At 70.3% G+C, this 57,671-nt stretch carries 45 protein-coding genes and 2 pseudogenes (1 of these 47 running past the window's edge); 16 read left to right on the top strand and 31 right to left on the bottom strand.

The genetic code is table 11. The features are described from left to right. The 13 genes and pseudogenes from RB628_RS09010 to RB628_RS08950 form a co-directional block, all read right to left on the bottom strand. Positions 1-16 carry the 5' end (the start) of an EboA domain-containing protein gene (locus RB628_RS09010; protein WP_318319795.1) on the bottom strand. 467 nt of this gene lie to the left of the window's left edge, so only the first 16 of its 483 coding nucleotides appear in the window; it begins with the start codon at positions 14-16; the stop codon falls past the left edge of the window. Between the two features lie 153 nt (positions 17-169). Beyond that, a pseudogene (locus RB628_RS09005) lies at positions 170-1,186 on the bottom strand (sugar phosphate isomerase/epimerase family protein); the annotation flags it as partial. Further along, positions 1,114-2,346, bottom strand: coding sequence for an inositol-3-phosphate synthase (locus tag RB628_RS09000; protein WP_318319782.1), 1,233 nt, complete (start codon positions 2,344-2,346; stop codon positions 1,114-1,116). The pseudogene RB628_RS09005 and the gene RB628_RS09000, both read right to left, overlap by 73 nt. 90 nt (positions 2,347-2,436) lie before the next feature. Then, positions 2,437-3,795 (bottom strand): ThuA domain-containing protein, encoded by a 1,359-nt coding sequence (locus RB628_RS08995; protein ID WP_318319781.1) that lies wholly within the window; start codon positions 3,793-3,795, stop codon positions 2,437-2,439. A 12-nt stretch (positions 3,796-3,807) separates the two neighbouring features. Next, a complete protein-coding gene (locus RB628_RS08990) occupies positions 3,808-6,303 on the bottom strand; it encodes a PQQ-dependent sugar dehydrogenase (RefSeq protein WP_318319780.1) in 2,496 nt (831 codons plus the stop codon). Positions 6,304-6,388: 85 nt separating this feature from the next. Beyond that, on the bottom strand, positions 6,389-7,393 hold the full coding sequence (locus RB628_RS08985) for a sugar phosphate isomerase/epimerase family protein (protein WP_318319779.1): 1,005 nt from the start codon (positions 7,391-7,393) through the stop codon (positions 6,389-6,391). 15 nt (positions 7,394-7,408) lie between these two features. Continuing rightward, a complete protein-coding gene (locus tag RB628_RS08980; RefSeq protein ID WP_318319778.1) occupies positions 7,409-8,620 on the bottom strand; it encodes a Gfo/Idh/MocA family oxidoreductase in 1,212 nt (403 codons plus the stop codon). Between the two features lie 259 nt (positions 8,621-8,879). Continuing rightward, complete coding sequence (locus RB628_RS08975; protein WP_318319777.1) at positions 8,880-9,926, bottom strand: substrate-binding domain-containing protein; 1,047 nt, start codon at positions 9,924-9,926, stop codon at positions 8,880-8,882. 17 nt (positions 9,927-9,943) lie between these two features. Further along, positions 9,944-10,939: an ABC transporter permease gene (locus tag RB628_RS08970; RefSeq protein WP_318319794.1), complete on the bottom strand. Its 996-nt coding sequence runs from the start codon at positions 10,937-10,939 to the stop codon at positions 9,944-9,946. A 108-nt stretch (positions 10,940-11,047) separates the two neighbouring features. Further along, positions 11,048-12,595, bottom strand: coding sequence for a sugar ABC transporter ATP-binding protein (locus RB628_RS08965; protein WP_318319776.1), 1,548 nt, complete (start codon positions 12,593-12,595; stop codon positions 11,048-11,050). 116 nt (positions 12,596-12,711) lie between these two features. Continuing rightward, positions 12,712-13,893, bottom strand: coding sequence for an ROK family transcriptional regulator (locus RB628_RS08960; RefSeq protein ID WP_318319775.1), 1,182 nt, complete (start codon positions 13,891-13,893; stop codon positions 12,712-12,714). Positions 13,894-14,154: 261 nt separating this feature from the next. Next, the gene (locus RB628_RS08955) at positions 14,155-15,111 is read right to left on the bottom strand and encodes a beta-ketoacyl-ACP synthase III (RefSeq protein ID WP_318319774.1); all 957 of its coding nucleotides are present in this window, start codon (positions 15,109-15,111) and stop codon (positions 14,155-14,157) included. A gap of 259 nt (positions 15,112-15,370) precedes the next feature. Further along, positions 15,371-16,705, bottom strand: a complete 1,335-nt coding sequence (locus tag RB628_RS08950; protein WP_318319773.1) for an OFA family MFS transporter — start codon at positions 16,703-16,705, stop codon at positions 15,371-15,373. A gap of 351 nt (positions 16,706-17,056) precedes the next feature. Here RB628_RS08950 and fdhD point away from each other — a divergent pair, with 351 nt between their 5' ends. After that, positions 17,057-17,914: a formate dehydrogenase accessory sulfurtransferase FdhD gene (fdhD, locus tag RB628_RS08945; protein ID WP_318319772.1), complete on the top strand. Its 858-nt coding sequence runs from the start codon at positions 17,057-17,059 to the stop codon at positions 17,912-17,914. Positions 17,915-18,005: 91 nt separating this feature from the next. On the opposite strand, the gene RB628_RS08940 is transcribed toward fdhD, so the two are convergent. Further along, on the bottom strand, positions 18,006-18,437 hold the full coding sequence (locus tag RB628_RS08940; RefSeq protein ID WP_318319771.1) for a MarR family winged helix-turn-helix transcriptional regulator: 432 nt from the start codon (positions 18,435-18,437) through the stop codon (positions 18,006-18,008). A 92-nt stretch (positions 18,438-18,529) separates the two neighbouring features. Between RB628_RS08940 and RB628_RS08935 the strand changes: the two genes are divergently transcribed. Next, positions 18,530-18,787: a hypothetical protein gene (locus RB628_RS08935; protein WP_318319770.1), complete on the top strand. Its 258-nt coding sequence runs from the start codon at positions 18,530-18,532 to the stop codon at positions 18,785-18,787. 215 nt (positions 18,788-19,002) lie between these two features. Then, positions 19,003-20,895: a sialidase family protein gene (locus RB628_RS08930; protein WP_318319769.1), complete on the top strand. Its 1,893-nt coding sequence runs from the start codon at positions 19,003-19,005 to the stop codon at positions 20,893-20,895. Positions 20,896-21,043: 148 nt separating this feature from the next. Here RB628_RS08930 and RB628_RS08925 read toward each other — a convergent pair whose 3' ends face one another. Beyond that, complete coding sequence (locus RB628_RS08925) at positions 21,044-22,060, bottom strand: bile acid:sodium symporter family protein (protein ID WP_318319793.1); 1,017 nt, start codon at positions 22,058-22,060, stop codon at positions 21,044-21,046. Between the two features lie 160 nt (positions 22,061-22,220). Between RB628_RS08925 and RB628_RS08920 the strand changes: the two genes are divergently transcribed. Then, entirely contained in the window at positions 22,221-23,084 is an 864-nt protein-coding gene (locus RB628_RS08920; RefSeq protein WP_318319768.1) for a LysR substrate-binding domain-containing protein, read from the top strand. Positions 23,085-23,431: 347 nt separating this feature from the next. Continuing rightward, positions 23,432-25,258 carry an AMP-dependent synthetase/ligase gene (locus RB628_RS08915; RefSeq protein WP_318319767.1) on the top strand — a complete coding sequence of 609 codons (1,827 nt, stop codon included), beginning with the start codon at positions 23,432-23,434 and terminating at the stop codon, positions 25,256-25,258. A gap of 21 nt (positions 25,259-25,279) precedes the next feature. On the opposite strand, the gene RB628_RS08910 is transcribed toward RB628_RS08915, so the two are convergent. Then, positions 25,280-26,074, bottom strand: coding sequence for a Tat pathway signal sequence domain protein (locus RB628_RS08910; protein WP_318319766.1), 795 nt, complete (start codon positions 26,072-26,074; stop codon positions 25,280-25,282). Between the two features lie 266 nt (positions 26,075-26,340). On the opposite strand from RB628_RS08910, the gene RB628_RS08905 reads away from it, so the two are divergent. Continuing rightward, entirely contained in the window at positions 26,341-27,177 is an 837-nt protein-coding gene (locus RB628_RS08905) for an aldo/keto reductase (RefSeq protein WP_318319765.1), read from the top strand. 117 nt (positions 27,178-27,294) lie between these two features. Here the strand turns inward: RB628_RS08905 and RB628_RS08900 are convergent, their stop codons facing one another. Continuing rightward, positions 27,295-27,996, bottom strand: a complete 702-nt coding sequence (locus RB628_RS08900; RefSeq protein ID WP_318319764.1) for an SDR family oxidoreductase — start codon at positions 27,994-27,996, stop codon at positions 27,295-27,297. A gap of 390 nt (positions 27,997-28,386) precedes the next feature. Between RB628_RS08900 and RB628_RS08895 the strand changes: the two genes are divergently transcribed. Then, positions 28,387-28,713: a hypothetical protein gene (locus RB628_RS08895; protein ID WP_318319763.1), complete on the top strand. Its 327-nt coding sequence runs from the start codon at positions 28,387-28,389 to the stop codon at positions 28,711-28,713. A gap of 65 nt (positions 28,714-28,778) precedes the next feature. Here the strand turns inward: RB628_RS08895 and RB628_RS08890 are convergent, their stop codons facing one another. After that, positions 28,779-29,708 (bottom strand): class I SAM-dependent methyltransferase, encoded by a 930-nt coding sequence (locus tag RB628_RS08890; protein WP_318319762.1) that lies wholly within the window; start codon positions 29,706-29,708, stop codon positions 28,779-28,781. A 155-nt stretch (positions 29,709-29,863) separates the two neighbouring features. Here RB628_RS08890 and RB628_RS08885 point away from each other — a divergent pair, with 155 nt between their 5' ends. Continuing rightward, entirely contained in the window at positions 29,864-30,634 is a 771-nt protein-coding gene (locus tag RB628_RS08885) for a phytanoyl-CoA dioxygenase family protein (RefSeq protein WP_318319761.1), read from the top strand. Between the two features lie 113 nt (positions 30,635-30,747). On the opposite strand, the gene RB628_RS08880 is transcribed toward RB628_RS08885, so the two are convergent. After that, positions 30,748-32,457 carry a glycoside hydrolase family 6 protein gene (locus tag RB628_RS08880; protein ID WP_318319760.1) on the bottom strand — a complete coding sequence of 570 codons (1,710 nt, stop codon included), beginning with the start codon at positions 32,455-32,457 and terminating at the stop codon, positions 30,748-30,750. A gap of 82 nt (positions 32,458-32,539) precedes the next feature. Continuing rightward, complete coding sequence (locus RB628_RS08875; RefSeq protein ID WP_318319759.1) at positions 32,540-34,030, bottom strand: cellulase family glycosylhydrolase; 1,491 nt, start codon at positions 34,028-34,030, stop codon at positions 32,540-32,542. A gap of 276 nt (positions 34,031-34,306) precedes the next feature. On the opposite strand from RB628_RS08875, the gene RB628_RS08870 reads away from it, so the two are divergent. Together RB628_RS08870 and RB628_RS08865 are read left to right on the top strand one after the other, a co-directional pair. After that, positions 34,307-37,222 (top strand): glycoside hydrolase family 48 protein, encoded by a 2,916-nt coding sequence (locus RB628_RS08870; RefSeq protein WP_318319758.1) that lies wholly within the window; start codon positions 34,307-34,309, stop codon positions 37,220-37,222. Between the two features lie 243 nt (positions 37,223-37,465). After that, a complete protein-coding gene (locus RB628_RS08865) occupies positions 37,466-40,132 on the top strand; it encodes a cellulose binding domain-containing protein (protein ID WP_318319757.1) in 2,667 nt (888 codons plus the stop codon). Between the two features lie 70 nt (positions 40,133-40,202). Here the strand turns inward: RB628_RS08865 and RB628_RS08860 are convergent, their stop codons facing one another. Together RB628_RS08860 and RB628_RS08855 are read right to left on the bottom strand one after the other, a co-directional pair. After that, the gene (locus tag RB628_RS08860; protein ID WP_412180617.1) at positions 40,203-42,095 is read right to left on the bottom strand and encodes a rhamnogalacturonan lyase; all 1,893 of its coding nucleotides are present in this window, start codon (positions 42,093-42,095) and stop codon (positions 40,203-40,205) included. Between the two features lie 58 nt (positions 42,096-42,153). Next, positions 42,154-43,131 carry a YafY family protein gene (locus tag RB628_RS08855; protein ID WP_318319756.1) on the bottom strand — a complete coding sequence of 326 codons (978 nt, stop codon included), beginning with the start codon at positions 43,129-43,131 and terminating at the stop codon, positions 42,154-42,156. 60 nt (positions 43,132-43,191) lie between these two features. On the opposite strand from RB628_RS08855, the gene RB628_RS08850 reads away from it, so the two are divergent. Further along, positions 43,192-43,671: a hypothetical protein gene (locus RB628_RS08850; RefSeq protein WP_318319755.1), complete on the top strand. Its 480-nt coding sequence runs from the start codon at positions 43,192-43,194 to the stop codon at positions 43,669-43,671. An 18-nt stretch (positions 43,672-43,689) separates the two neighbouring features. On the opposite strand, the gene RB628_RS08845 is transcribed toward RB628_RS08850, so the two are convergent. Continuing rightward, positions 43,690-44,430 carry a class I SAM-dependent methyltransferase gene (locus RB628_RS08845; protein ID WP_318319754.1) on the bottom strand — a complete coding sequence of 247 codons (741 nt, stop codon included), beginning with the start codon at positions 44,428-44,430 and terminating at the stop codon, positions 43,690-43,692. Between the two features lie 21 nt (positions 44,431-44,451). After that, a complete protein-coding gene (locus RB628_RS08840; RefSeq protein ID WP_318319753.1) occupies positions 44,452-44,757 on the bottom strand; it encodes a 4a-hydroxytetrahydrobiopterin dehydratase in 306 nt (101 codons plus the stop codon). A 153-nt stretch (positions 44,758-44,910) separates the two neighbouring features. Here RB628_RS08840 and RB628_RS08835 point away from each other — a divergent pair, with 153 nt between their 5' ends. Further along, positions 44,911-45,756 carry a helix-turn-helix transcriptional regulator gene (locus RB628_RS08835; RefSeq protein WP_318319752.1) on the top strand — a complete coding sequence of 282 codons (846 nt, stop codon included), beginning with the start codon at positions 44,911-44,913 and terminating at the stop codon, positions 45,754-45,756. Here RB628_RS08835 and RB628_RS08830 read toward each other — a convergent pair. Further along, on the bottom strand, positions 45,738-46,166 hold the full coding sequence (locus RB628_RS08830) for a hypothetical protein (RefSeq protein ID WP_318319751.1): 429 nt from the start codon (positions 46,164-46,166) through the stop codon (positions 45,738-45,740). The genes RB628_RS08835 and RB628_RS08830 overlap by 19 nt on opposite strands. A 240-nt stretch (positions 46,167-46,406) precedes the next feature. Here RB628_RS08830 and RB628_RS08825 point away from each other — a divergent pair, with 240 nt between their 5' ends. Further along, the gene (locus tag RB628_RS08825; protein WP_318319750.1) at positions 46,407-47,270 is read left to right on the top strand and encodes a helix-turn-helix transcriptional regulator; all 864 of its coding nucleotides are present in this window, start codon (positions 46,407-46,409) and stop codon (positions 47,268-47,270) included. 70 nt (positions 47,271-47,340) lie between these two features. Beyond that, positions 47,341-48,155, top strand: a pseudogene (locus RB628_RS08820) (SAM-dependent methyltransferase). An 82-nt stretch (positions 48,156-48,237) separates the two neighbouring features. Here RB628_RS08820 and dnaK read toward each other — a convergent pair. The 4 genes from dnaK to RB628_RS08800 form a co-directional block, all read right to left on the bottom strand. Next, a complete protein-coding gene (gene dnaK, locus RB628_RS08815; RefSeq protein WP_318319749.1) occupies positions 48,238-50,109 on the bottom strand; it encodes a molecular chaperone DnaK in 1,872 nt (623 codons plus the stop codon). A gap of 146 nt (positions 50,110-50,255) precedes the next feature. Next, on the bottom strand, positions 50,256-50,684 hold the full coding sequence (locus tag RB628_RS08810) for an OsmC family protein (protein ID WP_318319748.1): 429 nt from the start codon (positions 50,682-50,684) through the stop codon (positions 50,256-50,258). 293 nt (positions 50,685-50,977) lie between these two features. After that, entirely contained in the window at positions 50,978-53,071 is a 2,094-nt protein-coding gene (locus RB628_RS08805; RefSeq protein ID WP_318319747.1) for a phage holin family protein, read from the bottom strand. Positions 53,072-53,159: 88 nt separating this feature from the next. After that, on the bottom strand, positions 53,160-53,594 hold the full coding sequence (locus tag RB628_RS08800) for a hypothetical protein (protein ID WP_318319746.1): 435 nt from the start codon (positions 53,592-53,594) through the stop codon (positions 53,160-53,162). 122 nt (positions 53,595-53,716) lie between these two features. Between RB628_RS08800 and RB628_RS08795 the strand changes: the two genes are divergently transcribed. Together RB628_RS08795 and RB628_RS08790 are read left to right on the top strand one after the other, a co-directional pair. Next, positions 53,717-54,493 carry an MBL fold metallo-hydrolase gene (locus RB628_RS08795; RefSeq protein WP_318319745.1) on the top strand — a complete coding sequence of 259 codons (777 nt, stop codon included), beginning with the start codon at positions 53,717-53,719 and terminating at the stop codon, positions 54,491-54,493. Then, positions 54,490-55,119, top strand: coding sequence for a DedA family protein (locus RB628_RS08790; protein WP_318319744.1), 630 nt, complete (start codon positions 54,490-54,492; stop codon positions 55,117-55,119). Before RB628_RS08795 ends, RB628_RS08790 begins: the two co-directional genes overlap by 4 nt. Before the next feature lie 117 nt (positions 55,120-55,236). On the opposite strand, the gene RB628_RS08785 is transcribed toward RB628_RS08790, so the two are convergent. Next, positions 55,237-56,247 carry an MBL fold metallo-hydrolase gene (locus tag RB628_RS08785; RefSeq protein ID WP_318319743.1) on the bottom strand — a complete coding sequence of 337 codons (1,011 nt, stop codon included), beginning with the start codon at positions 56,245-56,247 and terminating at the stop codon, positions 55,237-55,239. Then, entirely contained in the window at positions 56,244-57,491 is a 1,248-nt protein-coding gene (locus tag RB628_RS08780; protein ID WP_318319742.1) for an aminotransferase class I/II-fold pyridoxal phosphate-dependent enzyme, read from the bottom strand. Before RB628_RS08780 ends, RB628_RS08785 begins: the two co-directional genes overlap by 4 nt. Between the last annotated feature and the right edge of the window lie 180 nt (positions 57,492-57,671).

The raw sequence follows: 57,671 nt of genomic DNA, 5'->3' as shown, positions 1-57,671 counted from the left end.
CTTCGGCCAGGCGCAACTCCCAGGCGGAGACGGGGCCGTGGGTGCCGGAGTGGGCGGCTGCCTCGTCCAGGGCGAGGGCGAGCCACGCACGGGCGGCCTCGTCGAGGTGAGCGGTGACCTGGGTGCGGAGTTCGGCCGGCGGCGTGAGGGAGAGGGTGCTGTCGGCCGCCGGGGTGCCCGGTCCGGCGTGGGACCGGGTGCGGAGGAAGCGGAGGGAGTGTTCGGCGTAGTGGGGGCCCGCGTGGGAGTGGCGCGGGAGTTCGACGACGGTCAGGCCCTGGTAGCCGGTGCCGGACAGCGCGGCGAGGACGGGCGGGAAGTCGATCTCTCCGTCGCCGAACGGAAGGTGTTCGTGGACTCCGTGGCGCATGTCCTCGATCTGGACGTGACGCAGCCAGGGTGCGGCGGCGCGGACGCAGTCGGCCGGAGAGAGCGGTTCGAGGCACTGGCAGTGACCGATGTCGAGGGTGAGGCCGAGGGCTGCCGGGCTGTCGAGTGCGTGCCGGAGGTGGTGGAAGTCGGCGATGGTTGCAAGCAGATGGCCGGGTTCGGGTTCGACGGCGAGCGGGATGCCGGCTGCGGTGGCCGTGTCCAGGACGGGGGCGAGGGCATCGGTCAGCCGGTGCCAGGCGGTGTCCGGGGTCGTGTCTGCGGGGGTGATGCCGCTGAAGCAGTGCACGGCATGGGCGCCGAGGTCGGCGGCGACTCGTACAGCTCGAAGCAGGAGGTCGACGCGTCGTGAGCGGTCGTCCGGGTCCGGGTCGAGGAGGGAGGGGCCGTGTTTGCGGCGCGGGTCGAGTACATAGCGGGCGCCGGTTTCCACGGTGACACCCAGGCCGAGGGTGTTCAGGCGGCGGGCGACCTGTCGGGTGCGGGCGGGGAGGTCGGCGGCGAGCGGGTCGAGATGCATGTGGTCGAGAGTCAGGCCGACGCCGTCGTAGCCGAGGTCGGCCAGCAGGCCGAGGGCGTCGTCGAGGCGGAGGTCGGTGAGACCGTTGGTTCCGTAGCCGAAACGGAGCGGGGCGGTGGGGTCGTGCGGTGCCCCGGCCCGGGCCTGTTCCCGGCGGCCCCGGCCCCGTACACCGCCCCGGGGTGTCGCGTCGGGTGGCGTGTTCACCGGCGTTCCCCCTCCCCGTCGGACGGTCGCCCGCACAGGGGCCCGGTCGGGAAGCGGCGCTCCGCCCAGGTGTCCGCGTCCCGGCCCGGCCCCTCACGCGCCCTATCGCCCCGAAGCCGCGCCGCGAACCCCGCCAACTCGGCGTACTGCTCCCCCAGCCCCGACGGGCCGTCGCCCACCGGGTCCTTGAAGTAGAAGCCGAGTTCGCTCAGGGGGCCGGAGAGGCCGGCTTCGTGGGCGCGGGCGGTGAGGCGGGCCAGGTCGAGGACCAGGGGGGCCGCCAGGGCCGAGTCGCAGCCCTGCCACGTGGTCTGGAGGATCATGCGGGTGCCGAGGAAGCCGTCGAAGGCGATGTGGTCCCACGCGGTTTTCCAGTCGCCGAGGGACGGGACATCGTCGATGTGGACCACGCCCTCGGGTGTTGTGCCGAGGGTGTCGGCGAGGACGCGTTCCTTGCCCGCGTTCTTCGCCGCCGCCGCGGCGGGGTCGGCGAGGGACGCTCCGTCTCCTCCGCCGAGGAGGTTGGTGCCCGACCAGGCGCGGACCTCCAGGGCTCGTTGTGTGAACATCGGCCCGAGGACAGACCTGAGCAGTGTCTGGCCCGTCTTGCCGTCCCGGCCCGCGTAGGGCAGACCGCTCGTCGCCGCCGTGGGGGCCAGCGCGGGGTGGTGCAGTCCCGTCGACGGGGTGAAGTTGACGTACGGGCAGCCCGCGCGCAGGGCCGCCGCCGCGTACAGGGAGCTCGGCGGAAGCGCGGAACCGGTCGGGGTCGGTTCCGTCGAGGCCACGTTCACCACCACCGCCCGGGTCAGGGCGTGGCGTCGTACGAAGTCCCGGATGTCCGAGGCGAAGGCCGCCACCAGGTCGTCCGGGGTTCGGTTCGTATCACCCGGAGTTGGGGCGCCGGGCCTGATCTCCCGGTCCGCGGCGGCCAGTTCGGAGGCGATCGCCGATGTGAGGCCGTACGGCAGGACACCTGCCGCCGTCAGCGCTTCCGCGCGTTTGGGCAGCGGGCAGTCCACCGTGTCGTGGCCGCCGAAGACGAGGGAGGACAGGGGTGGGAGGCCGCAGTCCGTGAACGGGGGTGTTTCGGTGACCATGCCCGTGGGACGGTGCAGTCCCGCTGTCATGGCGGCGCAGCCCGCGACAACGGTGGTGGCGACGGAGCCGCGGGCTCCGACCAGCCATACCCCCACGCGAGTTCGAGGATGAGACGACGACGTGGACATGGGCAGCCTCCTTGTCGTTCACACGCCCCGGCGGCAGGCCGGGGGGGGAAGGCGGCGGGCGGGAGTCCGGCGTCTCCCGCCCGCCGCCGCTCAGTCGCCCGGAGCGGCCGGGGTCGCCGGCGCGGTCACGGACAGTTCCCTGATCCGGATGTCGCGGAAGGACACCTGGTCTTCGGGCCCGTGGTTCTGGATGCCGACATGGCCGTCCCGCAGGCTGCGGGACGGATCGGTGTTGGTGAAATCGTTGATCTGCACGCCGTTGAGCCAGACGCGGAGCCGTTCGCCCTCCACGCGGATCTCGTACGTGTTCCACTCCCCCGGCGGATTCAGCGCGCGGTCGCGCTTCCTCAGGTCGGCGGAGCGGAAGCCGTACACGGCCCCGGTGGTGCGGTCGGGGGCGTCGGTCGCGTCGATCTGGATCTCGTAGCCCTCGGTGACCGCCGACCATGGATCGTCCGAGGGCGGGAAGCCCACGAACACACCGGAGTTGTCGTCGCCGTGGGCCTTCCAGTCCAGCTTCAGCGAGTAGGCGCCGAAGCTCCGGTCGGCGTACCAGAGCATCCCCATCCCGCCCGACGATGTCAGCGTGCCGTCGTCGGAGAGGGTGAAAGTGCCCGGGCCCGCCTGTTTCCACCCTGTCTGTGAGGTGTCGTCGAAGAGCGGCTGGTAGCCGTTCTCCGGGCGGCAGTCCGCCTGGGCCTTGCCGGCAGCCCAGCGGAGTCCGCCCAACAAATGCTGGCGGAGGGCGGGTTCGGCGTACGCGGACGACAGGTGGCCGACGCCGGTGTAGAAGGAGCGTCCGCCCGCGTAGTTCTGGCACCAGGCGATCGGGTGGTCGCCGTTCATCGTGCCGCCGCTGTACGACGACTCGTCGAGGGATGCCAGGACGCGGACCGAACTCCTGGGATTTGAGCGGTAGTTGTACCACTCGTCCGTACGGTTCCAGTCCGCGCCCAGGGCCGAGGTCGCCGGGTGGGCGTGGTCCTCCACCTCCATCCGGGCCGGCTGGATCGCCGGGTGTCCCTGGAAGTAGGCGCCGACCAGGCCGCCGTAGAACGACCAGTCGTATTCCGTGTCGGCCGCCGCATGGATGCCCACGTAGCCGCCGCCGTGATGGATGTAGCTCTCGAAGAACCGCTGTTGACGGCCCGTCAGCACGTCGCCGGTCGTCGAGAGGAAGACGACGGCCGCGTACCGGCGGAGGTTCGCCGGGTTGAACGCGGTCGCGTCCTCCGTCGCGTCGACCCTGAAGCCGGCGCTCGTGCCCAGCTCCTTCAGGGCGGCGATGCCGTCAGGGATCGAGTCGTGCCGGAAGGCTGCCGTCCTGGAGAAGACCAGCACCCGGTCGGCGTGCTGTGCGGCGGGCTTGGAGGCGGCCGGGGTCGACACGCTGCCGAGGAGCAGTGCCGTGCCCGCGACAGCGGTGATTGTTCGGCCTGTTGGTCGCATGGCTCACTCCTCTCAGCGTGTCGTGAAGGTGAAGTCGTCCACCTCGTACAGGTCGCCGCTCGCCGCTCCCCTGAAGACCAGGTAGAAGGTGGTCGTGCCCCGGGGGGCGTGGGACAGGGTGGCGGTGACGTCCTGGTAGGTGTCCCAGCCGCCGGTCGCCGGTACGGTCGCCCGGCCCAGCACCCGGCCGGTGGGTGAACCCGCGCGGATCTCCAGCCTGCCGCCCGCGCCGGCCGAGGCGACGCGTGCCGTGAACGACTCGGCGTTGCCCAGGGCGTACGGCGTGAAGGCGATCCAGTCGCCGTTGTCGATGTCGCCGACGGTTTTGCCGCCGTTGGCCGCCGCTCGTGAACTCACCGCTGTGCCCGTGGAGTTGTTGAAATGCTCGGCCTGTCGGTGAGTTGGCTGGAGGACGTTCTGATCATGGGTGGTCAGGGGTGCCTGGCCGCCGCCTCCGAGGTCGGTGTACTGCGCGTCGAAGACCCCGAAGATGTTGGCGTTGGGGTCGTGCCCGCCGTCGGCGCTGGTCTGGATGGTGCCGGAGCAGCCCTTCGCCGAGGTCTGCGGGTGGCCGTGGCTGTCGTGACCGAGGATGAAGGTGACCTCGACCTTCGAGCAGTCGATGCTCCGGCCGTCCTCGCGGTCGGTGACCTTCACCTTGAACGGGATGGCGTCACCGAACGCGAACAGCTGACCGTCCTTCGGGAGTTGGAGGACCACCTCGGGAGCGGTGTTGCCGACCACTATCTGGACGCTCGCGCTGCCCGTGCGGCCGGAGGGGTCCTCGGCGGTCACCGTCGCCGTGTACGTCCCGTTCTTCTTGTACCTGTGGGAGGGGTTCGCCGAGGTCGATGTCCCGCCGTCGCCGAAGTCCCAGCTGTAGGTGAGGGCGTCGGCGTCCTGGTCGGTGGTGCCGGCGGAGGAGAACTTCACCCGCAGCGGGGCCTGTCCGGAGGTGACGTCCGCGGCGGCCTGGGCGACCGGGGAGTGGCCGTCGGTGGCGTTCTCGATGCGGTAGAGGGCGGAGTGCTCGTCGCCGCCGAACCACGAGATGCCGTAGTCGAGGACGTACAGCGCGCCGTCCGGTCCGAAGGCCATGTCCATCACCTGGGTGCCGGTCCACGGAATGTCGTTGATGGACTGGACGGCCCCGTCGGCGTCGCTGCTGATCCGCTTGATCCAGCGGCGGCCGAACTCACCGGCGAAGAAGTCACCGTCGTACGCCTCGGGGAACTTGACCGGGGAGTCGAGCGAGGGGTCGTAGTGGTAGACCGGGCCGCCCATCGGTGACTCGGAGCCGTCGCCGAACTCCGGCAGGGACGCGCCGTCGTACGGGATCCAGGCGGCCTGCGCCGGCGGAAGGTCGGTCAGGCCGGTGTTGTTGGGCGAGGTGTTCTTCGGTGCGGCGCAGTCGAAGGCGGCGCCCGATGTCCCGGTCGCGAAGTCGTAGTCGACGTAGGGGTCGTTGGCGCCGGTGCAGTACGGCCAGCCATAGTTGCCGGGGCCGGGGACGCGGGCGAACTCGACCTGTCCCGCGGGGCCCCGGGCCGGGTCGGCCGCGCCCGCGTCGGGACCGTACTCGCCGATGTACAGGACGCCGGTCGCCTTGTCGACGCTGAAGCGGAACGGGTTGCGGAAACCCATCGCGTAGATCTCGGGGCGCGTCCTGTCCGTGCCGGGCGCGAACAGGTTGCCGTCCGGGACGGTGTACGAGCCGTCCGCGTTGACCTTGATGCGCAGGATCTTGCCGCGCAGGTCGTTGGTGTTGCCGGACGAACGCTGTGCGTCGAAGGCCGGGTTGCGGTTGGCGCGCTCGTCGATGGGCGTGAAGCCGTCGGACTGGAAGGGGTTGGTGTCGTCGCCCGTCGACAGGTACAGGTTGCCCGCCGCGTCGAAATCGATGTCGCCGCCGACATGGCAGCACAGGCCGCGTGAGGCCGGGACATCGAGGATCTCCGTCTCGCTGGCGTTGTCGAGCGTGCCGTCGGCGTTGAGGACGAACCGGGAGAGCCGGTTGACGCCGTCGAAGGGCGCGAAGTCGGCCGCGGTGCCCGTCTCGGGGGCGTCACCCGCCGGGGTGTTCAACGGGGGCGCGTAGTAGAGGTAGATGAAGCGGTTGGTGCTGAACTGCGGGTCGACGCCAATGCCTTGGAGGCCCTCCTCGTCGTGGGAGTAGACGTCGAGCTTTCCGGCGAGCCGGGTGTTTCCGGCGGCGTCGGTGATGCGGAGTTCGCCGTCGCGCGAGGTGTGCAGGACCGAACGGTCCGGGAGGACGGCGAGCGACATGGGCTCGCCGACCTCCGGTTCCCCCTTGGCCAGGGTGACCTGCTGGAAGTCCTCGGCGGCTGCGGGCTCGGCGACGGCTGCGCCGGCCTGGGGTGCTGCCAGGGTCAGTGACGCTCCCGCGAGCATCGCGCCCGTGAACAGGGCGAGCGCTCTGCGGACTTGGGGGTGTCGTCTGCGACTCCCGATTCTGCCGGTGCTGGTGGTGCCGTCTTTCGCGTGCACGAATGCCTCCAGAATGGGGCTCGTTGTACATGCGGGTGCGATACGCCGGGGTGCGCCGTCACCCCGGAACAAATTCAGGAACGGCTCAGTCGTTGCTGCCGAACGCCGCGTCGAACGAGGCCGACGGCGGTTCGAAGTCGTACGCCTTGAGGCGGGTCAGCGCCTCGGGGGCGCCCTGGAGCCGGTCCATGCCGGCGTCCTCCCACTCCACGGAGATGGGGCCCTGGTAGTTGATCGAGCGCAGCATGCGGAAGACGTCCTCCCAGGGGACGTCGCCGTGGCCGGCCGACACGAAGTCCCAGCCTCGGCGCGGGTCGCCCCAGGGCAGATGCGAGCCGAGGCGGCCGTTGCGGCCGTCGAGCCGTTTACGGGCCTCCTTGCAGTCGACGTGGTAGATCCGGTCGCGGAAGTCCCACAGAAAGCCGACCGGGTCGAGGTCCTGCCACACGAAGTGCGAGGGGTCGAAGTTCAGACCGAAGGCGGGTCTGTGATCAACTGCCTCCAGCGCACGCCGAGTTGTCCAGTAGTCGTAAGCGATCTCACTCGGGTGGACTTCGTGTGCGAACCGCACACCCTGGGCGTCGAAGACATCAAGGATCGGGTTCCAGCGGCCGGCGAAGTCCTGGTAGCCGCGGTCGATCATCGACTCGGGGGCGGGCGGGAACATCGCGACCAGGTGCCAGATCGCGGAACCGGTGAAGCCGATGACGGTGTCGACGCCGAAGGCGGCGGCGGCCCGCGCGGTGTCGGCGATCTCGGCAGCCGCCCGCTGCCGCACCCCTTCCGCGTCGCCGTCGCCCCAGATTCGGGTGGGCAGGATCGCCTGGTGCCGTTCGTCGATGATGGCGTCGCAGACGGCCTGGCCGACGAGGTGGTTGGAGATCGCCCAGCACTTGAGGCCGTACTTGTCGAGGAGTTGGTGGCGGCCCGCCAGATAGGAGGGATCCGCGAGGGCCTTGTCGACCTCGAAGTGGTCGCCCCAGCAGGCGAGTTCGAGTCCGTCGTAGCCGAAGTCACGGGCGAGGCGGCAGACCTCTTCGAGAGGCAGGTCGGCCCACTGGCCGGTGAAGAGCGTGAAGTCGCGCGGCATTCTCGTCGAGCCTCCTCAGACCGATACGGGTGAGACCGTTATGGGCGTGTAGACGGAGTTCTTCTCCGCGCTCTCCTCGACCGCCGCCAGGACACGTTGCACCTGGAGGCCCTCCGCGAAGGACGGCCGGGGCCGGCTGCCCGCCGCGATCGCGTGAACGAGGTCGCGGGCCTGGTGGACGAAGCTGTGCTCGTAGCCGAGGCCGTGGCCCGGCGGCCACCAGGCTTCCAGGTAGGGGTGGTCCGGTTCGGTGACGAGGATGCGGCGGAAGCCGGCGCGCGTGCCGGGTTCGGTGCCGTCGTGGTACTCGAGTTCGTTGAGGCGCTCCAGGTCGAAGGCCAACGAGCCGTGTTCGCCGTTGAGTTCGATGCGCAGGGCGTTCTTGCGGCCGGTCGCGTACCGGGTCGCCTCGAAGGAGGCGAGGGCGCCCGAGGGGAAGCGGCCGGTGAACACGGCGGCGTCGTCCACGGTGACCTGTCCGGCACCGGTGGCCGGGGCGGCGGTCAGGCCGCTGGTGGGGCCGCCGGGCAACGGGCGCTCCCGTACGAAGGTTTCGGTCAGTGCGGAGACCCCCGCGAGCGTCTCGCCCACGAGGTACTGGGCGAGGTCGACGATGTGGGCGCCCAGGTCGCCGAGCGCGCCCGACCCCGCCGACTCCTTGCGCAACCGCCAGGTGAGCGGGAACTCCGGGTCCACCAGCCAGTCCTGAAGATACGTCACCCGTACGTGCCGCAGACTGCCGAGCCTGCCCTCGGCGACCATGGAACGGGCGAGCGCGGTGGCGGGCAGCCGACGGTAGTTGAAGCCGACCATCGCCAGCTGGCCGCGCCGCTCCGCCTCTTCGGCGGCCACTGCCATCGCCACGGCTTCCTCGACGGTGTTCGCGAGGGGCTTCTCACACAGTACGTGTTTGCCCGCGGCGAGGGCGGCGAGGGCGATCTCGGCGTGGCTGTCGCCGGGAGTACAGATGTCGACGAGGTCGACGTCGTCCCGTTCGATCATGGCACGCCAGTCGGTCTCGGCCACCGCCCAGCCGTGCCGGTCCGCCGCCGCTCGGACGGCCCCGGCGTCCCGGCCGCAGATCGCGGCGAGCACCGGGCGCCGTGGCAGGTCGAAGACACGGCCCACGGTGCGCCAGCCCTGGGAGTGGGCGGCACCCATGAACGCGTACCCGACCATGCCGACGCCCAGCACCGGCTTCCCGGCGTCTGCCTGCGGCTGTCCCATGCGGATGTCCTCCTCGTGGTTGGCACTGTGGGGGGGTGCGTTTCCGGAGCCATGCGGGCTTCGGGGGGGGGCAGGGCTTTGGGGAGGAAGGCGGAGTCGATGCCACGCGCTCCTCGGGTCCTGTGTGTCGGCTGCGGGTCCGCTGTGGCGGGTCACGCCCACTCATCGGAGCCGCGCACCGACCCAGCCCCGCGCCCTTGAGGGGCGCGGCCGAACCGCACGCCTGGTAGATCAGTCCAGACCCGTGGCCCCGGTCCCTCTACTTGAAGCCCGTGGGCATGTACTGGTCGACGTTGTCCTTGTCGACCACCGCCGAGTACAGCGTCAGGGAGGACGGGATCTCGAACTCCGCGAGGCCGCTCACTCCCTTGGCCTGGCCCAGCGCACGGGCCAGGTCGATCGCCGACGCGGCCATCGTGGGCGGATAGAGCACCGTCGCCTTCAGGACGCCGTTGTCCCGCTTGATGGCCTGGAAGGCGGAGAGGGCGCCCGCGCCGCCGACCATCAGGAAGTCGTCGCGTCCGGCCTGCTCGATCGCCCGCAGCGCGCCCACACCCTGGTCGTCGTCGTGGTTCCACAGGGCGTCGAACTTCGGCTGGGCCTGTAGGAGTTGGGCCGTCTTGGCCTGTCCCGACTCGACCGTGAACTCGGCGGCCTGGCGGGCGACCTTCTTGATGTTCGGGTAGTTCTTCAGCGCGTCGTCGAAGCCCTGGGTACGCTGCTTGGTCAGTTCCAGGTTGTCGAGGCCCGCGAGTTCGATGACCTTGGCGTCGCTCACGTCCTTGAGCTTCTCGCCGATGTAGTGACCGGCGTTGAGGCCCATGCCGTAGTTGTCGCCTCCTATCCAACAGCGGTACGCCTGCGGGGTGTTGAAGATCCGGTCCAGGTTGACCACCGGGATGCCGGCACGCATCGCCTTCAGGCCCACCTGGGTGAGCGCCTTGCCGTCGGCGGGCAGGATCACCAGCACGTCGACCTTCTTGTTGATCAGGGTCTCGATCTGGCCGATCTGCGCGGCGGTGTCGTTGGAGCCCTCGGTGATCTCCAGCGTCACGTCGGAGTACTTCTTCGCCCTGCTCTTGGCGTTGTCGTTGATCGCGTTGAGCCAGCCGTGGTCGGCCTGCGGTCCGGCGAAGCCGATGGTGACGGCCTTGCCGGGGGTGTCGGCGGCGGCCGGCTGGTCGTTCGACGCGGGTTCGTCGTCGGATTCGTTGCTGGTGCAACCGGCGAGCAGGACTCCCGCCCCGACGGCGGCGGTCCCGAAGAGCAGTCCTCTGCGGCTTGTGAAAGGCGTCGGCTGTGGCATGACGGTGAACCCTTCCCTCAGGTCGTGCTTGCGGTACGGCGCTGGACGAGCACGGCGGCGACGATGATCGCGCCCTTGGCGATCTGCTGCACATCGCTCTGCAGGTTGTTCAGGGCGAAGATGTTGGTGATCGTGGTGAAGATCAGAACGCCCAGGACGGAGCCGACAATGGTGCCGCGGCCTCCGCTGAGCAGGGTGCCGCCGATGATCGCGGCGGCGATGGCGTCCAGCTCGTACAGGTTGCCGTTGGTGTTCTGGCCCGAGCCGGACAGGATGATCAGCAGGAACGCGGCGATCCCGCAGCACAGTCCGGACAGGAGGTACAGATAGAGGCGCTGGCGGCGTACGTCGATGCCGGCCAGGCGGGCCGCCTCCGCGTTGCCGCCCACGGCGACCGTGCGGCGGCCGAAGGTGGTGCGGTTCAGGATCAGCCAGCCGATGATCGTCACTACCGCGAAGACCAGTACCAGTGGCGGGATGCCGAGGATGTACGCGTCGCGTTCGCCGAGGTCGAGGACGCTGCCGATCGTGACGATCTGCGTCGCGCCGTCCGTGATCTGGAGGGCGAGTCCGCGCGCCGAGGCCAGCATGGCGAGCGTGGCGATGAACGGGACCATCCCGCCGTACGCGATAAGCAGCCCGTTGACCAGGCCGCAGCTCACGCCGACGAGCACGGCGGTGAAGAGGATGCCCGCGAAGCCGTACTCCTGGGTGGCGACGGTGGTCGCCCAAACCGAGGAGAGGGCCACGATCGCGCCGACCGACAGATCGATACCTCCCGACATGATGACGAAGGTCATGCCGACAGTGACGACACCGATCACCGAGCCCTGGGTGAGGACGAGTTGGAGGTTGCGGGTGTCGAGGAACTCGTCGGGCTTGGTGATACCGCCGACGACGATGAGCGCGGCGAGCACGCCGAGGAGGGAGAGGGTGCGGATGTCGGCGCGGGCCATCAAGGCGCGTACCGGGCCGTTGAGGGAAGCCGCACGATCGGACTCACGTTCGGCCATTGACCCCGTCGGGTGCAGTTTGCTGGGCACGGGCAACTCCCGTCATGACGCTGCTAAGTTGGCTTCTGCCTTCGGGCAACGGTCAGGGCTTGACCGGCATGAGACCGGTCAGCGGCCGACTGAGAAGCCACCTCCTTCAGGAACCGGCGGAGTCACGACGAGGTCGAGTACGCGAAACTCGTCCAGTTCCTGCGAGGGGCCGGAGTGAACAACCCGGCCCTCGCGGAGAACCACCACCCGGTCGGCCAGCCCCACGACCTCGGGTATCTCGCTGGAGACCAGCAGGACGGCGAGGCCCTCGTCGGCGAGGCGGCGGATCACCGCGTACAGCTCGGCGCGGGCGCCGACGTCGACGCCCCGGGTCGGTTCGTCGAGCAGCAGGACGCGGCAGCCCCGCAGCAGCCAGCGGGCGAGGACCGCCTTCTGCTGGTTGCCGCCGGAGAGGGTACGGACGGGCACGGAGGGGTTGTCGGGCCGCAGTGACAGTTCACGGGTGGCGGCGCGGGCGGCACTCAGTTCGGCGCCCCGGTCGATCCAACCGCCGCGTGCGAAGCGGGACATGGAGGAGACCGACACATTACGGGTGACGGACTCCAGCATCAGCAGGGCCTGCGCCTTGCGTTCCTCGGGGGCGAGGCCGAGTCCGGCGCGCACTGCGGCCCGTACACTGCCGGGCCGCAACACCCGCCCGTCGACGAGGACTTGACCGGCGGTCGGCTTACGGGCGCCGTAGACCGTCTCCAGGATCTCCGAGCGACCCGACCCGACCAGTCCGGCAAGGCCGACTATCTCGCCGGGCCGCACGGTGAGGTCGACGGGCGCGAACTCGCCCTCCCTGGCCAGGCCCTGGACTTCGAGGACCGGCGCGCCGCCCGCGTCCGCCGGTGTCGCGGGGCGCTCCGGGAAGACGTACTCGACGTTCCGGCCCGTCATCAGGGCGACGACCTCTCGGGTCGGCGTGGACTTCGCCGGAAGTCCGCCCGCCACCGCGCGGCCGTCCTTGAGGACGGTCACGCGGTCGCCGATGCGGCGGATCTCCTCCAGGCGGTGCGAGATGTAGACGACGGCGACCCCGTCCGCGGTCAGGTCGCCGACGATACGGAAGAGGTTGTCGACCTCCTCCGGGTCGAGCGCGGCGGACGGCTCGTCCATGACGATCAGCCGTACGTCGTGGGAGAGGGCCCGCGCCATCGACACGATCTGCTGCTGCGCCGCCGACAACTCCCCGACCAGGCGCCCCGGATCGACCTCCGGATGACCGAGCCGCTTCAGCAGCGCGGCCGTCGACGCCTTCGCCGCCTTTCCTCGTACGACGAATCCGGCGACCGTTGGTTCATGGCCGAGGTGGACGTTCTCGGCCACCGACAGACCCTCGACCAGGTCGAGTTCCTGGTAGATGGTGGCGATGCCCAGGCGCATGGCGGCGATGGGCGAGCGCAGGGTGACAGTCTCGCCGCGCCAGTCGATGGTTCCGCCGTCGGGCTGGTGGGCGCCGGCCAGGACCTTGATGAGCGTGGACTTCCCGGCGCCGTTCTGGCCGAGCAGACAGTGCACCTCACCGGCCTGGACGTCGAGGTCGACGCCGTCGAGGGCCCGGACGCCGGGAAACGACTTGGTGATGCCGGACATGCTGAGCAGCGGTGGTTCTGGTGCCATGACGGTTCCCCTTGGCGGGCGTGCGGGCCGGTTGCAGGGTGGTTCGCCTGCCGGGCAGGCGTTTTGAGCAGGGCAGAGCAGCGCGCTGTACTGGTGAGCCGTAGGTGCGGAGCGGTCTACGCGGGTGAGAACAGGTGGTCGCTGATGAGCCGGGCGGCGCCGATGACGCCGGCGGTGGGGCCCAACTCCCCCAGAACAATGGGCAGGTTGCCGGTCGCGAGGGGCAGCGACTGGCGGTAGACCTGGGTACGGATCGCGGCGAGGAGGGTGTGGCCGAGGCCGGTCACCCCGCCGCCGATCACCACCAGGCCGGGGTTGAAGAAGCTGACCAGACCCGCGATGACCTGGCCGGTGCGGTTGCCACCCTCGCGGATCAGGTCGAGCGAGGTGGCGTCCCCGGCGGCAGCGGCGGCGGCGACGTCGACGGCACTCAGGGTGCCGCTCGCCTCCCACCGGGCCGCGAGTTCCGCCGAAAGTCCCTGCTGGGCCGCCTCTTTGGCGTCCCGGGCCAGAGCCGCGCCACTGAAGTGGGCTTCCAGGCACCCTCGGTTGCCGCAGGCGCACGGGCGGCCGTCGGGCACCGCCTGGATGTGGCCGATGTCGCCGGCGCTGCCGGTCACCCCACGGTGGACCTCACCGCCGACGACGATGCCGCAACCGATCCCGGTGCCGATCTTGATGCAGAGGAAGTCGCCCACGGAACGGGCGACGCCCGCGTGCTGCTCCCCCATGGCCATCAGGTTCACGTCGTTGTCGACCATCACCGGGCAGCCCAGTTCCTGGCTGAGCGCTTCCCGCACGGGGAAGCCGTCCCAGCCGGGCATGATCGGCGGGGCGACCGGCACGCCCTCGGGGAAACGGACCGGACCCGGGACGCCGATCCCGGCGCCGTCGAACCCCTCCGCGAGCCCGGAGGTCCGCAACTTGGCTGCCATGGACAGGACTTGCTCGAAGACCGCGACCGGGCCCTCTCGGACGTCCATGGGCTGGTTGAGGTGGCCCAGCACTTCCAGTTCGGCGTTGGTGACCGCGATGTCGATCGAGGTCGCACCGATGTCCACACCGAGGAAACGCAGGGCGGGGGCGAGCCGGATGTTGTGGGAGCGGCGACCGCCTCGCGAGGCGGCGAGTCCGTCGGCCGCGACCAGGCCGGTCTCCAGGAGCCGGTCCACCTCCACGGCCAGCTTGGACCGTGACAGGTCGACCTGGTCCCCCAGCTGGGCCCGGGAGTTGGGCCCGCCGTCACGCAACAGCCGCAGCAGCCGGGCCTGATGGGCGTTCGCGGGTCGCGCGGTCATACGTCTCACAAGCCCCTCCCCGCCTGGTCAGGCACCAACCGGCCACGTTTTCTGGCCACTTCGCCGGGCTTTCGAGTGGAACGTAGCAGTGACTGCCGGGGCTGGGAAGAAGTCGGGCAGAGATTGGCGCCGACTTCTTCCTCTAAGAGGACAAAGAAGAGGACGCGTGGGTGCGGCGGACATCGGCCGGGAGGAATCGGCCGACGTGCGCGAAGACTCCCTGGGCGGGCCGCAGATCGACCCACCCGTCCGAGTCGGGCCCTACGGGCAGCGGACGACCTGTCCGGCGTAAGAGAGATTGCCGCCGAAACCGAACAGCAGGACCGGGTCGCCGGTGGAGATCTCCGCGCGCTCTACCAGTTTCGAGAAGGCGAGCGGGATGCTGGCGGCCGAGGTGTTGCCGGACTCGATGACATCGCGTGCCACGACGGCGTTCACCGCGCCGATCTTCTCGGCCAGCGGTTCGATGATGCGCAGGTTGGCCTGGTGCAGGACCACGGCAGCGAGGTCCTCGGGGGCGAGGCCCGCGCGCTCACAGGTCTGGCGGGCGATGCGGGGCAGCTGGGTGGTGGCCCAGCGGTACACACTCTGCCCCTCCTGCGCGAACCGTGCGGGCGTGCCCTCGATCCGTACCGCGTGCCCCATCTCGGGCACCGAACCCCAGAGCACGGGCCCGATACCGGCGAGCCCCGGCCCGGCCGGCGCCGGACACGCTTCGACGACCGCGGCGCCCGCCCCGTCCCCGACGAGTACGCAGGTCGTGCGGTCGGTCCAGTCCGTCACCGCGGACATCTTGTCGGCGCCGATGACGAGGGCCCGTTGCGATCCCCCGGCCCGTACCGCGTGATCGGCCGTGGCCAGGGCGTGGGTGAACCCGGCGCACACCACATTGAGGTCCATCGTGGCCGCCGAGGGGATACCGAGCCGGTTCGCGACCCGGGCGGCCATGTTCGGGGAGCGGTCGACGGCGGTGGAGGTGGCGACGAGGACGAGGTCGATGTCGCTCGCGGCCAGACCCGCCGACGCGAGCGCCTTGGCGGCGGCGTGTGCGGCCAGCTCGTCGACAGGCTCGTCGGGCCCGGCGATGTGGCGCGTACGGATGCCCACCCGGCTTCTGATCCACTCGTCGCTGGTGTCGACCAGACCCGCCAGTTCCTCGTTCGTGAGTACCTTGGCGGGCTGGTAGTGACCGACCGCGGTGATGCGCGAGCCGTTCATGGGTGGGCCCCCTTGCTGCTTTTCGGTAGCGGGATCCACCAGTCTGATCAGTGACTCACCAGTACGACGGCACGCGATGCCACAGGATTCGCGCGGTCGGGTTGTCGGCTTCCATCAGACTCCAGAGTGACCGAACACCTACGCTGTGAACAGCTGTGTCGCCTTCCGCACCAGCTCGTAGAGCCCGTAGCAGAGCGGCGCACCCACCCATACCCAGGAGAATGCGATCAGGGGCCGGCGGTCGGGCGGGCCCGTGTTCTCAGACGGACGGCTCTCGCTGGACATCGGCGGCCTCCTTCGGCGCGGGGATGTGGTGACGGGGGTCGACGGGACGGACGAGTTCGTTGGCGACGAAGCCGACGGCGAGCAGTCCGATCATGATGTAGAACGACATCCCGTAGAGGGCCGATCCGTGCTTGCCGGCCTCCTCCTGCCGGTCGGCGATCCAGTTGACGATCAGCGGACCGAGGACACCGGCCGTGGACCAGGCGGTGAGCAGCCGCCCATGGATCGCGCCCACCTGGTAGGTCCCGAAGAGATCCTTCAGATAGGCGGGGATGGTGGCGAAGCCGCCGCCGTAGAAGGAGAGGATCACCAGGGCACACAGGATGAACAGCGGTTTGGAGGAGTCCCCGAACCAGGCTATCGACGCGTACATCAGCGCGCCCACGCCGAGGTAGACGCGGTAGATGTTCTTGCGGCCGATCAGGTCGGAGGTGGACGACCAGCCGATCCGGCCCGCCATGTTGGCCGCCGACAGCAGCGCGACGAAGCCGGCCGCCGCCGACACCGAGACCGGCGTGGAGCTGTCCGCGAAGAAGTCCTTGATCATCGGCGCGGCCTTCTCCAGGATGCCGATGCCCGCGGTCACGTTCATGCAGAGGATGACCCACAGACACCAGAACTGCGGGGTCCGCACGGCGCTGCGCGCGGAGACCTGGGCGCCCGCGAGGGCAGTCGGCCCGCTCGCCCCGCTGTCGGCGGGCCTCGCGCTGCGCGGCACCCGCACCAGGAGCACCCCGAGCGACATGAACACGGCGTACGTCAGTCCGTGCACCAGGAAGGCGAGCGCGATCCCGGAGCTGTCGGAGCCGAACGACTCCAGCATCTGCGCCGACCAGGGCGAGGCGATGAGCGCGCCACCCCCGAAGCCCATGATCGCGATGCCGGTGGCCATGCCGGGCCGGTCGGGGAACCACTTGATCAGGGTCGACACGGGCGAGATGTAGCCGATACCGAGGCCGATGCCGCCGACGAAGCCGTAGCCGAAGACGATCAGCCAGTACTGCTCGGTGGCGGCGCCGAGCGAGGCGAGCAGGAAGCCGGAGGAGAAGCAGACCAGGGCGACGGTCATGGCCCAGCGCGGCCCGTTGCGCTCCACGAGGGTGCCGCCGAACGCGGCGGACAGGCCGAGCATGACGATGCCGAGCTGGAAGGGCAGCGCGCTCTGCGTGCCGCTGAGGCCGAGCGCGGATTCCAGCGGCGGCTTGAAGACGCTCCAGGCGTAGGCCTGGCCGATGGAGAGGTGAACCGAGAGGGCGGCCGGAGGAACGAGCCAGCGACTCCAGCCGGGTGGTGCTACAGGGGGACTCATGATCCCGGACGATAGGAACCGGCCGCCCGGTTGGGAAGACGGCCGGTCGGACGTGACGACCGTATGCGGTGAACGGTATGCGAGCTGCGCCGAACGGTCGTGCGGACCGGACGAACGGCATGCCGGGGCCGCGCGACGAACGGTGGGCCGGGATCGCACGGAGGGCCGTTCGCGAGCCATGGACGTCTTCGTTCCAACCCGTGTCACACCCCTTGTCGACGTAACTTCCATACTGTAGACAGTATTTCGCCGACTTGGTTCCGTCGCACGGCCACCGCACTTCGCGCGTGCAGGACAATGAGATCGTGAAGGTCACCTACCAGCACGTACAGAACCGGGGCTGATCAGGACATGGGACGAGTCACGGAACGACGCAAGGTGATCCGGATCCGCGACGGGGCGGTCTCCACCCGTCCGGACACGCTCGTCGCCGAGGAACCCCTGGAGATCCGGCTGAACGGCAAGCCGCTCGCCATCACCATGCGGACACCGGGCGACGACTTCGCGCTCGCCGCGGGCTTCCTTGTGAGCGAGGGTGTGCTCGCCGAACGGCGAGAACTCCAGAACATCGTGTACTGCGCGGGCGCGACGGCGGACGGTTCGAACACCTACAACGTGGTCGACGTGCGGACGGCTCCGGACGTGGTGATGCCCGACATCACGCTGGAACGGAACGTGTACACGACGTCCTCGTGCGGCCTGTGCGGCAAGGCGAGCCTGGACGCCGTCCGCACGACGGCCCGTTGGGCCATCGACGACGGCGCCGGCACCCCCCCGGTCCGACTGGCACCCGAACTGCTCGCGAGCCTCCCCGACCGGCTCCGCGCGTCCCAGCGGGTGTTCGACCGGACCGGGGGTCTGCACGCGGCGGCCCTGTTCACGGAGGAGGGCGAGCTGCTCGACATCCGTGAGGACGTGGGCCGGCACAACGCGGTCGACAAGCTGGTCGGGCGGGCACTGCAGAACGGCGACCTGCCCCTGTCCCGCACGGTCCTGCTGGTCTCCGGCCGGGCGTCGTTCGAGCTGGCACAGAAGGCGGTCATGGCCGGCATTCCGGTACTGGCGGCCGTCTCGGCCCCCTCATCACTCGCCGTCGACCTGGCGGCCGAGTCGGGGCTGACGCTGGTGGGCTTCCTCCGGGGAGCCAACATGAACGTGTACGCGGGCGAGGACCGCATCGCTCTGCAGGTCGCGGCCTCCCAGGGCTGACCGGCTCCCCCGCGGCACGGCGGCGGGGCCCCGAACGGCGGGGAGCGCCCCCTGCGCCGCCGGGGCCCCGCCTCTTCTTGCCGCCGGGCGGCTACCGCGCACCCGAAACCCGGGTGAGCAAACCCATGAACAGCTCGCGTTCCACGACCGTGAGCGGCGCCAGCAGCTCGTCGTTGGCCTTCCGCGCGGCCCGTTCGCAGCGGGCGAGCAGCCGCCGCCCCTCCCCCGTCGCCGTCACCGCGTTCTTTCGCCGGTCGTGCGGATCGGGTGTGCGCACGATCAGTCCGGCGGCCTGGAGGTCGTTGAGAACGCCAACCATGTCCTTGGCGTCGAGCCCCACCCCGCGCACCAGTTCGGCCTGCGCGACCGGGCCCAGCTCCGCGACGGCGGAGAGCACCACGTGATGCCACGTCTTCAGCCCTTCGCCGGCCAGCGCGGCGGCGACCAGCGCGCGTCCGCGATCAGCGACCCTCCCCAGGATCCAGCTGGGGAGAACACGTATGGAGTGAAGTTCGGCAGACATATGAAAAGCCTAGCCAATAATCATTGGACCTCCCAACGGTTATGCGATTATCGTTGGGACTCCCAACGGTTTTCTGGAGGTGCCAGGTGCGGATGCGCCGAGTCCGGTACGGGCCCACGGATGGGCCCCTGCTCCCGGCCGACCGGGTGACCGGGCCCTGTTTCGGCCACGGCCACGCCGACATCGCGCGCTCCCCCGGCACCGACGAAGTCGTCCCGTACGCCCGGACGGGCAAGGACGGCGAGTGGCCCACCCCGGCCCTCACCGGTTTCCGGCTGGGCCGAATAGCCGGCGCACACCGGGTCATCGAGTCGTGGACCAACCTCGTCAAGGTTGTCCTGAACCCCTGACACACGGTTCTTGTGGGGCGGCTGAGCATCCAACTACCGTCTGATGCACGCATGTTGGACGCGGGATGTCCAGATCTCCGGATGCCGAACTGTTCAGTTGTCCGGACCTCTGAAGCGCAGACCTGTGAACCCGGGTCTCCGAAGCCCGAACTCCGAAGTCCCGAACTCTGAAGTCCAGACGCATGAAGTCCAGACGTTGAAGGGCAGGGCCGTACATGCCGTCAAGTCTTCGCGCACGTCTCAGATCCACTCTCACGGCCGTGTTCACCACGGCCGCTCTGCTGCTCGCTCTGCCGAGCCCCGCGGGCGCCGAACAGGCCACCCCGGCGGCCACGTTCGAACAGCAGGTGCTCTTCCGGGCCTCCCAGGACCCCGGCTACGCCTGCTACCGGATCCCCGCCGTCGTCCGGACCCTGAAGGGCACGCTGCTGGCCTTCTCCGAGGGGCGCCGAGACAACTGCGGGGACGCCGGTGACATCGATATCGTCGTCAAGCGGTCGACGGACGACGGGCGCACCTGGGGCCCGCTCCAGGTCGTCAACGACGGCGGGGTCGACACACACGGCAACCCGGCGCCCATCGTGGACCGGGAGACCGGCCGCATCCTCCTCGCGGAGACCTGGAACACGGGTCGGGGCGGCGGCAACTGCCCGGTGCCGTGCGACCGCAGCCCCCATCTGCAGTACAGCGACGACGACGGGCTGACCTGGTCAGAGCCGCGCGACCTGAGCGCCGAGATCATGCCTCCCGAGTGGAACTCCTGGTACGCGACGGGCCCCGTGCACGGCATCCAGCTCGCCCGGGGACCGCACGCGGGCCGGCTCGTCTTCGGTGTCAACACCGAGACGTGGGACGGAAGCCGGATCAGCGCCAACCACGCCGCGCTGATCATCAGCGACGACGGCGGCGACCACTGGAAGGTCGGCGCGACCGACAGCTGGCCGATCGCGGCGAACGGCACCTTCCGGCAGAAACCGTCCGAGGTGACACTCACCGAACACTCGGACGGGGTGATCCTGGTCAGCGGGCGTGAACAGGACGGTACCGATCTCGGCCACCGCACCCAGGCCTTCAGCGCGGACGGCGGCAGCAGCTTCCTCACCCCGTTCCGCGCCCTCCCGGACCTCTACGCGCCGCAGGTCCAGTGCTCCACCGTGGGCTTCGGCGTCCGCGTACTGCTGGCCTGCCCGGGCGATCCGGACCGCCGACGGACGATGATGATCCGCTCCTCGTACGACGGCGGGCGCACCTGGGACAGCGCGGACCGGGGCACGGTCGTCACCCGGGACTGGTCCGGTTACTCCGACCTGGTGAAGATCGACAGCGCGACGGTAGGCCTGACGTACGAGGGCGGCACCGTCGACGCGCGCGACGAGATCCGCTTCGCCCGCTTCACCGAGGACTGGCTGACACCGCCGCGCGGCCCGGACCCGACCACCCACGACCTGGCCCCGGGCGCCCGCCCGGCCGCCGTTCTCGGCGGCACCGCGCAGACCACCGGCGTGTTCGGCGGCGGTGCGCTGGAGTTCGACGGCGTGGACGACGCCGTGCGCCTCCCGTACAGCGACCGGCTGCCGCTCGGCACCAAGGACTTCACCGTTGCCCTCTGGTTCCGTACCACCGCGACGACGGGCGACCGGCCGCTGCTGTGGATGGGCGGGGTCGGCTCCACCCAGCCTCAGGTCTGGCTCCGCGCCGAGCCCGCGAGCAACCGCCTACGGGGCCTGATCACGGTCCGGGACGGCGCGTCGGCCGTCAGGACGGCGTCCGCTACCTCTGTGGGCACCTACAACGACGGCCAGTGGCATTTCGCGGCCCTGCGCCGCGGCGGCAGCCAGTTCACCCTCTTCGTCGACGGTACGGCGGTGAGCGTGGCGGACGTGTCCGGATCCGCCAGCCGCAATGGGGTGTTCGGGGTGCACATCGGACAACGGGTGGACAGCCTCCAGCACTTCAGCGGCGCGATCGACGATGTCCGGGTCTGGGACCGGGCGTTGGACACCGCGGAACTCTCCGCGGCCTCCATGACCGCCACCACGGACGCGGCCGCGGCCACGAGCAACACGGTGCTCTGGCTGCCCATGGACAAGGTGAACGCCCGCCGCTAGGCGCTCGCTGGACATGCGGACATTCGCCGCGGGCCCGGTGGAGCTGGTCGCGCCCACGCGGCGCAGCCGCAGGTTGATACGGTCCCGCGCTCCTTCCGGGGCGCGGGCGCGCCCGACTTCACCCGGCCCGCGGCTCAGCGGCGACGCGTCACCGTACAGGCTGCGACGCGTGACGGTCCGGCCGGTCCTGCCCGGTGACCTCAAAGTCGCCGGCGGAGTCGGCCACCGGGTCCCGCGAGCGGCGCTTGGCGATCACCGCGCACACCATCAGCTGCATCTGGTGGAAGAGCATCAAGGGCAGCACGGCCAGTGAGGCCTCGGCGCCGAACAGAACGCTCGCCATGGGCAGTCCGGCCGCCAGGGACTTCTTCGAGCCGGCGAACTGGATCGCGATCCGGTCCTCGCGGTTGAAGCGGAGCGCCTTGCCGCCGTACCAGGTGAGCGCCAGCATCGCCGCGAGGAGTACCGCCTCGACCACCAGGAGTCCGGCGAGCCTGGTGGCGCTGACCTGGTGCCAGATGCCCTCGGCCATGCCCTCGCTGAACGCGGTGTAGACGACGAGGAGGATCGAGCCCCGGTCGACCAGACCGAGCACCTTCCTGTGCCGGGTGACGAACGCGCCGATCCAGCGCCGGAGCAGCTGCCCGGCGACGAACGGCACCAGCAGCTGGAGCACGATTTCGAGGAGCGAGTCGAGCGAGAAGCCGCCGCCGGCGCTGCCGAGCAGTGTGGCCGCGAGCAGGGGGGTGACGACGATGCCGACGAGGGAGGAGAAGGAGCCCGCGCAGATCGCGGCGGGGACGTTGCCCCGGGCCATCGAGGTGAAGGCTATGGACGACTGGATCGTGGACGGGACGAGGGTGAGGAAGAGCAGGCCGGTGTAGAGGGAGTGGGTCAGGAACACCGGTTCGAGTCCGCGGGCGGCCAGGCCGAGCAGCGGGAAGACGACGAACGTACAGGCGAGGACCGTGACGTGCAGCCGCCAGTGTTTCAGCCCCGACATCGCCTCGCGGGTGGAGAGGCGGGCGCCGTAAAGGAAGAAGAGGAGGGCGATGGCGGCCGTGGAGGCACCCGAGGCGACGTCGGCGCCAGTCCCGCGCGCCGGGAGGAGCGCCGCGAGGCCCACCGTCCCGAGCAACAGCAGGATGTAGGGGTCGATCGGCATCCAGCTCGGCCACTTCAGGCGTTTCACGGTGCTCCACTGCTTCAGGTACGGGCAGGACGGTCGTGCCCTTTCCATCGTCCCCCTCCGGTCCGTGATCGGGAATCCCGTATACCGCTCTGACTGTCATCACGTTTCGCGATAACAGGGTAGCGTGGGAAGCATGTACGACCCCTCTCATCTGCGGACCTTCCTGACCGTGGCCCAGACGCTCAGCTTCACGCAGGCCGCCCGGCGGCTCGGGCTGCGCCAGTCGACGGTCAGCCAGCATGTGCGGCGCCTGGAGGACGTGGCCGGACGGCAGCTGTTCGCCCGGGACACACACTCCGTCGAACTGACCGAGGACGGCGAGGCGATGCTCGGTTTCGCCCGCCGCATCCTGGAGGTGCACGAACAGGCGACGGCGTTCTTCACGGGCACACGACTGCGCGGCCGGCTGCGGTTCGGCGCGTCGGAGGACTTCGTACTGACCCGGCTGCCGGAGATTCTGGAGGGCTTCAGGTACGACCATCCCGACGTCGACCTGGAGCTGACGGTGGAGCTGTCGGGCACTCTCCACGAGCAGCTGGCCGCCGGGAAACTGGACCTCGTCCTGGCCAAGCGGCGCCCCGAGGATCCGCGCGGCGAGCCCGTCTGGCACGACGAGCTGGTGTGGATCGGCACGGAACGGCTCCGTCTGGACCCCGACCGTCCGGTGCCGCTGATCGTGTACCCGCCGCCGGGCATCACCCGCGCCCTCGCCATGGAGGCGCTGGAGCGGCAGGGCCGGGCGTGGCGCGTCGCCTGCACCAGCGGCAGCCTCAACGGACTGATCGCGGCGGCCCGGGCGGGCCTCGGCGTGATGGCCCACTCGCGCGGACTGATCCCGCCCGGCCTGGTCCGCGTACCCGACCGCTCCGGGCTGCCGGAGCTGGGCGGGGTCGACTTCGTCCTGGTGCACGGCCACCGCCGTACGCCGGCGCAGAGCGCGGCGGACGCGCTGGCGGCGGCGATCCTGACGAGCGGGGACCGGTTGCACCGGCGTTGACGGCGGTGCGGGTGCGGGTGTGCGGGGTGTGCGGGGTGTGACGAAATCCGCATCCGGGACGCAGACAGAGAGGGCGAACCGACCGCACAAGAGGCTGCCCGAACCTTAAAGACAGTCCCAAGAGGCCTGGTGCGGGTGGTGAGCGGGCCGGTCGGATTCGGTGGAGATTACGGAACCGCACCGTACTTCGACGTACGATTTTCTGTCCGTCCCCTACACATACAGACGCATTTTACGCCCCGCAACGGCGCCGAAGCTGAACACCGCTCGGCTTCGCGCCCCCTCCCGTGGTGCGAAGCCGTGGGGTAGCTTTCACGGCGCCGTGCGGTGCGTCACTAGGAGCGGGTTTGCGCGAATTCACCAACCCTCCGTTGGCGTTGGCGCCGCCCGTGGGCGGACTGGCCGACGTGGTCTTCGAGCGTGCCCAGGAAGATCCCCGCCATGTCGCGCTCGGCCGCAAGGACGAGGCCGGCCAGTGGCGGAACGTGACCTCGGGCGAGTTCCGTGACGAGGTGCTCGCCCTCGCCAAGGGCCTGCTCGCTCAGGGCATCCGGTTCGGGGACCGGGTCGCGATCATGTCCCGTACGCGCTACGAGTGGACGCTCTTTGACTACGCGCTGTGGACGATCGGCGCGCAGGTGGTGCCGGTCTATCCGACGTCCTCTGCCGAGCAGGTCTTCTGGATGCTGTACGACGCCGAGGTGACAGCGGCGATGGTGGAGCACGAGGACCACGCGATGACCATCGCCACGGTCATCGACCGGCTGCCCCGGCTGCACCAGCTGTGGCAGCTCGACGAGGGCGCCGTGCAGGAGCTGTACGAGGCCGGTGCGCACCTGGACGACGACATGGTGCACCGGCACCGGCTCGCGGTCACGCCCGACTCGACCGCGACGATCATCTACACCTCCGGCACCACGGGCCGCCCCAAGGGCTGTGTCATCACCCACGCCAACTTCATGTTCGAGGCGGACACCGTCATCGAGCGCTGGGAGCCGGTGTTCCACTCCAGGAAGGGCGACGAGGCGGCCACCCTCCTCTTCCTCCCCCTCGCGCATGTCTTCGGCCGGATGGTGCAGGTGGCCGCGATCCGCGGAGGGGTCCGTTTCGGCCATCAGCCGCAGTTGAACGCGGCGGCCCTGCTGCCCGACCTCGCCGCGTTCAGGCCGACGTTCTTCCTCGGCGTGCCGTACATCTTCGAGAAGGTCCTCAACGCGGCCCGCCGCAAGGCCGAGCGGGAAGGCAAGGACGGCTTCTTCGAGAAGGCCGTCGAGGTCGCAGTGCGTTATGCGGAGGCCGTGGAGGAGAAGGCCTGGGACCTGGGCCCCGGCCCCTCGGCGGGCCTTCGGATGCAGCACCAGCTCTTCGAGAAGCTCGTGTACTCCAGGATCCGGGCCGCGATGGGCGGACGCGTACGGCACGCCATGACGGGCGGATCGGCGATGGACCGGCGGCTCGGTCTGTTCTTCGCGGGCGCGGGCGTCCACATCTTCGAGGGCTACGGTCTGACGGAGACGACGGCGGCGGCCACCGCGAACCCGCCCGAACGCACCCGCTACGGCACGGTCGGCCAGGCCATCCCGGGCACGACGGTGCACATCGCGGACGACGGCGAGATCTGGCTGCGCGGCGACAACGTGTTCCAGGGCTATCTGAACAACCAGAAGGCGACGGACGCGACCCTGCACGACGGCTGGCTCGCCACCGGCGACCTGGGCTCCCTCGACGAGGACGGCTTCCTCACGATCACCGGCCGGAAGAAGGAGATCCTGGTGACGTCGGGCGGCAAGAGCGTCGCACCGGGCGGCCTGGAGGAACGCGTCCGGGACCATCCCCTGGTCGCCCAGTGCATCGTGGTCGGCAACGACCGCCCGTACATCGCGGCCCTGGTCACCCTGGACCACGAAGCGGTCGAGCACTGGCTCACGATGCGCGGCAAACCGCGGCTGACCCCGACGGAACTGGTCCGCGACCCGGACCTGGAGAAGGAGGTACGGCGCGCGGTGGTCGCCGCGAACACCCTGGTCTCCAAGGCCGAGTCGATCCGCACCTTCCGCATCCTGGCCCAGCCGTTCACCGAGGAACACGGTCTGCTGACCCCGTCCCTGAAACTGAAGCGCAAGGCGATCGAGAACGCGTACGCGAAGGAGGTCGAGGCACTGTACCGGGCCTAGGCCGCCGAACAGGGCCTGCCGTCAGACGAGTTGATAGCCGCGCAGGTTGGTGAGCAGCAGGTGGCAGTCCTGGAGCGAGCCCGAAGTGTCGCCGAGGGAGCGGTAGATGCCCCACTTGGGGCGTACGCGGTCGGCGAGGAAGGTGTCCACGCCGGTTCGTGCGGCGTCGACGACCGTTGTCGAGCCGCTCTTGAGGATCCAACGGACCGTTCCCGCCGAGCCGTTGCCCACCTTGATCTGGAAGTCGACGTCCGTCCACCTGTCGTGGAGCGGTTCGAGGTTCGTACGGCCGACGAGGATGTCGGCGATGGGCAGCTTCAGTTCGATGGTCTGCACGCCGTTCACCCGGCGCAGTGACTGCACGACCATCGGCGAGGTGCCGGCGCCGGGCTGCTTCATCTGCATGATGTGGGTGAAGGTGGTCGTCGCCTTGAGGGAGCTGGGGATGTACATCGCGTACGTGACCCGCCAGGTCTGGCCCTCGGTCCACTTGAGGTAGTTGGCGCCGCTGCCGTTGCGAAGCCCGGTGACCTCCTGGCGCTGGCGGTCGGTCGAGGTGTCGCGGTCCCTGGTGTGCATGGTGAAGCGCCAGTTGTCGCCGGTGGCGTAGATGTGCGGCTGCCCGGCGGTGTGGGAGTCGGCGCGGTCGTCCTCGACGGTCTCGAAGGCGCCGAGCCCGGCGCCGCTCGCGGAGGGTGCCCATTTCTGCTGCCAGGAGGCGGCGCGGGCCGGGGTGGCGAGGGCGGGGAGTCCGACGGCGGCTCCGGCAACTCCGCCGAGCGTGGCGCCGAGCAGGGTTCGCCTGGATGTGTTCATGGTGGGACCACCTCAGCATGGGGGGGGCTGGATTGCTGACGTCTGGCTACATATGTGCACGATGTTCATCAACACGATCGCGGCGCGATACAGAGTCGCCCTATGGCAGGCCACGGTCAATAGTCCGTACCAATGCATGTGCGCCGCTGAAGGTGTTTCCGGCCAATCTGTGGGAAGGCTCACGAGGTTTGCGATCAGGAATGCACGACGGCTCGTGATCGTTGACGATGAGAGCATCACTCCGACGACTGAAGGATCGAGAGCTCGTGAGCAGCAAGGTCCCCCCGATCATCCTGAGCAACGGCGTCGAGATGCCCCAACTGGGCTTCGGCGTCTGGCAGGTGCCGGACGCCGAGGCGGAGCGGGCGGTCACCACAGCGCTGGAGACCGGGTACCGCAGCATCGACACGGCGGCGATCTACGGCAACGAGGAGGGCACCGGAAAGGCCATCGCCGCATCCGGCCTCGCCCGCGAGGACCTCTTCGTCACCACCAAACTCTGGAACAGCGACCAGGGGTACGGGTCCACGCTCCGCGCCTTCGACACCTCGCTGGAGAAGCTCGGCCTGGAGTACGTCGACCTGTACCTGATCCACTGGCCGCAGCCGGCCAAGGGCACGTTCGTCGACACGTACAAGGCGTTCGAAAAGCTTCACGCGGACGGCCGCGCTCGGGCCATCGGTGTCTCCAACTTCCTTCCGGAACACGTCGACCGGCTCCTGGCCGAGACGTCGGTCGTCCCGGCCGTCAACCAGATCGAGCTGCACCCGCACCTCCAGCAGGACGCGCCACGCGAGTACCACGCGGCGCGGGGCATCGCCACGGAGGCCTGGTCCCCGCTCGGCTCCGGCAAGGGGCTGCTGGAGGTTCCCGCGCTCGTGGCCATCGCCCAGAAGCACGGCCGCACCCCGGCCCAGGTCGTTCTGCGCTGGCACCTCCAGCTGGGCAACGTGGTGATCCCCAAGTCCGTCACACCGTCCCGGATCAAGGAGAACATCGAGGTCTTCGACTTCAGCCTGGACACGGAGGACCTCGCGGCGATCAGCGCGCTGAACGAGGACCGCCGGCTGGGCCCGGACCCGGCGACCTTCGAGGCGGGCTGACGGTTCAGGGCCCGTGCGCCCGCGAACGCGACACCGTCCGCAGCGGACGCAGGCAGGATCGGTGAAGTACAGGACGCCGGTGTCGTCACCGGCGTCCGTCGTCCGTTACGGCAGGGATCAGTTGGGCTGCCCGATCGGTCGTACGACCACGGTGTTGACGTCGACCCCCTCCGGCTGCCGGATCGCCCAGACGATCGAGTCGGCGAGCTGGTCGGCCGTGAGCAGGTGGCCCGGCGGCAGGCTGCCGTAGTTGTCCCAGAAGGGGGTTTCGACGCGCCCGGGGGCCACCAGCGTCACGCCGACGCCGAACTCCGTGACCTGGCGGCGGGTGTTCTCTGCGAGGCCGGTCACCGCCCACTTGGTCGCCCCGTAGATGTTGCCCGGCGTGTGGACGAACCCGGCGACGCTGCCGACCAGCACGATCCGGCCCCGGGTCTCCTTCAGCGCGTCGATCGAGGCCCTGATGAGCAGCGCGGGGCCGAGCACGTTGGTCAGCACCATCTCCGGCCAGCCGGCCGGGTCGCCCTCAGCGACCGTGTCGTGGGTGGCGAAACCGGCGTTGGCCACGACCGTGTCCAGTCGCCCGAACTCCTTCAGCGTCGCCCCGACGGCGTCGCGCACGGCGTCGTAATCGGCCGCGTTCCCGGGAATCGTCAACAGGCCCCCGGGCCGCCCGAGTTCCTCGGCGAAGCCGTTCAGCCGCGCCTCGCCCCGGCCGGTGACTGCGACACGGTGGCCTGCGCCGAGCAGCTGCCGCGCGACCGCCGCGCCGATTCCGCTGCCGCCACCGGTGATCAGAGCGACGGGTGAGTCGGTCATGGTTCCCCCTGGGTGTGCCGTACGTGAGTTGTGAACGGCGCAGAGTCCATCACTTGAAGCGCCCTCCAAGTCAAGGGCGTTCAGGTCGAGAGGGTTCGGTGAGGTGCGGGGAGCGCGCCGGGCGGCCGCTCAGTACGTCCGCCGGTACGAGGCCGGGCAGGTGGGCTCGCCCACTCCGTCTCCGACAGCCCTCCGCCCGCGCGCACGGTTCCGCCGCCGTCCGGTCAGGCGCCAACGCCCTTACCCGGTCCGCCAGATGAGGGGTCGAGATGTGTGTGCCAGGCTGCTTGCCAGGGCCGCTCCGACCGTCCGGCGGCAGGTGTGCCTGCCTGCCCTCGGGCTGTTGCTTCTCCTGCTGTCGCTGCTCAAGCAGCTCTGCGTGGGCGGTACGTGCTGTACGGCCAGACCGGGGCGGCCCTGCTCATCGGCGCGGCCCTGGACCGGCTGGCCGGCGCCGGCGGGAGGCTGCGCGAGGTCGCGCTCGCCCGCGCAGGGGCGGCCGCCTTCGCACTTCTGCCGCTGTCCACCCACCTGCACGGCCCGCAGAACCACGCGACGACGTCACCACCGACGCCCACCCGGTACGGGAACCGAGCGCGAACGGCGACGGCCGCCTGTCCATGCCGTCCCGACGCCAGGTGCGGACGCTGCGCCCGACAGCCGTCGGCGCACTCCTGCCGCCGTCCACCCACCTGCACGGCCCGCAGAGCCGCGTGAGTGCGGGACGCGGCGCGTGCAGGGGGCACGGGTCACGGTGTTCGCACGGCCTGGCCGCTGCTGACTCACCCCCCTGCGCGCCAGCCGTTCGGCTTGGTGCCGGTGTACAGGGTGTGCGCGACCAGAACGAAGACATCCGGACGGTGGTGCAGGCCCGCCTTGTCGTCGGGGTCGAGAAGGCGGTCGAGGGTGGCGCGGTCCTCGGCGTCGAGCCCGTCCGCGCACCTCGTGCGGCGCCGGTCGAAGACGTCGATCACGTAGGCGCGGGCCTCGTCCGTGAGCGGGGCGGGGAGGTCCAGGAGGAAGGAGCGGGTGCCGGAGGGGCGCAGGCCGGCGGCGGTGAGCAGGGCCGGCCAGTCCTCGGTCTCGCGTACATGGCCGGGCAGCGAGGTGCGCATCTCGGTGAACCAGGTCTGTTCGATCACGTCGAGACGCGCCTCCAGGCCGGGGCGCCCGAAGCCGAGGTCGCGCGGCAGGTTCCGCTCCGCGAGGCCGCCCTCCAGCACGGCGAGTGTGCCGCCCGGCGCGAGTACGTCCGCGAGTGCGGTGAGCGCGGCCCGCTGGTCGCCGACATGGTGAACGGCCCGGCTCGACCACACGAGGTCGGCGGGGTACTCCAACTCAACGATTCCATCCGGGAGTTCAGCCTCTACGGTGCTGAAGCGGTCGGCGATGCCGTGGCGTTCGGCGTTCTCGTGGGCCCGTTCCAGGAGCGCCGCCGAACTGTCCGCGGCGACGATGCGTGCCTCGGGGAACGCGTCCGCGAAGAAGCCCGAGATCATGCCGGGGCCGCTGCCCGCGTCGACGATCAGCCCCGGTTCGGGCTGCTGCCGGTGCAGCCAGGCCAGAGCGTCGGCGTAGAGCGGCGCCAACAGCCGGGCCTGTCCCTCCAGCATGGGGATCATGTCGGCGAAGTCCATGTCGGCGTGGTCGTGGGCATGGGCGCCTGCGGGCGCCTGGGCGTGATCATTCGTGTGCCGGTGCTGATGGGCCATGGTGTACGGGCCTCCCGTTGTCGTTGGCACCAGCCTGCTCCGACCTCGCCGACGGGGCCAGTCCTGTTGCCGTTACGGCAAACGCGGATGCCCCCTCGAACGCACATGGCAAAACTCGGATGCGCCCGCCCGCCCCGCTCCCCCACGATGTCCGTATGGACGACGAGCTGGTGGAGCGCTTCCTCGAAGACGGGTTCGTGAAGATCGAGGGTGCCTTCCCACCGCGCGTCGCCGAGCACTGCGCACGGCTGCTGTGGCGGGAGACGGGGTGCGACCCGGACGACCCGGACACCTGGACGGAACCCGTGCACTGGGTGTCGGACATGGCACAGGGCCCGTTCGCCGCCGCGGTCAACACCCCTGTGCTGCATGAGGCGTTCGACGTGCTGGTGGGCGAGGGCCGCTGGGCGTCGCGCTATTCGCTGGGCAGCTTTCCGCTGCGGTTCCCGCACGAGGAGGAACCGGACGACGCCGGCTGGCACATAGAGGGCAGCTATGTCCCCGAGGGCGCGACCTGGCCGTACACGAACCTCCGCTCCCGGGACCGGTCCCTGCTGATGCTGTTCCTGTTCAGCGAGGTCGGTGAGACGGACGCCCCGACGCGCATCCGGGTGGGCTCGCACCTGGACGTACCGGCACTGCTGGAGCCGTACGGCGAGGAGGGCGTCTCGGGCCTGGAGGCAGCCCCGGAGCTGGTGGCGGCCTCGGCACACCGGCCGCTGGCCCACGCCACCGGCCGACCCGGCGACGTATACCTCTGCCACCCTTTCCTGGTCCATGCAGCGCAGCCGCATCACGGGACACGACCGCGCTTCATGGCCCAGCCACCGCTGCATCCTGCGGTGCCGTACGAGCTGGAACGCGCGGACGGGAACTACTCCCCGGTGGAACTCGCGATCCGCCGGGGACTGGGAGAACCCGCCTGAGCGGGTCCGATGGAGGCCGGCCGCACACCCGCGCCCCTCAAGGAGCGCGGGAAACTGCGCGACCAACCCCCACCGGACCCGCGGTAAAAAGCGAACCGCCGATCCAGCGGAGCTCAAAGCGCCGGGTAGGCGTTCCTCATCAGCTCCTGGAACTGCGCGGAGAACCAGTGCCCGGAAACCGGCGAGTTCGGCAGCGCACCCGACAGGTTGTTGCCGTTCCGCGGGTTGCCCGTGTAGGTCGGGTCGCACATCTGGTCGAAGCCCTTGCCCTCGTCGTTCGGGATCGCCGAGCTGGAGCCGTCGGACTCGCCCGGAGGCTTCATCCACACGTATGCGTCGATCCCGGTCGCCGGAGCGGCCTGCGGGCGCTCGCCCAGGCCCGCGCCGGACTGGTTGCACCAGTTGCCGACGTGGATGCGCCGGTCGTAGCGACCGCCGTCCACGTACGTGTCGACCGTGGTCGTCGCACCGGGTCCGGCGGGCCGTGCGGCGCCGCCCCAGCCGTTCCTGGACGTGTCGATCAGCATGCCGATGGTGGACGGGAAGCCGACCGTGACCAGCTGGTTACGGAAGGCCTGTGCGAAGGAGAGCTCGTCGGTGTACCGGTTCCAGTCCACCCACTTCGACTCGCGGACGGACTTGCCGGCCACGGTGTCGTTGATGGTGAAGTTGTTCTCCTTCAGGGCGCTGTAGTTCGCCGTGTTGGTGATGAACCCGTGCACGTCGTTGACCGTCGCGCCCTCGGCGGTGGCCGCCTGCTTGAACACGTCGGCGGAGGGGCCGAAGTTGTCGTCCCAGCCGATCCAGCCGTGGTGGCCGGCGTCGACGTAGTTGTAGACGTTGGGCACGTCACCGAGCTTGTTGAGCGCGTAGCCGACGCCCTTGACGTAGTTGCCGTTCGCCTTCATCACATCGCACGCGGGCGTTGCCGTGGGCCGGCTGCCGGTGTTGGTGACGAGGTTGGGCAGCGAGTCGATCTCGACGGTCGTGACGATGCGCAGGCCCGCGTACTTGGTGTCCGCGAGGATCGCCGCGATCGGGTCGATGTACTGGGTCTTGTACGTGTCGATCTCCGTCGGGCCGAGTTCGCCGTTGGAGGCGAGGGCGGCGCAGTCACGTCCGGGCAGGTTGTAGATGACCAGCTGGATGACGAGTTCGCCGGTGCCCTTCTGCTGGAGGGCCGCGTCGAGGTGGGCGCGCAGGCCCATCCCGCCGTTGACGCCGTTGATGGCTGCGGTCCGGTCCAGCCAGACGCCGGTGGGCTGGTTGGAGATCCGGCTGCCGCCCGTCTCGGCGGCGGCCTTCGCCGACCATTCCGGGTTCACGTACACCTGGGCGCCCGTGTACGGGTTGTCGACCCTCGTGCCGGTACCCGGGTCCGGGTCCGTGGGACCGCCTCCGCCGTCGTCGACGTTGCAGGTGACGCCGTCGAGCGTGAAGGAGGTCGGGAGCGCGTTCGTGCCGCTGTAGCTGCCGTTGAAGCCGAAGCTCACCGAACTCCCGGTGGCGAGCGTGCCGTTGTAGGACTCGTTGGACGCGGTCACGGCGGTGCCGCTCTGGGCGAATTTCGCGTTCCAGCCGCTGGTGACCTGCTGGTTACCGGCGTACGACCACTTCACGGCCCAACTCGACTTGGCCGCGCTGTTGTTGGTCACGGTCACAGCGGCGGTGAAGCCGGTGGACCACTGGTTCTGCACGTTGTAGTCGACGGTGCAGGGGATCGCTGCGATGCCGATGTCGGCGGGCGCGGCGGCGACCGCGGCGCCGGTCGCACCGGCGACCAGCGCCATGGCGGCGAGGATCGCTGTTCTGGTACGGCTCATGGGTGCGGGTGTCCTCTCGTTTTCCGGTGGGGTGAGGAGCGCCTTGCTGTGATGGGGAGTTGGTGCGCGAACCGATGGAGCACTAACCGATGGCGCGCAGGTGGTCGCGCAGTCCGATTCCGAAGGCCGTGGGTGTGCCGTCGTAACCGGAGATCAGGGCCGGGCCGGAAGCACAGTTCCAGGTGTTCCAGGTCCAGCCGAGGTAGGACAGGGAGCGGTCGTCGAACCACTTCATGACCCTGTCGATGAAGGAGTGCGCACAGGTGTTCTCGCCGATCTCGCCCGCCACCAGCGGGACCTGGGCGGCGACCGGCGCGAGCGTCGAGTCCCAACAGCTTTCGTTGGCACAGGAGTTGAAGTTGTAGACATGCCAGGCGGCGGCGAGATTGCCCGCCGGGTCGGTCGGCCGGTACGTCAGCCACTGGCTGAGGTCGTTCGAGTAGGCGAGCCCGCCGGCCAGGATCACGTTCTTTGCGCCGGTGGCCCGGACCGCGTCGATCAGGTCCTGCATACCGGCGACCTCATAGCCGATGCCGGGGCAGGTGCCACCGTCCCGCCAGCAGGTCCAGGCCTGAGCCGCCGTGGAGGTGGCGCGGTCCGGGTAGGGCTCGTTGAACAGGTCGAACACGACGGCCGCGTCATCCTTGAAGGTGTTCGCGACCGAGGTCCAGAAGGTGGGCGTGTGCTGCATGTTGGGCATGGGCTTCTGGCAGCTGGCGTGCACGTCGGAGCAGCCGGCCGAGTTGCCCGTGTACTGGCCCCAGGTCCAGTGGAGCTCGACCATCGGCGTCATTCCGTGCGCCTTCACCTTCGCCACCAGGTCCCTGACGGCGGCGATGTAGTTGGCGCCCGCGTACTCGGGTTTGATGTTGGAAAGTCCGAGCCAGCACTCCTCGTTCAGCGGGATGCGTACGGTGTTGACGTTCCAGTCGGCGATCGCCTTCACGGAGGCGTCGTCGACCGGCCCGTCCCAGATGCCGTTGCCCTGGACGCACGCGAACTCGCCGCCGGAGCGGTTGACGCCGAGCAGCCGCCGGGTGGCGCCGCCGGAGTCGACGAGCTTGTTGCCGGACACGCGCAGGACGGGGGGACCGTCCTCGGGAACCGGCGGGTCGGTGGGCGGTGTGGTCGGTGTCGGTGTCGGAGTCGGCTCCGAATCCACGTTGCATGTCGTCCCGTTGAGCTTGAACGACGCCGGTACGGGATTGCCCCCGGACCGCGAGGCGAGGAACCCCGCACTGACGCTCGCCCCCGTGCCCAGCGAGCCGTTGTAGCTCTCGTTGGCCGCGGTGACGGTGATGCCGGACTGGGACCACTTGGCGTTCCAGCCCTGGGTGAGCTTCTGACCTGCGCCGAAGTCAAATGTGAGACTCCAACTGCTGAGTGCCGTCAGGTTGTTGGTGACCCTGACGGAGCCCTGGAAGCCGGCGTCCCACGTACTGGTGACCGAGTACTCCACCGTGCACGCGGAGGTGGCTCCCGACGCCGTCACGACCGGCGCGACCGCGGTGCCCACAAGGGCGACGGCGGCGCCGACAACGACTAAAAGGCCTGAACGCGGGGGGTGTCGCATGAGCGACTCCTTGCAGATCGGGCGCGTCGTGGCGGACGCGTCGACTGATGGAACCGCTCCCACTGGTGTCTACGAAGTTAGCGCCAAGTGACGGCAAAGGACAGAGGGGTTGGCGTGTTTCCATCAGATGTCGTCGTCGAATCATTTCGAGTCTTCAAACACCTTGACCCTTGACACGCCTGTCTTCAATATGGGAGCGCTCCCACTGGTTCAAGGCTTGTTGCTCTCCCCACTTCTCCACGAGCACCTCCGAGCCCGCTAGGAGGAACCAGCACCATGCACCCCCGACACAGACGCCGCGTCACGCGGCGGTTCTGGACCGCTGTCGTGGCGGTCCTCGCCCTTCCCCTCACCATGCTCGCGACCGGCACAACTCCCGCACAGGCAGCGGCAGTTCAGTGCAACGTCGACTACAGGACGAATGACTGGGGTTCCGGTTTCACCGCGGATCTCACGATCACCAACCGCGGTACGGACGTCATCAGCGGCTGGACACTGACGTACGCCTACGCGGGCAACCAGAACCTCAGCAACGGCTGGAACGGCACCTGGTCCCAGTCCGGCCAGACGGTCACCGTGCAGAACGCCACGTACAACGCGACGATCGCCGCCGGCGCGTCGGTCAGCACGGGCGGACAGTTCACGTACAGCGGCGCCAACGCGGCGCCGACCTCGTTCGCGATCAACGGGACGACCTGCGCCGGGGCCCACCAGCCGCCGGTCACGGTGCTGACCAGCCCGGCCGCGGGCGCTGTCTACTCGCAGGGTGCCGCGGTGTCGATGGCGGCCACGGCAGCGGCGGCGGACAACGCCACGATCACCAAGGTCGAGTTCTACGACGACACCACGCTGCTCGGCACGGACACGACCGCGCCGTACACGCACTCGGCCACCGGCCTGACCGTGGGCAGCCATTCGCTGCTGGCCAAGGCGTACGACAGCCTGGGCGCCTCGGCACCTTCCACACCTGTCGGCATCACGGTCGCCTCGGGTCCCGCCGTGGTCGCCGTACCGACCCAACTCGGCGTGCAGCAGAGCCAGTCGGCGACGTACGACGTGAAGCTCTCCACACAGCCGAGCGCGAACGTGACCGTGACGACGGCCCGGGCGAGTGGCAACACGGGCCTGTCCGTGTCGGGCGGGGCCTCACTCACCTTCACTCCGTCGAACTGGAACACGGCCCAGAAGGTGACCATCGCCGCCAATGCGACGGGCACCGGATCGGCGGCCTTCGACTCGACGGCCACCGGCCATGCCAAGGCGACGGTCACCGTCACCCAGCTGGCGGCCTCCAAGGTGTACGACGCCCGGTTCCTGGAGCTCTACGGCAAGATCACCAACCCGGCGAACGGCTACTTCTCACCCGAGGGCATCCCCTACCACTCGGTGGAGACGCTGATCGTCGAGGCGCCTGACCACGGCCACGAGACCACGTCGGAGGCGTACAGCTACCTCCTGTGGCTCCAGGCCATGTACGGCAAGGTGACGGGCGACTGGAGCAAGTTCAACGGCGCCTGGTCGATCATGGAGCAGTACATGATCCCCACCCACGCCGACCAGCCCACCAACTCCTTCTACAACGCATCGAAACCGGCGACGTACGCTCCCGAGTACGACCTGCCGAGCCAGTACCCGGCCGCGCTCGACACCGCGGTCCCGGTCGGCCCCGACCCGATCGCCGCCGAGCTGAGGACCGCGTACGGCACGGACGACGTGTACGGCATGCACTGGCTCCAGGACGTCGACAACGTCTACGGCTTCGGCAACTCGCCCGGCAAGTGCGAGGCGGGCCCGGCGGACACCGGCCCCTCCTACATCAACACCTTCCAGCGCGGACCACAGGAATCGGTCTGGGAGACGGTTCCGCAGCCGACCTGCGACGCCTTCGAGTACGGCGGCACAAACGGGTTCCTGGACCTGTTCACCGGCGACGCTTCGTATGCGAAGCAGTGGAAGTTCACCAACGCCCCGGACGCCGACGCGCGCGCCGTACAGGCCGCTTACTGGGCGGACATCTGGGCGAAGCAGCAGGGCAAGGGCGCCGACGTGTCGGCGACCGTCGGCAAGGCGGCGAAGATGGGCGACTATCTGCGCTACGCCATGTACGACAAGTACTTCAAGAAGATAGGCAACTGCGTCGGCCCGACCGCCTGCCCGGCCGGTACCGGCAAGGACGCCTCGCACTACCTGATGTCCTGGTACTACGCTTGGGGCGGCGCCACCGACACGGCGGCCGGCTGGGCCTGGCGCATCGGCTCCAGCCACACGCACGGCGGCTACCAGAACCCGCTCGCCGCGCACGCCCTCGCCAACTACGCGCCGCTGAAGCCCAAGTCGACGACCGGGCAGGCCGACTGGGCCAAGTCCCTCGACCGGCAGATCGAGTTCTACCGCTGGCTGCAGTCCGACGAGGGCGGCATCGCGGGCGGCGCCACCAACAGCTGGGCGGGGCGGTACGCCACTCCCCCGGCCGGGACGCCGACCTTCTACGGCATGTACTACGACGAGAAGCCGGTGTACCACGACCCGGCGTCCAACCAGTGGTTCGGCTTCCAGGCGTGGTCCATGGAACGCGTCGCCGAGTACTACCAGCAGACGGGCAGCGCCGCCGCGAAGACCGTCCTGGACAAGTGGGTCGACTGGGCGCTCTCCAGGACGACCATCAACCCGGACGGCACGTACCGCATCCCGTCGACGCTCCAGTGGTCGGGCGCCCCCGACACCTGGAACGCCTCGACTCCGGGTGCGAACGCGGGACTTCACGTCACCGTCGTCGACTACACCAACGACGTGGGTGTGGCGGCCGCGTACGCCAAGACGCTTACGTACTACGCCGACCGCTCCGGTGACACCGAGGCGGCGACCACGGCGAAGGCGCTCCTCGACGGCATGTGGTCCAACCACCAGGACACCCTGGGCATCGCCGTCCCGGAGACCCGCGCCGACTACAACCGCTTCGACGACGCCCTGTACGTCCCGAGCGGCTGGACCGGCACGATGCCGAACGGCGACACCATCAACTCGTCGTCCACCTTCGACTCCATCCGCTCCTTCTACGAGGACGACCCCAACTGGTCCAAGATCGAGGCGTATCTGGCGGGCGGCGCCGTGCCCTCGTTCACCTATCACCGGTTCTGGGCCCAGGCGGACATAGCCCTCGCCATGGGTTCGTACGCGGAGCTTCTCGAATAGCCCCCGCCGAGCGCTCCGCGGGCTGACGGACACAGCCCCGCCCCCCTGTCGGGGGCGCGGGGCAGGCACCGCTCCTTCCGTGGAACCGCTCGAAAGCTCCGCGTGCGCGGTCTCGTCACCGGACGACGAGGCCACCTTGCCGGGCGGCCCCCACCCGCACTGGGGGCCGCCCGGCAACTCTCGCGCTGCATAGCAAGCGCTTACCGTCCGGCGCCTCGATCCCCCCACCCGGAAAGGACCCCCATGCGAAGAACCCGTATCCTCACGGCCGTAATGGCCCTGGCCGCAGGCCTGTTGGCGGGCAGTCCACTTGCTCTCGCCGCCCCGAGCACCGCAGACGTGACGCTCGCGGCCGACACGTACACCTGGAAGAACGCCCGGATCGACGGCGGTGGATTCGTCCCCGGCATCGTCTTCAACCGCACCGAGAAGAACCTGGCGTACGCCCGTACGGACATCGGCGGCGCCTACCGCTGGCAGGAGTCGGCGAAGACGTGGACCCCGCTGCTGGACTCGGTCGGCTGGGACCGCTGGGGTCACACCGGTGTGGTCAGCCTCGCCTCCGACTCCGTCGACCCGAACAAGGTGTACGCGGCTGTCGGCACGTACACGAACAGCTGGGATCCCGGAAACGGTGCCGTGCTGAGGTCCGGTGACCGGGGCGCGACCTGGCAACGGGCCGACCTGCCCTTCAAGTTGGGTGGCAACATGCCCGGCCGGGGCATGGGTGAGCGTCTCGCGGTCGACCCGAACAGGAACAGCGTGCTGTATCTGGGCGCGCCCAGCGGCAAGGGGCTGTGGCGGTCGACGGACTCGGGGGCGACCTGGTCGCAGGTGGCGGACTTCCCCAACGTCGGCAACTACGCGCAGGATCCGACGGACACCAGCGGGTACGCCAGTGACAACCAGGGCATCGTCTGGGTCACCTTCGACGAGTCGACGGGTACGTCGGGCAGCGCGACCCGAACGATCTACGTCGGGGTCGCCGACAAGGACAACGCGGTGTACCGCTCGACCGACGCGGGCGCGACCTGGTCGCGGCTGGCCGGGCAGCCCACCGGCTATCTGGCCCACAAGGGCGTACTCGACGCGAAGAACGGCTACCTGTACCTGCCGTACAGCGACAAGGGCGGCCCGTACGACGGCGGCAAGGGCCAGTTGTGGCGGTACGCAACAGCCACCGGCACGTGGACGAACATCAGCCCGGTCGCCGAGGCGGACACCTACTACGGGTTCAGCGGTCTGACGATCGACCGGCAGAACCCGGGCACGGTGATGGCGACCGCGTACAGCTCGTGGTGGCCGGACACACAGCTCTTCCGCTCCACGGACAGCGGGGGCACCTGGACGAAGGCCTGGGACTACACCTCGTACCCCACCCGCTCCAACCGCTACACGATGGACGTCTCGTCCTCACCGTGGCTGACCTTCGGCGCGAACCCGTCACCGCCCGAACAGAGCCCGAAACTGGGGTGGATGACGGAGGCGCTGGAGATCGACCCGTTCGACTCGAACCGCATGATGTACGGAACGGGTGCGACGATCTACGGCACCGAGAACCTCACGAACTGGGACAGCGGCAGCCAGTTCAGCATCAGGCCGATGGTCCAGGGGCTGGAGGAGACGGCGGTCAACGACCTGGCCGCTCCCCCTTCGGGCGGCGCTCTGCTGCTCAGCGCCCTGGGTGACATAGGTGGCTTCCGCCACACGGATCTCACCAAGGTCCCCTCGATGATGTTCACTTCGCCGAACTTCACCTCGACCACGAGCCTGGACTACGCCGAGACGAACCCGGGGATCGTGGCCCGCGTCGGCAACCTGGACTCGGGTCCGCACGTCGCGTTCTCGACGGACAACGGCGCCAACTGGTTTGCGGGGACGGACCCTTCGGGGGTCTCGGGCGGCGGCACGATCGCGTCGGCGTCGGACGGCAGCCGGTTCGTGTGGAGCCCGGAGGGCACGGGTGTGCAGTACGCGACGGGCTTCGGTACGTCGTGGTCGGCGTCGACGGGTATCCCAGCGGGCGCGATCGTCGAATCGGACCGGGTGGACCCGAAGACGTTCTACGGTTTCACGTCGGGGAGGTTCTATGTGAGTTCGGACGGCGGAGCGACCTTCACGGCATCCGAGGCCACTGGTCTCCCGGCCGGCGACAGCGTGCGCTTCAAGGCCCTGCCGGGCACGAAGGGCGACATCTGGCTGGCGGGCGGCACGACGGACGGCGCGTACGGCCTGTGGCACTCCACGGACGGCGGTACGACCTTCGCCAAGCTGTCGAGCGTCGACCAGGCCGACACGATCGGCTTCGGCAAGGCGGCGACGGGAGCGACGTACCAGACGCTCTACACGAGCGCGAAGATCGGCGGCGTACGCGGCATCTTCCGCTCCACGGACAAGGGCGCGACCTGGACGCGCATCAACGACGACGCCCACCAGTGGGGTTGGACGGGCGCGGCGATCACCGGTGACCCGAGGGTGTACGGGCGCGTGTACGTGGCGACGAACGGGCGCGGTGTCGTGTACGGCGAGTCGTCGGATGCGGGCGGTGGCGACGGGGGCGGCGGTACGGATCCGACGCCGGCCCCGACCGGGGCCTGTGCGGTGACGTACAAGGTCACCAGCGAGTGGTCGGGCGGCTTCCAGGCCGACGTACAACTCAGCAACACGGGCACAACTGCCTGGAGCGGCTGGTCACTTGGCTGGTCCTTCCCGAACGGCCAGACCGTCTCCCAACTCTGGAACGCCGAGTACACCCAGTCGGGTGCGGCGGTGACGGCGAAGAACGTGAACTGGAACGCGAACGTGACGGCGGGTTCGTCGGTGAGCTTCGGGTTCACCGGGAGCTGGTCGGGGACGAACGCGAAACCAGTGGCCTTCAAGCTGGGTGACCAGTCCTGCACAGTGAACTGACGCACTCCGGTGGGAAACGGGACGGCGGTCGTGCGGAGCCCGCACGACCGCCGTCCCCTGGTTCCGTCCGTCAGGGCGCGTACACCGTCGGCCTGGGTGCCGTCGGCATGCCGTTGCCGATGAAGAAGCTGGGGTGCGGCGGCTGGTTGTACGCCGTGTTCTGCCAGGCGATGCCCGTGCGGTACATCGTGTCGTGCAGCAGGGTCGTGATCTTCGTCGTCGTCTCGATCGGCGTCGAGTAGATGCGCAGGGCCGTGTTCGCGCTCGTCGCCCAGACGACCTCCTCGCGCCAGTCGCCGAAGAGGTCCCCGGAGAGCGCCGGCGTGGCCTTCGTGCCGTTGTTGGAGTGCACGGACGCGCCGGTCAGCAGACGGGTGTCGGAGGACGTGCCGTACTTGTCGATGCGGGTGCCGTCGAGGAGTTCACGGACCGTGTCACCGTCCCACCAGGAGAGGAAGTTGACGGAGGACGGTTCACGGCCCTTGGTGGCGCCGGCCTCGTCCCGGATCGAGGTGTCCGAGGCCGACCAGACCTCCGCTCCGTCGTTGCCCGCGTAGATGTCCCCGGCGACCCCCCGGCCGTTGTCGCAGCAGGCGGCGAGGCTCCAGTTGACCGTGCCGTTGGCCGGGTTGATGTACAGCTCGGCCGGCTGGGAGGTGGACTCGGACACCTTGAAGTACTCCAGGCCTGCGCGCGCCGGGTCCAGGTCGCCGAGGTGCTGTGCGTCGCCGTGGCCGGTCCTGGTCGTCCACAGACCGTTGCCGTTGTCGTCGACGGCCATCGCCCCGTAGACGATCTCGTCCCTGCCGTCGCCGTCGACGTCACCGACGGACAGGCTGTGCGAGCCCTGGCCGTCAAACCCCCTGCCGCTGTTGGTGGATGAGCTGGAGTCGAAGGTCCAGCGACGCGTGAACGCCCCGTTCCGCCAGTCCCAGGCCGCGATGACCGAGCGCGTGTAGTAGCCGCGCGCCATGATCAGGGAGGGGCGGGCGCCGTCCAGATAGGCGGTACCGGCGAGGAACCGGTCGACCCGGTTGCCGTAGGAGTCGCCCCACGAGGAGACGGTGCCGCGTGCCGGGACGTAGTCGACGGTGCCCATCGCCCTGCCGGTCTGCCCGCTGAACATCGTCAGGTACTCGGGTCCGGAGAGCACGTATCCGCTCGAATTGCGGTAATCGGCCGACGAGTTGCCGATGACCGCGCCCGTCCCGTCGACCGTCGCGTCCGCCGTCTTCATGGCGACCTCGGCCCTGCGGTCGCCGTCGTAGTCGTACACCTGGAACTGCGTGTAGTGCGCGCCCGAGCGGATGTTGCGGCCCAGGTCGATCCGCCAGAGGCGGGTGCCGTCGAGCTTGATCCCGTCGACGATCGTGTTGCCGGTGTACCCGGACTGGGAGTTGTCCTTGGCGTTGGTGGGCTGCCACTTCAGTACGAAGTCGAGCGCGCCGTCACCGTCCAGGTCGCCGACCGAGGCGTCGTTGGCCTCGTAGGTGTAGGCGACACCGTCGGGGGTCGTGCCGCCGGCGGGCGGAGTGATCGGAACGTCCTTGTATCCGGTGCGGAACTGGATCGCGTGGACGGAGTCGGCCTGTTCGACGCCGCCGACTATCGCGCGGACCGTGTAGTCGGCCTGAGCCGGGGCGCCAGAGTGGAAGTAGTTCGTGGATGCGGTGACCGGCGTCGAGTTGACCTTCGTTCCGGCCCGGTAGACGTTGAAGGACACGTCGTTCGGGTCGGTGCCGAGCCAGCGCCAGCTGACCAGGTTGCCGCTGTCGGTGTGCACGCTGACGACACCCCGGTCGAGCGCCTCGACCTGACGGGCGGTGGCGGCCTCGGCCGGTGTGGCGGAGAGCGAGATGAGCCCTGCGGCTGCGAGGGCTCCGGCGGTCACGGCGGACAGGAGAGTCCGGCGTCTGGTGCGGGTGGGGGGATGGGGCTGGGCATGCGGCTGCGGGTGCTGCACGGTACCTACCTCCTGCGGGGCGGACGGGTTCCACTCCTCAGTCGCCGCCGCCCGCAGGCTAGTTGCCGCTCGGTTGCGGGGAGTTGGCGTATCCGGCGTATCTGGCGGCCAGTTCGGTCACCGTCCGCGCGATCCGCTCCCGCAGCTCGGCCGGCGCCAGCACCTCGACACCCGTCCCCAGCCTCAGGAACTCGTCGTGGGCGCGGTCGACGGACTCGATGGGAACCGTCGCCAGGGTCCAGCCCTGCTCATCCGTACGGCCGTTGGCCTCGGCGGCGTGGGCGGCGGGCCCCGCCGGCCGCACCCCGGGCGCCAGCCGCACCACAGCCTCGCCGCGATACAGCCGGTCGTGGAAGTCACGCTGGTACGCCGTCCAGTACGCGGCCAGGTCGAACCCCTCGGGCCGCTCGAACTCCTCGTCGCACGCCGCCAGTTCGAGGATCTGGTCGACCCGGAACGTACGCGGCCCGGGCCCGGCGACCACGTACCACCGGCCCGCCTTCAGCACCAGCCCGTACGGTTCGAGCCGCCGCTCCACGTCCGTGGGCTCGCGCCAGCGGCGGTAGCGCACACGCAGCGCCCGCCCGCGCCAGACCGCGTCCGCGACGGCCGGAAGGTACGGGGTGTCGTCGGCGTCCGCGTACCAGCCGGGCGCGTCGAGGTGGAAGCGTCCGGCGACCCGGTCGGCGTGCTCACGCAGCTCGGCCGGGAGTGCGGCACGCACCTTGAGCTGGGCGGCGGCCAGAAGCGGGCCGAGGCCCAGCTCGGCGGCTGGACCCGGAACACCGGCGAGGAAGAGTGCCTCGGCCTCGTCCGCGGTGAGGCCGGTCAGACGGGTGCGGTAGCCGTCGAGCAGACGGTAGCCACCGGCATGGCCCGCGTCGCCGTAGAGCGGCACGCCCGCCGCGCTCAGCGCCTCGACATCCCGGTAGACCGTACGCACCGAGACCTCCAGCTCCTCGGCGAGCTGGGCGGCGGTCATCCGCCCACGGGTCTGAAGCAGCAGCAGCACGGACAGCAGCCGACTGGATCTCACGGAAACCTCACCCACTTCCCTGACACAGGATGTCAGGGAAGTGGGCCTAGTTTCCCTTCCATGCCCTTCACCGAAAAACTGCTGACCGTGCCGCCGCCGATCGAGGTGGCCGGACGGCACATCAAGCGCTACCACGTCACGGCGGCCCCGGACGGCATCACACCCGACGTCGAGGAGGCCGCGTACGCGATGCTGCCGAAACTGCTTCCGGAGCCGGACGGCACACCGCCCGCGACCTTCGTGGTCCTGCACCGGGGCGGCGACGACGGCGCCTACCTCAACGCCTACAGCTGGGTGTGGGACAACGTCCTGCACTTCCGGGGCGCGGCGGCGGGCCAGCCGGCGCTGGGCTGCCCGGACCGGGATCCCACGCACTTCATCGCGCCTGACGTCCCCTGGATCGGCTGCGTCTGGGAGCTGCCACCGATCCTGCACGAACGCGATGCCTGGGTACGGCACCTGCTGACGCCCCAAGTACCGGACCTGGACGCCTACTTGGCGGACTCCCTGCCCGAGGGAACCACGGGAGACCGCTCATGAGCGGCCCGCGCGGAAGCACTACGGTTTCCGGAACGCCCGCAGTGTGAACACCGGGTCCGGGCGTGGCCGGTCCTGGTCGGGCAGCGCCTCCAGACGCGCGGCGAAGCCGTCGGCCAGGGGGTCGCCCGGCGGCAGCGTCATGAACCAGCCGCGCCGCAGGTCCGCGACGGCCTGCCGGGGACTGCGCCCCTGTCCGCGCCCCCGGAACCGCGCCTGACCGGCCGGAACCAGCCCGTGCCCGACGGCATGCGCCTCGACGACAGCGGCCTCGTCCAGCGCCGCGCGCCACGGGCGGGAGGCGAGGACAGCGTCGATGTCACTGCCCACGTTGTGCGAGGCGCCCTTGTCGACGGTGGTGATGTACACCCCGCCCGGTCGCAGCACCCGCGCGCACTCCCCGATGACCCCACCCACATCCTCGGGCCGCCCCGCGAGATGAAGCAGCCACACACTGGTAACCGCATCCAACCGGCCATCCGCAAACGGGAGTCGACGACTGTCCGCGAGTACGACGGCACCGGGCAGGCGGGCGGCGGCGCGCCTGGCCATCGCGTCGGTCAGGTCGACGCCCACCACCCGCGTCCCGTCCCGTGCCGCCGCGAGCCGCCGGGTCACGATGCCTGTACCGCACCCCGCGTCGAGCAGGGTGCGCGCCGTTTCGGGCACGAGACTCAGCACGGCCTCCGCGGCGGCGGCCGCCCTGGGCTCGCCGCCGCGCGAGGCGTCGTACCGCGACGCCTCATGGTTGTAGTCCAGCACGATCTCGGTCCCGTGGCCCGGTCAGCTCGCCCCGTGGCCCGGTGCGAGGTCCTCGACTCTGCGGGCGAGCTCGAAGTCTCGGTCCGTGACAGCACCGCCCGCGCTGTGGGTGTGCACGGTGAGCGACACGGTGTCGTAGCCGAGGGTGAGGTCGGAGTGGTGGCCCAGTTCCTCCTGGACCTGGGCGATGTGGACGACCAGTGCCGTCGCCGCGAAGTGCGAGCCGAGGCGGTAGGAGCGGGCGATACGGTCTCCGTCGAGTGACCAGCCCGGCAGCTCCGCCAGCCGGTCCTCGATCTCCTTCTGCGACAGCGCTTCGACGGGCATGACCACGCTCCTTCCACGACGAGGGGTACCCTCCCAGCGTGCCACAGGCCGGGCGCTGCGGCCCAGGTCAGGCGAGTGCCCGATGGTCGCGCCAGGGACCGGGACGCTCGTTCGCCCGCGCTCTCCCCTCTGCTCCTCGACTACGGTCGTCGTATGACCACGGCCTCGACCGGCGGCGCCGCCCGCCCCACCACCCCCGCGGACAAGGCGCACCAGGGAGCCGGCCCGCTACTGCGTGCCTGGCGGGAGCGGCGGCGGGTCAGCCAGCTCGAACTGGCGCTGCGGGCCGACTCGTCCGCCCGTCACATCAGCTTCGTCGAGACGGGCCGCTCCCGCCCGAGCGAGGAGTTGCTGCTGCGGCTCGCGGAGCACCTGGACGTCCCGGTCCGTGAGCGCAACGCCCTTCTCCTGGCCGCCGGTTACGCCCCGCGCTACCGCGAGACCCCGCTCGACGATCCGGCGATGGAGTCCCTGCGCGACGGCGTCGAGCGGCTGATCCAGGGGTACGAGCCCTACCCGGCGTTCGTGGTCGACGCCACGTACGACGTCCTGGCCGCCAACCGGGGCATCCTGATGCTCCTCGACGGACTCCCCGAGTCCGTGCTGACGCCGCCGCTGAACGCGATGCGTCTGACCCTGCACCCGGAGGGCCTCGCCCCGCGCATCCGCAACCTCCCGGAGTGGCGCGGGCACCTGCTCGCCCAGATGGAACGCCAGATCGCCCTGCACCGCTCGGCACCGCTGCGCGCGCTGTACGAGGAGGTCGCCGCGTACCCGGTACCGGAGACGGAGGAGAGCCCGACGGCCCGGACGGACGACCCGGCGTCCGCGTTCGCGCTGCCGATGCGGATCGAGCACGAGGGCAGGCTGCTCTCCTTCATCTCCTCGATCTCGACCTTCAACACCCCGATGGATGTCACCGTCGCCGAGCTGGCCATCGAGACGCTCCTCCCGGCCGACCCGGCGACAGTCAAGTACCTTCACTCGACGATGAGTTGACGGGCTTTCAAGGACACGTGCTGCAGCACGGCGAACCCGGCCACGACGGCCGCCTGCAACAGCGCCCACACGGTCCCGGCAGTGCTCGGGGTGAGCCACAGAATCAGCGCGACGCAACTGAGCACCGCCCAGGCGAGGTTGACCTCGATGACCACCCGCACCGGCAGTGCGGAGGGCTGCCTGCGCGAGGCCAGCCCGCCGACGGCCCCGGCGTACACGGCCAGGACCAGGCCGAGTCCGAGCAACAGCCCTGAGCCGACGCCCAGGAAGCGGGCGAGCGGACCGGCCGCCAGCAGATAGGCGACCGCGTTCGTTCCGGTCACCAGTGCGTCCAGCGCCAGGAAGCGGCGCAGCATCACGTGCGGTTCGGCGGTCCGGGCGGCGAGTGCGGCGAGCTGGGGTGCGGACATGGCGGATCACCCTCCGTCGAGGTTGAGGTCGAGATTGGGGTCGCGGTTGAGCGGCGACCAGCGGAAACCCGGGTTCCGGACCGGAGTGCGCCGCCCCGGAACCCGTTGCCACCACTCTTCCGCGCGGGCCCGCAGGGGTCGATTACCTCCCGGGTAATCGCCGTGGCTCGAACCTGTCGGGCCGACAGCGGCACGTGACACACTGCTCGCTGTTGCTTCGGCGCGTAGGGGAGGCGTGGCGTGAGTGAGCGGCGGGCTGCGCCCACCGTCGGCCAGGTGGTGCTCGGGAGAAGGCTCCAGGAGCTTCGCGAGGCGGCCGGACTGAAACGGGAAGAGGCCGCGCGGGTCCTACGGGTGGCCTCGGCGACCGTACGGCGGATGGAAATGGCCGAGGTCTCCCTCAAAGTCCCGTACGTGCACGTGCTGTTGACGGCGTATGGTGTGCCCGAGGACGAGGTGGCAGTCTTCGTGGACCTGGCCGAGGAGGCGAACGAGCCCGGCTGGTGGCAGCGGTTCTCCGACGTCCTGCCGGACTGGTTCAGTCTGCATGTGAGCCTGGAGGGGTCCGCCCGGCTGATCCGCTCCTACGAACCGCACTTCGTGCCCGGCCTGTTGCAGACCACGGAGTACGCACGCGCCGTCATGGAGGCCGGGACGATCGGCCACGCCGGCCCCGAGGCGGTCGAGCGGCATGTGTCGCTGCGCATGGCCCGGCAGAAGCTGCTGACCCGCGAACATCCGCCCCATCTCTGGGTGATCATCGACGAGACGGTACTGCGGCGGCCGGTGAGCATCCGTGGCGAGGTCATGCGCGACCAGCTGGACCGGCTTCTCGACGCGTCGGAGAGCGGCCATGTCACCATCCAGGTCGCCGAGTTCAGGGACGGCCCGCACCCGGGCACGTCGGCGCCCTTCGAGCTGTTCCGCTTCGCCGAGCCGGAACTGCCCGACATGGTCTACACCGAGTATCTGACCGGTGCGCTCTATCTGGACTCCCGCCGGGAGGTCGCCTCGCATCTGGAGGTCCTGGACCACATGACGGCGGGTGCCGCGTCGGCCCAGCGCACCAAGGAGATCATCGCCGAGTACCGCGACGGCTACTGATCCGCTGATCCACCGGACCGACCTCGGGAACTGCACCACGAACACACGGGACTTGAGGAGCACACACCGCATGACCGCACCCGAGGGCGCGCCCACCCGTATCGACACCAGCAGACCCCACCCCGCCCGGGTCTACGACTGGTGGCTCGGCGGCAAGGACAACTACCCGGTGGACGAGGAGCCGGCTCTCAGATCCTCGCCGTGGACAGTACGGTGCTGCGCGGCGCGCGCGCCAACCGCCGGTTCATGCAGCGGGCGACGCGGACCGCCGCCGAGGCCGGGATCCGCCAGTTCCTGGACATCGGCACGGGCATCCCGACCGAGCCGAACCTGCACCAGGTGGCCCAGTGCGTCGCCCCCGAGTCCAAGGTGGTGTACGCGGACAACGACCCGGTCGTCCTGCGGCACGCGCAGGCCCTGCTGCACGGCACGCCCGAGGGCACGACCGACTACGTGCACGCCGACGCCCGCGACCCCGGGACGATCCTGCGCCTGGCCGCGGATTCCCTGGACTTCTCCCGGCCCGTCGCCCTGTCGCTGGTCTCGCTGACCCACTACCTGGGCGACGACGCCGACGGCGACGATGTGCGCGGCCTGCTCAAGGAGTACGTCGACGCGCTCGCGCCGGGCAGCTACCTGATCGTGTCCCAGGTCACCCCGGACCTCAGTCCCGAGGCCGTGACGAAGGCGGCAGAACACTTCCGGCGCAGCGGCACCCCCTCCTTCCCCCGCTCACTCGCCGAGTTCCACCGCTTCTTCGACGGCCTGGAACTGCTGGGCCCCGGCGTGATCCCGGTCTACGGCTGGCACCCGGACCCGGAGGACGTCGCGGCCCAGGCGGAGGGAGTCGTGCCGGTGTACGCGGGGGTCGCGCGGAAACCCTGAACGGGCGTGCGGTGCCGCGCCCCTTGGAGGGCGCGGGGATCTGCGCGATCAACCCCGGCGATCCCGCAGGCCGCACCACCGCCTACACCCGCTTCCCCCTCTCGGCACCCCCCTCTTCCCGCTCGTCATCAACAATCTCCGCATCCACCACCCCCTCGTCCTCCCCCGCCGAGGTATGCCCGGTACCGCTGTCCTCCGGCGGAGCCTGCTGCGCATACATCGCCTGCCCCATCCGCTGGCTGACGGTGGCAAGCTTCTCGACACCCGCCCGCAGTGCGCTGATGTCGGTCTCCCCGGAGAGCAGCCCCTTCACCTCGGCAACGGCCTCCGCGACCTCGGACTTCGCGTCCGTCGGCACCCGTTCCTCGTTGTCCCGTACGAACTTCTCGGTCTGGTAGACGAGTTGCTCGGCCTGGTTGCGCGTCTCGGCCGCCTCCCGGCGCCTGTGGTCCTCGTCGGCGTACTGCTCGGCCTCGCGCATCATGCGGTCGATGTCGTTCTTGGGGAGCGCGGAGCCGCCCGTGACGGTCATCTTCTGTTCCCGGCCGGTGGCCAGGTCCTTCGCCGAGACATGCATGATCCCGTTGGCGTCGATGTCGAAGGCGACCTCGATCTGCGGGACGCCTCGCGGCGCCGGCGGCAGCCCGGTGAGGTCGAAGACGCCCAACTTCTTGTTGTACGCGGCGATTTCACGTTCGCCCTGGTAGACCTGGATGCCGACCGAGGGCTGGTTGTCGGCGGCCGTCGTGAAGATCTCCGAACGCCGGGTCGGGATCGTGGTGTTGCGCTCGATGAGCTTGGTCATGATGCCGCCCTTGGTCTCGATACCGAGGGACAGCGGGGTGACGTCGAGGAGCAGGACGTCCTTCACATCACCGCGGATGACACCCGCCTGGAGTGTGGCACCCAGCGCGACCACCTCGTCCGGGTTGACGCCCTTGTGCGGGTCCTTGCCGGTGAGTTCCCTGACCAGTTCGGTGACGGCGGGCATCCGGGTCGAACCGCCGACCATGATCACATGGTCGATCGTGGCGAGCTGTGCACCCGCGTCCTTGATCGCCTGGTTGAAGGGGGTCCTGCAGCGATCGAGCAGGTCGGCGGTGAGCTCCTGGAACTGAGAGCGCGTCAGCTTCTCTTCGAGGTGCAGCGGGCCCTCGGCGGAAGCGGTGATGTAGGGCAGGTTGACGGTCGTCTCGGACGAGCTCGACAGCTCGATCTTCGCCTTCTCGGCTCCCTCCCGGAGCCGCTGCAGCGCCATCTTGTCGCCGCCGAGATCGATGCCGTGCTGCCCCCTGAAGCGTTTGACGAGGTGGTCGACGATCCGCTGGTCCCAGTCGTCGCCGCCGAGTTGGGTGTCGCCGTTGGTCGCCTTGACCTCGATGACTCCGTCGCCGATCTCCAGGAGCGACACGTCGAAGGTGCCGCCGCCCAGGTCGAAGACGAGCACGGTCTGCTCCTCGCCCCGGTCGAGACCGTAGGAGAGGGCCGCGGCGGTCGGCTCGTTGATGATCCGCAGCACCTTCAGACCGGCGATCTCCCCGGCCTCCTTGGTGGCCTGCCGCTGGGCGTCGTCGAAGTACGCCGGCACCGTGATGACCGCGTCCGACACGTCCTCGCCGAGGTACGCCTCCGCGTCCCGCTTCAGCTTCTGCAGGACGCGCGCGGAGAGTTCCTGGGCTCGGTAGCTGGTGCCGTCCACGGACCCCTGGTCGGGGAACCGCCAGTGCCCGTCGCCCATGTGCCGCTTGACGGAGCGGGCCGTGCGCTCCACGTTCGTCACGGCCTGCCGCTTGGCGACCTCCCCGACGAGCACCTCGCCGTTCTTCGCGAAGGCCACGACGGACGGTGTGGTCCTCGCTCCCTCGGCGTTCGCGACGACGGTGGGCTCACCGCCCTCCAGCACGGCCACCACCGAGTTCGTGGTCCCCAGATCGATTCCCACCGCACGTGCCATAGCTGTCCCCTTCCGCCAGGACGCTTCCCGCCCTCCACCACAAAACTTGAGTGCCTTCTTGTCAATCCTTCCTCCGGACCGGGTACCCGGAAACGACGATGCCGCGCACCTCGGAACGAGGAGCGCGGCAGGGGGCGTGCGAAACGTCAGGCGAGCTTCGCCGACAGCGTGATCGCCGTACCGGTCAGGGCCTTGCTGACCGGGCAGTTCTCCTTGGCGTCCTCGGCTGCGGCGACGAAGGCGTCCTCCTCCAGGCCCGGCACGGTGCCCTCCACCGTGAGGTGGATGCCGGTGATGCCCTCACCCGGCTGGAAGGAGACGTCGGCCGAGGTCACGAGCTTGGTGGCCGGGGTTCCGGCGCCCGCGAGGGCGTGCGAGAACGCCATGGAGAAGCAGCTGGAGTGGGCGGCGGCGATCAGCTCCTCGGGGCTGGTCCTGCCGTTCGCGTCCTGGGCGCGCGACGCCCACGTCACGGGCTGCTCGGCGATGGCCCCGGAGGAGTCGAAGGTGACAACGCCGTTGCCCTCCAGCAGGTTGCCTTCCCAGACGGTGTGTGCAGAGCGCGTGGTAGCCACGGTTCTTCCTTTCGCGTGTGGTCCCGATGCCGGGGTTCCGTACCCCCATCCGATCACACTCCGGCTCACTTCCGGCTCACTGCACGCGAAAGACCGACCCACGGGCGGTGAACGGCAGTCGAGCACCCTGCGGAAGCGGACAGGCGTGCTCGCGACGCCCCCCGCCACGGGCCGGTGCCCGGCTGCAGCACGGTTCCGCCGCGCCCATACACCCGGACCCGTTCGGCGATCTCGGTGACCGGCAGGTGAGTACGGAGGCGGAGGAGCGCAGCCGGATTCCGGACGGCCCGCGCTCAGGCGGCCCGCTGGTCCGAAGGGTCCCGGGGAGCCCCCAGCGGCACCTGCGGCCCGTTGCACTCGCGCAGCCAGCGCCGCAGTACGCGGTGGACGTGCTCGGCGCCCACCAGCTCCTCCCCCTCCTCGACCGCCGCCGACAACGCGACCGGTGCCAGCAGGAAGGGCCTGCCCTGGGCGCCGCCGAGCCCGCCGTGCGAGCCGATCTGTTCCTCGAAGGCGAGCACCTCGCCCTCGGCCGGGTCGTACCAGGAGTTGACCATGATGTCGGCGGTGTGCGGGAAGGAGTGCGTACGGCGCACCGCGCTCGCCGCGCCGGGCCCGAAGTCGGCCAGCGGACTGCCGTGTTCGTCGTCCAGCGAGTCCAGCCCATCCACCGGGATCTCCGCGCCGTGCGCGCCCAGCACCACCCCTCCGTGCTCCTCGCTGCGGACGAGGACGAAGCCGACGCCGGGATGGTTGGCGAGGGTGGTGAGCAGGGCGGGATGGCGCGCGTCGATCTCCTCCTTGGTCATGCGGTGATGCACGTCCGGGAAGGAGATGAGCCCGAGGTTGCCGGAGGCGAGCACCAGCGGTTCGGAGCGGCGGCCGGTGGGCACATGGTGTCCGCCGTTCTCCTCGACGGGCCGGCGCAGGGCGGCGCGTACGGCGGCCCGGGCCTCGGCCCCGCTGTGGGTGCGCCGCGCCCTGCGCGGCACGGGCAGCCCGCAGCCGGCCCGGACCAGGTCACCGAGGCTGAGCCCGTACCGCCCCCGGAAGGTCTCGCCGGGACTCTGCCCGTGGTCGGAGAGGAGGACGGTCCGGTACGGGCGCGGGGCGTGTTCGGCGACGTTCGCGATCAACGCGAGGGAACGGTCGAGGCGTCGGAGCACCTTCTCGGTGTCGCGGCTGTGCGGCCCGGAGTGGTGGGCGACCTCGTCGTAGGCGACCAGGTCGGCGTAGACGGCGGTGCGTCCGGCGAGCATGTCCCCCGTCACGGCGGCGACGACCACGTCCCGCTCGACGACGGTCGCGAAGGCGCGGATGAAGGGGTAGAGCCCGCCGCGCGCGACCCGCGGGCGCCGTTTCCGCATGCGGGCCGCCGTCGACTGGGCGATCTCGCGGCCGACCTCGGCGACGAAGGACAGGGCGGTGCGGACGGCGTTGGCAGGGTCGGAGAAGTACGCGAAGTAGCCCGCGCGGGAACGGTTCTCCCGGCCGCGCCGCCGCCCCGCGATGGACAGCACGAGGGCCTGCTCGTCAGCGCCGCCGCTGAAGAGGTTGCCCCGGCTGGCCCCGTCGACGGTGAGCAGTCCGCCGTCGCCGGTGCGTTCGACGGCCCGGCGCTGGAGTTCCGCGGCGCTGCTGGGCCGGTTGCAGACCATGACCTCCCCGCTGTCCTTCTCGTACCAGCGGAAGGCCGGGATGTCGTGGTTGGTGCCGTGCAGGATGCCGAGCTGGCTGGCGCCGGTCTGGCTGGACCAGTCGGCGCGCCAGGGGGTGAGCCGGTGGGTGGCACCCAGCCAGCCCGCCACGGTCGGCATCAGCCCCTTCTCCACGGCCCGCACCAGGACGTCGTGGCCGACGCCGTCGAGCTGCAGGAACAGCACGCCGGGCGTGCTGGGGCCCTTGAACCTTCGTGCGGTGCCGCGTCGGTCGGCGAGACGGTAGAGCCGTCTGCGGTAGGCGTCGTCGTCCCGTACGGCCAGTGCCGCGCCGGTCGCGGAGGCCACGGCGGACATCACTGCGGCGACCACCACCGCGGTCTCCGGGGCCGCCTCGGGGCGGTCGGCAGGCGTCAGCCGCAGCGCGACGAGCAGCAGACCGCCGTTCAGGAAGAAGACCAGCAGACCGAGTACGAGGGCGGGCACGAGCAGCATCAACCGGATCAGTACCGGCCAGGCCAGGGCCGACAGCAGCCCGAAGGCGCCGGCGCCCAGGGCCGCGGTGACCGCGATCCGGGTGGCACTGTCGCCGTCACCGGTGCGGATCTGGAAGTCCGGCAGGATGCCGGCGAGCACCAGCATCGTGAGCGTCGACACGGCCCACACCGCGACGCTCCGCCCGATCTGGCTGGCGATCCGCCGCCAGCGCCCCGCACCCACGTCCCGCACACCTCACGTCCCGGCCCGTCCCCACTGCTGGCCTGTGCCCACCCTGCCACAACGGGCGGGACGAGCCAGGCGTGCCCTCGGTGAAGGTTCAGCGGCCGTCGTACCCGGCGGTCGGCATGGACAGGCGTCGGTGGACCCGGGCCTTCATCTGGGCGTCGTACGACGGTTCCGCGCGGCCCACCGTCTCCACCCGCACCCCGCGCCGGGCGCACTCCGCGGTGAACTCGTCGACCGAGGTCAGCGCCTGCTCCAGAACCCGCCGGCTCGGCGCCACGAAGAGGTCGAGGCCCGCTTCGACGCCGTCCCACAGAGCGCAGTGGTCGGGGCGCAGACCCCGTACGAGCAGCTCCCGGCTGACGACATAGCCGCGCTCTGCGGCCCAGCGGGCGCACATCGCGTGCTGGCTGCGGGAGTCGACGAGGAAGGGCTCCTCGTCCAGCTCCTCCAGCGCCGTCAGACTGGCGATCGCGGTCACCCGCGGTACCGGGCCGGGCAGGCCTGCGGCGGCGTGCGCGTGTCCCATGGCGGTCCCCCTCAGCTCCGGGCTTCCCCGTTCACCTCAGGGTTTCCCCACTCGCCCCGGGTTTCCCGCCGACCCTACTCCTGCCCGTAGTCTTCGGGGAGTCGCGCGAAGGAGGCAAAGGGGTGCCGGTGGACATCACGTGGTGGGGGCACGCCACCTGTACGGTCGCGGACTCGGGCGTACGTGTGCTCACCGATCCCCTGTTCGTGCGCCGGCTCGCCCATCTGCGCCGTCGCCGGGGCGAGTTGCCGCCGCCCGGCGCATGGCGCGCGGACGTGGCGCTCGTTTCCCATCTGCACTCCGACCATCTCCACGTGCCCTCGCTCGCGCGCCTCGCGCCGGGCGTGCGCCTGATCGTGCCCCGGGGCGCGCCGAAGGCGGTGCCGGGTCTGTCGCGCCGACTGGCACATCTGCGGATCACGGAAGTGGCGCCGGGGGACCGCACGGAGGTCGGGGGCCTGGTCGTACGGGCCGTGTCCGCGCACCACGACGGGCGGCGGCTGAACCTGGGACCGCAGCGGGCTCCCGCGCTCGGCTATGTGATCGAGGGCGAGGCGCGGACGTATTTCGCCGGGGACACGGGCCTGTTCGCGTCGATGGCCGAGGAGGTCGGACAGGTCGACGCGGCGCTGCTGCCGGTGGGCGGCTGGGGGCCGTTCCTCGGAGAGGGGCATCTGAACGCGGAGCGGGCGGCCGAGGCCCTCGCCCGGTTGGCCCCGCGCAGCGCGGTGCCGGTGCACTACGGCACGTACTGGCCGATCGGGATGGACGCCGTGCGCCCCCATGAGTTCCATGCGCCGGGCGAGGAGTTCGTGCGCCTTGCGGCGGAGCGTACGCCCGCGGTCAAGGTGTACCGACTGGCACACGGGGAGAGCGTGCGCCTGGAGGTCGCGCCGTGACCGTGGTCCTGGCCGCCGCGGCGACCTCGGGGCAGGGATCGGCCCAGCAGGCGATCGGCTATCCGACGCTGTTCCTGCTGGTGCTGATCGGGGCTCTGGTGCCGGTGGTGCCGACGGGGGCGCTGGTGAGTTCGGCGGCCGTGGTGGCCTTCCACCAGGCCGCGCCGCTCGCCATGGTTCTGGTGTTCGCGGTGGCCTCGCTGGCCGCGTTCCTCGGCGATGTGGCGCTGTACTGGCTGGGCCGGCGCGGGATGGGCTCGAAGAACGGTTCGCGCTGGCTGGCCGCGATCCGGTCGCGGGCACCCGAGGACCGTCTCGCGCAGGCCCAGGAGAAGCTGAGCGAGAACGGGGTGACCGTCCTGGTCCTGTCCCGGCTGGTGCCGGCCGGACGTCTCCCGGTGATGCTGGCCTGCCTGCTGGCGAAGTGGCCGGTGCGCCGCTTCGCACGCGGTGACGTCCCGGCCTGCCTGGCCTGGGCCGCGACGTATCAGCTGATCGGCGTGCTCGGTGGTTCGCTCTTCGACGAGCCCTGGGAGGGCGTGGTGGCGGTGGTCGCGCTGACGCTGGCGATCAGCGCGGCGCCGAGCGTGTGGCGGCGGGTGCGCGGAGTCCGCGGAGCGGCCTGAGCGGGCGGCAGGGCCGGACCCGGGGCCCGGGCCGGGACCCGCGCGGCAGGGCCGTTCCGTGCGTCTCCCGCCCGCGCATCCGACCGTGCTCGGCACCCTTCCCGCCCGCGCATCGCGTCAGGCCAGCACCCGCGAACCGCCCACCGGCAGGTCCCACAGGTCCTCACGGGCCAGACCGGCCCTCTCCCAGGCCGCCCGCACCCGCGTCAGCGGTTCGAGGACCGGCTCGGCCGACAGGACGAAGGTCGCCCAGTGCATGGGCGCCATCCGGCGCGCGCCGAGGTCCACGGCGGCCCGGACCGCCTCCTCCGGGTCGCAGTGGACGTCGCTGAGCCACCACCGCGGGTTGTACGCGCCGATCGGCAGCAGCGCGAGGTCGATGCCCGGGTAGCGCTGCCCGATGCGGGCGAACCAGTGGCCGTACCCGGTGTCGCCCGCGAAGTAGACGCGCTGTCCGTCCAGGTCGGTGAGCACCCAGCCTCCCCACAGGGTGCGGCAGGTGTCGGTGAGGCCGCGCTTGGACCAGTGGTGGGCCGGTACGAAGTCGATGCGGACGCCGCCCAGTTCGGCCGTCTCCCACCAGTCCAGCTCGGTGACGTGGGTGAACCGGCGGCGCCTGAACCAGCGGCCGAGCCCGGCCGGCACGAACACCGGGGTGTCGCGCGGGAGTCTGCGCAGGGTCGGGGCGTCCAGGTGGTCGTAGTGGTTGTGGCTGATGACGACGGCGTCGATGCGCGGCAGCGCGCTCCAGGCGACGCCCACAGGGGTGATCCGGGCCGGTGTGCCCAGGATGCGGCGGGACCAGACGGGGTCCGTGAGGACGGTGAGCCCTCCGATTCGGACCACCCAACTGGCGTGCCCCGCCCAGGAGACGGCGAGCGTGCGCGCGTCCACGCGGGGCAGCGGGCCGGGTTCGAAGGGCAGGCGCGGGATGTCGGCGAGGCCCTCCGGGGTCGGCCGTAGCGCGCCCTCTCTGGCGAATCTGGCCATGCCCCTGAGGCCGGGCAACGGGGCGGTCAGCCGATCGGCGAAGGACCGCGGCCACACCCGGTGCCCGTGCGGCGGCTGAAGCACGTCAGCGTTGATGCTGGTGCTGGTGCTCGTGGTCGACTCGGACTGCTGCGTCATCGAGGAGACTCCCGTCGCTGAGCGTCGTCACAGAGATCATCGAAGGTCGATCCCAACAGGGTCAACGCACGTCGCACGTGGGGCAGTTCCAGGGGTTCGGGTGATGTGAGCGACTGCGCCCGTTCCTCGGGTGTGTCACCGAGCAGCGCCTCCGTGGCGAGCCGGACGCGCAGCGCCGCGAGGTCGTCCCCGAACCGGTGGCCGCCCGGCGCGGGCATCCCGAGCCGGGCGGTGAGGAAGTCCTCCAGTTCCTGGGCGTCACCGACGCCGTGGGCGCCGAGCGCACCGCGCAGGGGGCCGAGATCGACGTACAGATGGCGGCCGGACCTCGGTGGCTGGGCAAGACAGCCCGCGGCGATCACCACGCGATACGCGGCGGTGGCCACGCGCGCGTGCAGGCGTACGGCGGCGGTGAGGCGTTCGGTGACCGGCTTGGGCTCGCCGAGCGCGTAACCGGCCGCGGCGGCCACCGGTTCGGCGATCCGGGCGCCGAGCGCGGTGAGTACGTCGAGCACGCGCGCGCGTAGGGCGTCGCCGGAGCCGTTCGCGGGGAAGCGGGCGAGGGCGGCGGGCCAGCCCGGCGGCAGCAGCGCGCCGGACAGGTCGGTGACGACGGTGACCTCGTCGGGCAGCATCTCGGCCGGGCTGAGCAGCACGGTGTCGTGCGGCCGGTGCAGGGTGTCGCGCCAGGTCTCGTCGCTGACCAGGTGCAGTCCCTCGCCGACGGCGGCCTCGACGGTCTCGTGCAGGAGTTCGGGCGGCGCCACGGTGGCCGTCGGGTCGTCCGCCACGGACAGCACGAGCAGCCGGGGATCGCCTCCCTCGGCCCGCACCCTCCGTACGGTCTCCAGCAGGGCGTACGGGTCCGGCACGCCCCCGCACTCGGCCGACGTGCCCACGTGGAACACGGATCTGCCCAACGCCCGTACCTGGGGCGCCCACCAGGCCGCGCAGGGCCGGGGCACCAGGACGTCGCCGCCGATCGCGGCGGTCAGCGCGTGCAGCAGCGCCGGAGCGCCGGGGGCGGCGGCCAACCGGTCGGGCCGTGCGGGCAGTCCGCGCCGGGCCCAGTAGCCGCAGGCCGCGTCCAGGAGCGCCGGACCGCCGCCGGCGGGCTGGGCGTCGGGGCGGCCGGCCGCGGCGGCGAGCACGTCGGCCAGTTCGGGCAGTACGGGGAGTCCGTCACCGGGAAACGGCGGACCGTAACGGACAGGGCCGTGCCCCTGGGGATCCGTCCGCCGCATACGTACCTCCGCGCAGTTGCTGGTGCGGTGCCTGGTGCTGCTTGTGGCTTCGAGTACCCACAGTCACATGGACCCATGGGAACCCGCCCGGGTTGCTTCAGCCGCCGCGCAGACGGCGGCCTCCGCCGGCACGACGGCGAACACAGGCCGTACAAGAGCCCCGTCCCCGGCAACACCGGA

Source organism: Streptomyces sp. ADMS (assembly GCF_033441795.1).
Taxonomy (GTDB): Bacteria; Actinomycetota; Actinomycetes; order Streptomycetales; family Streptomycetaceae; genus Streptomyces.
Note: the sequence above shows the minus strand (reverse complement) of the source record. Positions and strands in the feature narration are given on the sequence as shown.

Bases quoted from the DNA above. Each gene is read 5' to 3' on its own strand.
- RB628_RS09000 (WP_318319782.1), bottom strand. From the start codon at position 2,346: ATGTCCACGTCGTCGTCTCATCCTCGAACTCGCGTGGGGGTATGGCTG.
- RB628_RS08995 (WP_318319781.1), bottom strand. From the start codon at position 3,795: ATGCGACCAACAGGCCGAACAATCACCGCTGTCGCGGGCACGGCACTG.
- RB628_RS08985 (WP_318319779.1), bottom strand. From the start codon at position 7,393: ATGCCGCGCGACTTCACGCTCTTCACCGGCCAGTGGGCCGACCTGCCT.
- RB628_RS08980 (WP_318319778.1), bottom strand. From the start codon at position 8,620: ATGGGACAGCCGCAGGCAGACGCCGGGAAGCCGGTGCTGGGCGTCGGC.
- RB628_RS08975 (WP_318319777.1), bottom strand. From the start codon at position 9,926: ATGCCACAGCCGACGCCTTTCACAAGCCGCAGAGGACTGCTCTTCGGG.
- RB628_RS08970 (WP_318319794.1), bottom strand. From the start codon at position 10,939: ATGGCCGAACGTGAGTCCGATCGTGCGGCTTCCCTCAACGGCCCGGTA.
- RB628_RS08965 (WP_318319776.1), bottom strand. From the start codon at position 12,595: ATGGCACCAGAACCACCGCTGCTCAGCATGTCCGGCATCACCAAGTCG.
- RB628_RS08960 (WP_318319775.1), bottom strand. From the start codon at position 13,893: ATGACCGCGCGACCCGCGAACGCCCATCAGGCCCGGCTGCTGCGGCTG.
- RB628_RS08955 (WP_318319774.1), bottom strand. From the start codon at position 15,111: ATGAACGGCTCGCGCATCACCGCGGTCGGTCACTACCAGCCCGCCAAG.
- RB628_RS08950 (WP_318319773.1), bottom strand. From the start codon at position 16,705: ATGAGTCCCCCTGTAGCACCACCCGGCTGGAGTCGCTGGCTCGTTCCT.
- fdhD (WP_318319772.1), top strand. From the start codon at position 17,057: ATGGGACGAGTCACGGAACGACGCAAGGTGATCCGGATCCGCGACGGG.
- RB628_RS08940 (WP_318319771.1), bottom strand. From the start codon at position 18,437: ATGTCTGCCGAACTTCACTCCATACGTGTTCTCCCCAGCTGGATCCTG.
- RB628_RS08935 (WP_318319770.1), top strand. From the start codon at position 18,530: ATGCGCCGAGTCCGGTACGGGCCCACGGATGGGCCCCTGCTCCCGGCC.
- RB628_RS08930 (WP_318319769.1), top strand. From the start codon at position 19,003: ATGCCGTCAAGTCTTCGCGCACGTCTCAGATCCACTCTCACGGCCGTG.
- RB628_RS08925 (WP_318319793.1), bottom strand. From the start codon at position 22,060: ATGCCGATCGACCCCTACATCCTGCTGTTGCTCGGGACGGTGGGCCTC.
- RB628_RS08920 (WP_318319768.1), top strand. From the start codon at position 22,221: ATGTACGACCCCTCTCATCTGCGGACCTTCCTGACCGTGGCCCAGACG.
- RB628_RS08910 (WP_318319766.1), bottom strand. From the start codon at position 26,074: ATGAACACATCCAGGCGAACCCTGCTCGGCGCCACGCTCGGCGGAGTT.
- RB628_RS08900 (WP_318319764.1), bottom strand. From the start codon at position 27,996: ATGACCGACTCACCCGTCGCTCTGATCACCGGTGGCGGCAGCGGAATC.
- RB628_RS08890 (WP_318319762.1), bottom strand. From the start codon at position 29,708: ATGGCCCATCAGCACCGGCACACGAATGATCACGCCCAGGCGCCCGCA.
- RB628_RS08885 (WP_318319761.1), top strand. From the start codon at position 29,864: ATGGACGACGAGCTGGTGGAGCGCTTCCTCGAAGACGGGTTCGTGAAG.
- RB628_RS08880 (WP_318319760.1), bottom strand. From the start codon at position 32,457: ATGAGCCGTACCAGAACAGCGATCCTCGCCGCCATGGCGCTGGTCGCC.
- RB628_RS08875 (WP_318319759.1), bottom strand. From the start codon at position 34,030: ATGCGACACCCCCCGCGTTCAGGCCTTTTAGTCGTTGTCGGCGCCGCC.
- RB628_RS08870 (WP_318319758.1), top strand. From the start codon at position 34,307: ATGCACCCCCGACACAGACGCCGCGTCACGCGGCGGTTCTGGACCGCT.
- RB628_RS08865 (WP_318319757.1), top strand. From the start codon at position 37,466: ATGCGAAGAACCCGTATCCTCACGGCCGTAATGGCCCTGGCCGCAGGC.
- RB628_RS08850 (WP_318319755.1), top strand. From the start codon at position 43,192: ATGCCCTTCACCGAAAAACTGCTGACCGTGCCGCCGCCGATCGAGGTG.
- RB628_RS08840 (WP_318319753.1), bottom strand. From the start codon at position 44,757: ATGCCCGTCGAAGCGCTGTCGCAGAAGGAGATCGAGGACCGGCTGGCG.
- RB628_RS08835 (WP_318319752.1), top strand. From the start codon at position 44,911: ATGACCACGGCCTCGACCGGCGGCGCCGCCCGCCCCACCACCCCCGCG.
- RB628_RS08830 (WP_318319751.1), bottom strand. From the start codon at position 46,166: ATGTCCGCACCCCAGCTCGCCGCACTCGCCGCCCGGACCGCCGAACCG.
- dnaK (WP_318319749.1), bottom strand. From the start codon at position 50,109: ATGGCACGTGCGGTGGGAATCGATCTGGGGACCACGAACTCGGTGGTG.
- RB628_RS08800 (WP_318319746.1), bottom strand. From the start codon at position 53,594: ATGGGACACGCGCACGCCGCCGCAGGCCTGCCCGGCCCGGTACCGCGG.
- RB628_RS08785 (WP_318319743.1), bottom strand. From the start codon at position 56,247: ATGACGCAGCAGTCCGAGTCGACCACGAGCACCAGCACCAGCATCAAC.
- RB628_RS08780 (WP_318319742.1), bottom strand. From the start codon at position 57,491: ATGCGGCGGACGGATCCCCAGGGGCACGGCCCTGTCCGTTACGGTCCG.